General features: G+C 39.7%; 50 protein-coding genes, 3 pseudogenes and 2 riboswitches (1 of these 55 only partly in view). Of the genes and pseudogenes, 18 read left to right on the forward strand and 35 right to left on the reverse strand.

Annotation, left to right across the window (positions count from 1 at the left end):
- Nucleotides 1-487 precede the first annotated feature (487 nt).
- From NSS77_RS14500 to msrA, 3 genes and pseudogenes are all read right to left on the reverse strand, one after another.
- Entirely contained in the window at nucleotides 488-1144 is a 657-nt protein-coding gene (locus tag NSS77_RS14500; protein ID WP_342469370.1) for a 2OG-Fe(II) oxygenase, read from the reverse strand.
- Between the two features lie 175 nt (nucleotides 1145-1319).
- Nucleotides 1320-2693 carry a methyl-accepting chemotaxis protein gene (locus NSS77_RS14505; protein ID WP_342469371.1) on the reverse strand — a complete coding sequence of 458 codons (1374 nt, stop codon included), beginning with the start codon at nucleotides 2691-2693 and terminating at the stop codon, nucleotides 1320-1322.
- 275 nt (nucleotides 2694-2968) lie between these two features.
- A pseudogene (gene msrA / locus NSS77_RS14510) lies at nucleotides 2969-3489 on the reverse strand (peptide-methionine (S)-S-oxide reductase MsrA).
- 192 nt (nucleotides 3490-3681) lie between these two features.
- Between msrA and NSS77_RS14515 the strand changes: the two are divergent.
- Nucleotides 3682-4632, forward strand: coding sequence for an LCP family protein (locus NSS77_RS14515; protein ID WP_342469372.1), 951 nt, complete (start codon nucleotides 3682-3684; stop codon nucleotides 4630-4632).
- Nucleotides 4633-4697: 65 nt separating this feature from the next.
- Complete coding sequence (locus NSS77_RS14520; protein WP_342469373.1) at nucleotides 4698-5918, forward strand: AI-2E family transporter; 1221 nt, start codon at nucleotides 4698-4700, stop codon at nucleotides 5916-5918.
- A gap of 137 nt (nucleotides 5919-6055) precedes the next feature.
- Here NSS77_RS14520 and NSS77_RS14525 read toward each other — a convergent pair whose 3' ends face one another.
- On the reverse strand, nucleotides 6056-7195 hold the full coding sequence (locus NSS77_RS14525) for an aminotransferase class I/II-fold pyridoxal phosphate-dependent enzyme (protein ID WP_342471301.1): 1140 nt from the start codon (nucleotides 7193-7195) through the stop codon (nucleotides 6056-6058).
- 170 nt (nucleotides 7196-7365) lie between these two features.
- On the opposite strand from NSS77_RS14525, the gene NSS77_RS14530 reads away from it, so the two are divergent.
- Nucleotides 7366-8169 (forward strand): hypothetical protein, encoded by an 804-nt coding sequence (locus NSS77_RS14530; protein ID WP_342469374.1) that lies wholly within the window; start codon nucleotides 7366-7368, stop codon nucleotides 8167-8169.
- A gap of 35 nt (nucleotides 8170-8204) precedes the next feature.
- Here the strand turns inward: NSS77_RS14530 and NSS77_RS14535 are convergent, their stop codons facing one another.
- From NSS77_RS14535 to thiT, 3 genes and pseudogenes are all read right to left on the reverse strand, one after another.
- Nucleotides 8205-8999 carry an enoyl-CoA hydratase-related protein gene (locus tag NSS77_RS14535; RefSeq protein WP_342469375.1) on the reverse strand — a complete coding sequence of 265 codons (795 nt, stop codon included), beginning with the start codon at nucleotides 8997-8999 and terminating at the stop codon, nucleotides 8205-8207.
- Nucleotides 9000-9187: 188 nt separating this feature from the next.
- A pseudogene (locus tag NSS77_RS14540) lies at nucleotides 9188-10230 on the reverse strand (PTS sugar transporter subunit IIC).
- A 590-nt stretch (nucleotides 10231-10820) separates the two neighbouring features.
- Nucleotides 10821-11370, reverse strand: a pseudogene (thiT, locus tag NSS77_RS14545) (energy-coupled thiamine transporter ThiT).
- 80 nt (nucleotides 11371-11450) lie between these two features.
- Nucleotides 11451-11557: riboswitch (TPP riboswitch) on the reverse strand.
- A 297-nt stretch (nucleotides 11558-11854) separates the two neighbouring features.
- Between thiT and NSS77_RS14550 the strand changes: the two are divergent.
- Together NSS77_RS14550 and NSS77_RS14555 are read left to right on the forward strand one after the other, a co-directional pair.
- Entirely contained in the window at nucleotides 11855-12280 is a 426-nt protein-coding gene (locus NSS77_RS14550; protein ID WP_342469376.1) for a GatB/YqeY domain-containing protein, read from the forward strand.
- A gap of 129 nt (nucleotides 12281-12409) precedes the next feature.
- The gene (locus NSS77_RS14555; RefSeq protein ID WP_342469377.1) at nucleotides 12410-12571 is read left to right on the forward strand and encodes a transcriptional regulator; all 162 of its coding nucleotides are present in this window, start codon (nucleotides 12410-12412) and stop codon (nucleotides 12569-12571) included.
- A gap of 178 nt (nucleotides 12572-12749) precedes the next feature.
- Here the strand turns inward: NSS77_RS14555 and NSS77_RS14560 are convergent, their stop codons facing one another.
- The gene (locus NSS77_RS14560; protein WP_342469378.1) at nucleotides 12750-14141 is read right to left on the reverse strand and encodes a nucleoside-diphosphate sugar epimerase; all 1392 of its coding nucleotides are present in this window, start codon (nucleotides 14139-14141) and stop codon (nucleotides 12750-12752) included.
- Between the two features lie 564 nt (nucleotides 14142-14705).
- Between NSS77_RS14560 and NSS77_RS14565 the strand changes: the two genes are divergently transcribed.
- The 6 genes from NSS77_RS14565 (at nucleotide 14706) to NSS77_RS14590 (ending at nucleotide 19173) form a co-directional block, all read left to right on the forward strand.
- On the forward strand, nucleotides 14706-14885 hold the full coding sequence (locus NSS77_RS14565) for a hypothetical protein (protein ID WP_342469379.1): 180 nt from the start codon (nucleotides 14706-14708) through the stop codon (nucleotides 14883-14885).
- A gap of 113 nt (nucleotides 14886-14998) precedes the next feature.
- Nucleotides 14999-15451, forward strand: a complete 453-nt coding sequence (locus NSS77_RS14570) for an HAD hydrolase family protein (RefSeq protein WP_342469380.1) — start codon at nucleotides 14999-15001, stop codon at nucleotides 15449-15451.
- A gap of 129 nt (nucleotides 15452-15580) precedes the next feature.
- The gene (locus NSS77_RS14575) at nucleotides 15581-16354 is read left to right on the forward strand and encodes an LAGLIDADG family homing endonuclease (protein WP_342469381.1); all 774 of its coding nucleotides are present in this window, start codon (nucleotides 15581-15583) and stop codon (nucleotides 16352-16354) included.
- A gap of 13 nt (nucleotides 16355-16367) precedes the next feature.
- The gene (locus NSS77_RS14580; protein ID WP_342469382.1) at nucleotides 16368-16751 is read left to right on the forward strand and encodes an rRNA methyltransferase; all 384 of its coding nucleotides are present in this window, start codon (nucleotides 16368-16370) and stop codon (nucleotides 16749-16751) included.
- A gap of 554 nt (nucleotides 16752-17305) precedes the next feature.
- Nucleotides 17306-17632 carry a DUF485 domain-containing protein gene (locus NSS77_RS14585; RefSeq protein WP_342469383.1) on the forward strand — a complete coding sequence of 109 codons (327 nt, stop codon included), beginning with the start codon at nucleotides 17306-17308 and terminating at the stop codon, nucleotides 17630-17632.
- Complete coding sequence (locus tag NSS77_RS14590) at nucleotides 17629-19173, forward strand: sodium/solute symporter (protein ID WP_342469384.1); 1545 nt, start codon at nucleotides 17629-17631, stop codon at nucleotides 19171-19173. The genes NSS77_RS14585 and NSS77_RS14590 overlap by 4 nt, the downstream gene beginning before the upstream one ends.
- A 133-nt stretch (nucleotides 19174-19306) precedes the next feature.
- Here NSS77_RS14590 and NSS77_RS14595 read toward each other — a convergent pair whose 3' ends face one another.
- The 3 genes from NSS77_RS14595 to parE all read right to left on the reverse strand — a co-directional run bounded on the left by NSS77_RS14595 (nucleotide 19307) and on the right by parE (nucleotide 24816).
- Nucleotides 19307-20209, reverse strand: coding sequence for an EamA family transporter (locus NSS77_RS14595; protein WP_342469385.1), 903 nt, complete (start codon nucleotides 20207-20209; stop codon nucleotides 19307-19309).
- A 189-nt stretch (nucleotides 20210-20398) separates the two neighbouring features.
- Nucleotides 20399-22843, reverse strand: a complete 2445-nt coding sequence (parC, locus tag NSS77_RS14600; RefSeq protein WP_342469386.1) for a DNA topoisomerase IV subunit A — start codon at nucleotides 22841-22843, stop codon at nucleotides 20399-20401.
- Nucleotides 22843-24816, reverse strand: coding sequence for a DNA topoisomerase IV subunit B (parE, locus tag NSS77_RS14605; RefSeq protein WP_342469387.1), 1974 nt, complete (start codon nucleotides 24814-24816; stop codon nucleotides 22843-22845). Before parE ends, parC begins: the two co-directional genes overlap by 1 nt.
- 420 nt (nucleotides 24817-25236) lie before the next feature.
- Here parE and plsY point away from each other — a divergent pair, with 420 nt between their 5' ends.
- Nucleotides 25237-25839: a glycerol-3-phosphate 1-O-acyltransferase PlsY gene (gene plsY, locus NSS77_RS14610; RefSeq protein ID WP_342469388.1), complete on the forward strand. Its 603-nt coding sequence runs from the start codon at nucleotides 25237-25239 to the stop codon at nucleotides 25837-25839.
- A 28-nt stretch (nucleotides 25840-25867) separates the two neighbouring features.
- The gene (locus tag NSS77_RS14615; protein ID WP_342469389.1) at nucleotides 25868-26158 is read left to right on the forward strand and encodes a HesB/YadR/YfhF family protein; all 291 of its coding nucleotides are present in this window, start codon (nucleotides 25868-25870) and stop codon (nucleotides 26156-26158) included.
- A 54-nt stretch (nucleotides 26159-26212) separates the two neighbouring features.
- Here the strand turns inward: NSS77_RS14615 and NSS77_RS14620 are convergent, their stop codons facing one another.
- The 5 genes from NSS77_RS14620 to NSS77_RS14640 form a co-directional block, all read right to left on the reverse strand.
- Nucleotides 26213-26581 (reverse strand): hypothetical protein, encoded by a 369-nt coding sequence (locus NSS77_RS14620; protein ID WP_342469390.1) that lies wholly within the window; start codon nucleotides 26579-26581, stop codon nucleotides 26213-26215.
- 131 nt (nucleotides 26582-26712) lie between these two features.
- Nucleotides 26713-26946 carry a small acid-soluble spore protein Tlp gene (tlp, locus tag NSS77_RS14625; protein ID WP_342469391.1) on the reverse strand — a complete coding sequence of 78 codons (234 nt, stop codon included), beginning with the start codon at nucleotides 26944-26946 and terminating at the stop codon, nucleotides 26713-26715.
- Between the two features lie 71 nt (nucleotides 26947-27017).
- The gene (locus NSS77_RS14630; protein WP_342469392.1) at nucleotides 27018-27947 is read right to left on the reverse strand and encodes a VanW family protein; all 930 of its coding nucleotides are present in this window, start codon (nucleotides 27945-27947) and stop codon (nucleotides 27018-27020) included.
- A gap of 482 nt (nucleotides 27948-28429) precedes the next feature.
- Nucleotides 28430-29080: a glycoside hydrolase domain-containing protein gene (locus tag NSS77_RS14635; protein ID WP_342469393.1), complete on the reverse strand. Its 651-nt coding sequence runs from the start codon at nucleotides 29078-29080 to the stop codon at nucleotides 28430-28432.
- A gap of 121 nt (nucleotides 29081-29201) precedes the next feature.
- A complete protein-coding gene (locus NSS77_RS14640) occupies nucleotides 29202-30038 on the reverse strand; it encodes a DMT family transporter (RefSeq protein ID WP_342469394.1) in 837 nt (278 codons plus the stop codon).
- Nucleotides 30039-30218: 180 nt separating this feature from the next.
- Between NSS77_RS14640 and NSS77_RS14645 the strand changes: the two genes are divergently transcribed.
- On the forward strand, nucleotides 30219-30737 hold the full coding sequence (locus tag NSS77_RS14645) for a GNAT family N-acetyltransferase (RefSeq protein ID WP_342469395.1): 519 nt from the start codon (nucleotides 30219-30221) through the stop codon (nucleotides 30735-30737).
- A 67-nt stretch (nucleotides 30738-30804) separates the two neighbouring features.
- Here the strand turns inward: NSS77_RS14645 and NSS77_RS14650 are convergent, their stop codons facing one another.
- The gene (locus NSS77_RS14650; protein ID WP_342469396.1) at nucleotides 30805-31521 is read right to left on the reverse strand and encodes an NAD-dependent deacylase; all 717 of its coding nucleotides are present in this window, start codon (nucleotides 31519-31521) and stop codon (nucleotides 30805-30807) included.
- 206 nt (nucleotides 31522-31727) lie between these two features.
- Here NSS77_RS14650 and NSS77_RS14655 point away from each other — a divergent pair, with 206 nt between their 5' ends.
- Nucleotides 31728-33038, forward strand: a complete 1311-nt coding sequence (locus NSS77_RS14655) for a hemolysin family protein (RefSeq protein WP_342469397.1) — start codon at nucleotides 31728-31730, stop codon at nucleotides 33036-33038.
- Nucleotides 33039-33073: 35 nt separating this feature from the next.
- On the opposite strand, the gene NSS77_RS14660 is transcribed toward NSS77_RS14655, so the two are convergent.
- Together NSS77_RS14660 and NSS77_RS14665 are read right to left on the reverse strand one after the other, a co-directional pair.
- A complete protein-coding gene (locus tag NSS77_RS14660) occupies nucleotides 33074-33982 on the reverse strand; it encodes an alpha/beta hydrolase (protein ID WP_342469398.1) in 909 nt (302 codons plus the stop codon).
- Nucleotides 33983-34135: 153 nt separating this feature from the next.
- Nucleotides 34136-35176 (reverse strand): CapA family protein, encoded by a 1041-nt coding sequence (locus tag NSS77_RS14665; RefSeq protein WP_342469399.1) that lies wholly within the window; start codon nucleotides 35174-35176, stop codon nucleotides 34136-34138.
- A 608-nt stretch (nucleotides 35177-35784) separates the two neighbouring features.
- Here NSS77_RS14665 and NSS77_RS14670 point away from each other — a divergent pair.
- Entirely contained in the window at nucleotides 35785-36738 is a 954-nt protein-coding gene (locus NSS77_RS14670) for a tyrosine-type recombinase/integrase (RefSeq protein WP_342469400.1), read from the forward strand.
- Between the two features lie 241 nt (nucleotides 36739-36979).
- Here NSS77_RS14670 and NSS77_RS14675 read toward each other — a convergent pair whose 3' ends face one another.
- From NSS77_RS14675 to NSS77_RS14690, 4 genes are all read right to left on the reverse strand, one after another.
- A complete protein-coding gene (locus NSS77_RS14675; protein ID WP_342469401.1) occupies nucleotides 36980-37894 on the reverse strand; it encodes a TIGR03943 family protein in 915 nt (304 codons plus the stop codon).
- Nucleotides 37895-37906: 12 nt separating this feature from the next.
- Complete coding sequence (locus tag NSS77_RS14680; protein ID WP_328219864.1) at nucleotides 37907-38896, reverse strand: permease; 990 nt, start codon at nucleotides 38894-38896, stop codon at nucleotides 37907-37909.
- A gap of 437 nt (nucleotides 38897-39333) precedes the next feature.
- Nucleotides 39334-41040, reverse strand: coding sequence for an ABC transporter ATP-binding protein (locus NSS77_RS14685; protein WP_342469402.1), 1707 nt, complete (start codon nucleotides 41038-41040; stop codon nucleotides 39334-39336).
- Entirely contained in the window at nucleotides 41021-41779 is a 759-nt protein-coding gene (locus NSS77_RS14690; RefSeq protein ID WP_342469403.1) for a MerR family transcriptional regulator, read from the reverse strand. Before NSS77_RS14690 ends, NSS77_RS14685 begins: the two co-directional genes overlap by 20 nt.
- 423 nt (nucleotides 41780-42202) lie before the next feature.
- Between NSS77_RS14690 and NSS77_RS14695 the strand changes: the two genes are divergently transcribed.
- Nucleotides 42203-43405, forward strand: coding sequence for a transposase (locus NSS77_RS14695; protein ID WP_027725900.1), 1203 nt, complete (start codon nucleotides 42203-42205; stop codon nucleotides 43403-43405).
- Between the two features lie 271 nt (nucleotides 43406-43676).
- Here the strand turns inward: NSS77_RS14695 and NSS77_RS14700 are convergent, their stop codons facing one another.
- From NSS77_RS14700 to NSS77_RS14725, 6 genes are read right to left on the reverse strand one after another with little or no spacing between them, the layout of a single operon-like run.
- The gene (locus tag NSS77_RS14700) at nucleotides 43677-44174 is read right to left on the reverse strand and encodes a transposase (protein ID WP_328219875.1); all 498 of its coding nucleotides are present in this window, start codon (nucleotides 44172-44174) and stop codon (nucleotides 43677-43679) included.
- Nucleotides 44174-44545, reverse strand: a complete 372-nt coding sequence (locus NSS77_RS14705) for a metal-dependent transcriptional regulator (protein ID WP_328219874.1) — start codon at nucleotides 44543-44545, stop codon at nucleotides 44174-44176. The genes NSS77_RS14700 and NSS77_RS14705 overlap by 1 nt, the downstream gene beginning before the upstream one ends.
- A 34-nt stretch (nucleotides 44546-44579) precedes the next feature.
- Complete coding sequence (locus tag NSS77_RS14710; protein WP_328219873.1) at nucleotides 44580-45455, reverse strand: metal ABC transporter permease; 876 nt, start codon at nucleotides 45453-45455, stop codon at nucleotides 44580-44582.
- Entirely contained in the window at nucleotides 45452-46369 is a 918-nt protein-coding gene (locus NSS77_RS14715; RefSeq protein WP_340714492.1) for an iron chelate uptake ABC transporter family permease subunit, read from the reverse strand. Before NSS77_RS14715 ends, NSS77_RS14710 begins: the two co-directional genes overlap by 4 nt.
- Nucleotides 46347-47102, reverse strand: a complete 756-nt coding sequence (locus NSS77_RS14720; RefSeq protein WP_328219871.1) for a metal ABC transporter ATP-binding protein — start codon at nucleotides 47100-47102, stop codon at nucleotides 46347-46349. Before NSS77_RS14720 ends, NSS77_RS14715 begins: the two co-directional genes overlap by 23 nt.
- Entirely contained in the window at nucleotides 47099-48064 is a 966-nt protein-coding gene (locus NSS77_RS14725; protein WP_328219870.1) for a zinc ABC transporter substrate-binding protein, read from the reverse strand. Before NSS77_RS14725 ends, NSS77_RS14720 begins: the two co-directional genes overlap by 4 nt.
- Before the next feature lie 590 nt (nucleotides 48065-48654).
- On the opposite strand from NSS77_RS14725, the gene NSS77_RS14730 reads away from it, so the two are divergent.
- A complete protein-coding gene (locus tag NSS77_RS14730) occupies nucleotides 48655-50052 on the forward strand; it encodes a hypothetical protein (protein ID WP_328219869.1) in 1398 nt (465 codons plus the stop codon).
- Nucleotides 50053-50189: 137 nt separating this feature from the next.
- Here the strand turns inward: NSS77_RS14730 and metA are convergent, their stop codons facing one another.
- The 6 genes from metA to NSS77_RS14760 all read right to left on the reverse strand — a co-directional run.
- Entirely contained in the window at nucleotides 50190-51128 is a 939-nt protein-coding gene (gene metA / locus NSS77_RS14735; protein WP_342469404.1) for a homoserine O-succinyltransferase, read from the reverse strand.
- A gap of 94 nt (nucleotides 51129-51222) precedes the next feature.
- Nucleotides 51223-51330, reverse strand: a riboswitch (SAM riboswitch).
- A 65-nt stretch (nucleotides 51331-51395) separates the two neighbouring features.
- On the reverse strand, nucleotides 51396-52148 hold the full coding sequence (locus NSS77_RS14740) for a nucleoside-diphosphate sugar epimerase (RefSeq protein ID WP_342469405.1): 753 nt from the start codon (nucleotides 52146-52148) through the stop codon (nucleotides 51396-51398).
- Nucleotides 52130-55903, reverse strand: coding sequence for an AAA domain-containing protein (locus tag NSS77_RS14745; RefSeq protein ID WP_342469406.1), 3774 nt, complete (start codon nucleotides 55901-55903; stop codon nucleotides 52130-52132). The genes NSS77_RS14740 and NSS77_RS14745 overlap by 19 nt, the downstream gene beginning before the upstream one ends.
- A 110-nt stretch (nucleotides 55904-56013) precedes the next feature.
- The gene (locus NSS77_RS14750) at nucleotides 56014-56442 is read right to left on the reverse strand and encodes a thioesterase family protein (protein ID WP_342469407.1); all 429 of its coding nucleotides are present in this window, start codon (nucleotides 56440-56442) and stop codon (nucleotides 56014-56016) included.
- A 258-nt stretch (nucleotides 56443-56700) separates the two neighbouring features.
- Complete coding sequence (locus tag NSS77_RS14755) at nucleotides 56701-57279, reverse strand: transcriptional regulator (protein WP_342469408.1); 579 nt, start codon at nucleotides 57277-57279, stop codon at nucleotides 56701-56703.
- Nucleotides 57280-57397: 118 nt separating this feature from the next.
- On the reverse strand, nucleotides 57398-57671 hold the 3' portion of the coding sequence (locus NSS77_RS14760) for a YxcD family protein (protein WP_342469409.1). 23 nt of this gene lie beyond the right edge of the window; 274 of the gene's 297 nt are visible here — the last part of the coding sequence; the start codon falls outside the window, past its right edge; the stop codon is at nucleotides 57398-57400.

A 57671-nucleotide genomic window follows, 5' to 3' on the forward strand; every position in this document is an offset into this window, starting at 1 on the left:
AAGGGCTATTCTCTCTTAATTGTTCGGTCCTTCTTAGTTGTTCTAGACCAACTAATACTATGACCTCTGCTGACTTCTGACGGTTCAGCTACTTATCACTAAGTAGGTTATGAAGCGTACTTCACCTATCCGCCAGACCTCCCCGGGTAAGTACATGCACTTTCACACCATCTATCCGCCTCATTTACTCGATATGACCTTCGACAGAAAGAGCTTTGTTTTGTTTCGCAAACTCACTCAATCATACCTAGCCTTATATGAGGTTCGTGTTCCTCGGACCGGTGTTTTGCCTCCAGCTTCCTTCAGATTCCGCGTCACCACGGACACCCTTGCTCTTGGCTAACCTCTACTTCTGTCTTCGGGGTTCGGGACTTACACCCTATAGTTCATGTACATGCCGGGCGCACGAAAAAACGGAATTGGAAAATGTTTTGTTCTCCAATTCCGTAACGTGAAAGGTGAGTCTTGCCATTTTGAGATATGTAAGTTAAATGCATTTCTTCCTTCTGAACCACAACGTTGCAATCCATTTTTCGCCTGTAACGACCGGTAAACCGGCATGCAGTGTCAATTCATTTAATGTTTGATCGTTGTAAAAATATTCAAAGTATACCGCCATTCCTTTTTTCGGATACACTTTTAACCCCAGTTTTGGAAAATAAGTTTCTCCGCCATCTTCCACATCGCTCAAATATAAGACAAATGTGCAAATCCGGTTGTTGCTTGCAGCTCTGCTTGTCGCCGCAAAATAATCAAAATGCTCTTTATATTCTTGTCCGGGTTTATAGTTTAAAATATGTAACCCTTCCGCATGTTCCACAGGGATCCCCACAATGGAAGCAACCCGTTTTTCAATTCTTCTCACCATATCATCATTCACGTCTGCAAGAAATGCGCCGCTGCTGGTCCGGATGTCGCTGACAATTTTGTCTGCGCCGATTTTGGAACGCTGGAGTCGATCCTTTGATAATTCGATGAGTTTGTCGCATTCTTCGTCATCCAGCACCGAACCCAACACCACCACCAACGGCTGTTCGTATTTCACCAATACATCAATTTCCCTGTCTTCAACATATATTTTGTTTCCACTGAAGTTGAATAGGTTTTGCTCCTTTAAAGAATATTCAGCTCCAAGAATCGTCAAGCTCATTCCCTTCATTTAATGAATGTAAAAAAATGGAATAAAAAGGGATAAAAAGGATAAAATGCACATAATAATTTTACACTAATCTTCGTGTTTCCGCACTATCCTTTATAGAAAAAAATCGGATGAACCAGAAAAAACATCGGCAAAGGAGAGGATTGAGCTTTTCCGCCTTTCAGCGCCCGTTTTCTTTCAATGCCATATCCGCCCCTAAGACACCGATGATTTTGCCTTCGCTTACTATCGGAAATGAAAGGGTAATGCAATAGTTTTTCGTGACTGCGGAGATATATGGTTCGGAAACATACTCTTTACCATTGATCGCTTCTTTGAACCATGGGCGCATTTTGGCGTTGACAAGTCCGGCAGGCGGGTTGGAGTAGATGAAGGTTCCATCCCTCCGATTGGTCCAAATCGTTTCCAACTGAGGATTCGAATATAGAATCTCATCGAGCAGTAGTTGATGAATTTTTTCATCCATACTTAGGAGAGTTTTGGATTGAACTTTTTGAGAAAGCATGTTTTTCACTTGCTTGACGAGGGTTTCATCATATTGGACGTTTTGTCCATTCTCATGAACCAGCGTTTGCAGTTCCGATGAGGTTTTTGTCAACGACTGATTGATGGAGCGGATATCTTCTATATTCTTGTGCTGTGTCCGTAAATCGGTTGTCACTTGAACGACGTATTTTTTATTTTCCAATGCCATATCCGCTATTTCCTGAAGGAGGTTTGCTATATCGACGACACTGTCCCTTTGTTCGTCCACCGATTCCGAAGATTCCTGCACCATCTTTGTGATGATGTTCAGTTTTCCTTTGAAAGACTCCAGCGCATCAAGTATTTTATTCATTTCATGAAAACCTTCATGCACTTGTGCCGTTTCCAATTTCACTTTTTCCGCAGTCGATTTGATCTCCGTTTGAATGATTTGGATGGTATCTCTTGTTTCCTCAACAGCCTGGGATGTTTGATTGGCTAAATTCCCAACCTCTTTTGCAACTACAGAAAACCCTTTTCCATGATCGCCAGCGCGAGCCGCTTCAATGGAAGCATTCAAAGCAAGGATTTTTGTTTTTTGTGAAATCGAACCGATTGTGTAGACAATTTCCTGAATTTTGTTGGAGTATTCAACCAGTTGATGCATTTGTTCAAGCAAGTCGTTGTGACTGCGGCTTAAATGTTCAAACTTCTGCTGCAGGGTTTGGAAAGAAACAAAAGAGTTTTGGAGTTCTGCGTAGGATGTCTGGCTGTTTGAAAGGATTTCTTGGGAAAACGATGATATGTGCAGAGCCGCCGCTTCGATTGCCTTCATTTTTTCAGAAGCTTCTTGAGAGAAGGAAACGGTTTGTTCACTGTGGGAAAATAATTGGGCGGTTTTTGCTTCTGTGGATTTGGAAATTTCCTCGAGCGACAGCGAAGTCAAATTCATTTGCTCAACAACGCCTTTTAATTGATCTACAGCCACTTGAATTTGTCCATCCATTTGAGGTGAAGAAGCGGCTTCTTTGTATTCGGTTTTCAAAGGACTCATTTTCATAAAAAACATGACGGCATCCCCCTTGTGCAAAATAACTCATTTATATAGAATAAAATATAACAATATTGGATTGTTTTTCAATAAAATATTCTAAAATAGATAAATTTATTAAATTGATTTTTTATAATTGTCATCAATTATCGCATAATACATCACTTATTTAGAGGTGGATAAGTTACTTCGGGATAATAAAATATATTAGTTTTTTATAATTAGATTATGTAAACTAACTGATTGTCCGATTCGATGTATAAAAAAACAGCGGCACTTTTGCCGCCATTAAATTAACCATTCCAATGTTTCCGGATGAAATCGTCCCTTCCGGATTTTCTGCGATCTTCTTCATAGTGTGTGGGATTTTTTTTTTGTAATAATCTTGATGATAATCTTCCGCTTCATAGAAAGGGGCAGCCGGACGGATTTCGGTGACGATCGGCTTTTTGAAACGCCCGCTTTCTTCCAGCTGTTTTTTCGATTTTTCCGCCAGTATCCGCTGTTCTTCTGTATGATAAAAAATGGCTGTTTTATAGTTTTCGCCACGATCATGGAACTGGCCGCCATCATCTGTTGGATCGATTTGCATCCAATAGATTTCAAGCAGTTTTTCGTATGGGAAAACAACCGGATCAAATTCGATCTGCACCACTTCCAAATGGCCGGTCGTTCCGGATTTCACCTGTTCATATGTAGGATTTTCAACGTGGCCTCCCATATAACCGGAAGTGACTTTCTCAATTCCGTCCCATTCCACAAAAGGCTTCACCATGCACCAGAAACAGCCGCCGGCAAATGTAGCTTTTTCCATTTTTTCACTTCCTTTTGCTTAAAATCCAATGCATTGCTACAAGATATCATTATAACAACAAAAACTGGAACTTTCATATGCAGGAAAAGCATTTCCTATGGGAGCATAGTATAATGATTGATAGAAGTGAACCTGTCCCAATCTTTCAACGTTCTATTATGATGAAGTCCAAAAGAATAAGGGGAAATAAGCATGGAAGATAATCAAATTCGAAGCCGGAGTGAAAAACGCTATAAGAAAAAACGGTTTAGAATAGGAAGATTCATTGTTTTGATTTTATTGCTGATCATTATTGGGGTCAGCGCCTATTCGATCCATCAATATCGGATCGGATTGGAACTTGCGGGAGATGCAGAAAAGGAAAAAATGGATTTTCTCCCTGATGAACAAACAGGAAACATTGTGAACTATTTAATCATCGGCGTGGACAGCAGGGGAGAGGAAAAATCCCGTTCTGATACGATGATGGTCCTTTCTTGGAATAAAGATACGAATGATATGAAGCTCGTATCCTTTATGAGGGATATTTATACGGAAATCCCCGGCTATGATTCTTGGAAGTTGAATACTGCCTACTATTTGGGCGGCGTTCAATTATTGAAGCAAACATTGAACGAAATGTTCGATATTCCGATCCATCATTATATGGTGATGGACTTCCAAAGCTTTGAATCGCTCATAGACATCATTGCCCCGAATGGTGTCGAAATTGATGTGGAGAAAGACATGTCCGCTTATATCGGGGTGAGCCTGAAAAAAGGCGTGCAACGGTTAAACGGCAAAGAGCTCCTTGGCTATGCCCGATTCCGTCATGATGCCCAAGGGGATTTCGGCCGTGTCGAACGGCAGCAAAAAGTCATTGAAGCGTTGAAAGAGGAAGTTATGAAACCGGCAAATATTAAAAACCTGCCGAAATTTATCGGTGCCGCACAAGGCTACGTTCTTACGGATATGACTTCAGGGGAAGAGTTTAAAACGGTGTTGTCCGTATTGGCAGGCGGAAAACCTTCCATCGAAAAAATGACCATACCGGTGGAAGGAACTTATTGGTTCAACTCTTACCAGCATGCGGGATCTGTCATTGAAATTGATTTGGAAGCGAACAAGAAAGAATTGCACGAATTTTTAGGAATTGGTGGATAGAAAAGTTTTCTTCCAATTATTTTTCGTGATAAAATGATTTTGTCGAAAAATGATGAGGTGATTTTTTGGAAAGAGAGAAAGAATTGGAAAGTGAAGTTAATCGATCAAAGGAATCGAAATTTTTTTCAACAAAGTTTATCCGTTTTCTCGGAGGCAAAAATTTATTATTCACACTGATTGTACTTTTGTTATTGGGGCTCGTTATCTATATTTTTGATAAGATTTCCTTTATTTTCTATCCATTTCAGGTTTTATTCGAAGTTGTCATATTGCCCGGTGTACTTGCGGTCATTTTATATTACTTGTTCAGACCGATATTAAAATTTTTGGAACGATGGATTCCGCGAATTTGGTCCATCTTTTTGATTTTTCTCTTGGCGATTGGAGCCATCACTTTGCTGGTGTTGCTTGTATTTCCGTTTTTGCGCGAGCAATTCACCAATTTGGTTTATGAATTTCCCGTTTACTTCAAAGCGGCTGTCGAAGGGGTTGTCACATTTTTAAATAATTCCGGCGTCAGCGATTTATTTTCAAAATATAACATCAATTACGACCGGGTATTGACGGATGTGACGGACAATTTAATTACAACCGTAAGAGAAACCCTTACGAATCTGGCATCGACTCTCGCCAGCGGGATTACGGGATTCGTTTCCGCGGTGACAGGCTTCATTTTATCGCTGGTGACCGTTCCTTTCATTTTGTTTTACCTGTTATATGAAGGGGAAAAACTTCCAAAATTTATATTGAATATCCTTCCGCCGCGCGCGCGCAATGATGCGGCCAAGGTAATGAAGGCAATGGACCACCAAATCAGCCATTACATATTAGGTCAAATTTTCGTATCATTTTGCATCGGGATCATGATGACGATCGGCTTTCTCATCATCGGATTGGATTACGCCTTCCTGTTAGGTTTCTTGGCGATGATCACGAGCGTTGTTCCATATTTGGGTCCAGCCATTGCCATCACACCGGCCATCATCATTGCACTGGTGAATTCTCCATTCATGGTGTTGAAACTGATTATCGTTTGGACGATTGTCCAGCTCATTGAAGGAAAACTCATTACGCCTAATATTATGGGCTCATCCTTAAAAATCCATCCCATCACCATCATTTTTGTATTGTTGACGGCGGGTTCTTTGTTCGGCGTTGCCGGTGTGGTTCTGGGGATTCCGGGTTATGCGATTTTAAAAGTGTTGGTGTCTTACTTATTTGAATTGTTCAAAAAGCGTTATAACCGCTATGAAGAAGATGATTCTTACAAATATAAAGTGGATTGAATCGGCTGAAATTTCGGCCGATTTTTTCTTTATATCGGCAAATAAAGCAAATCCAATGGCGGATTGACAGGATTCCGGCAAATGAAAAAGCTATCATCCAATTTTGATTGGATGATAGCCGATTCAGAACCGACCCTTTAGATGTTCAACGTTTTCAATCGCCCGATCGCTTCCTCCAACAGTTCCTTTTCTTGGACAAGGGCAATGCGGACAAAGCCTTCCCCTTCAGAACCGAAGGAAGTGCCTGGTACCATCACGACACCCGCCTGTTCAATGGCTTTAAAAGCGAAAGAAACACTGTCGATGTCAAATGGATATTTTGCCCACACAAACATGCCTCCGTCCGATGGGGCATATTCCCAACCGATTTTTTCAAGCCCTTTTGTAAGAACATGATGTCTTTCAGAAAAAGTTTTCCGCAAATGGTCGGTAATGATTTCTGAATGATCCAAGGCAAGGGCTGCGGCGGACTGAATCGGTTCAAAAATGCCGTAGTCCAAATTGGATTTCAGCTGCTTTAAAATTTGGATCATTTCACTGTTTCCGACGATGTAAGCCACCCGGGCGCCAGCCAAACTGAAACTTTTGGATAAAGAATTGATTTCCATTCCAACTTCTTTTGCACCAGGGGCGTTTAAGAAACTGACCGGACCATCGCCGGAAAAGTAAAATTCCGAGTAGGCGGCATCATGAAGGACGATGATATTATGTTTTTTTGCAAATTCAACTACTTCTGTGAAATATTCAATCGATGGCATGGCTGGAACCGGATTGCCGGGAAGATTCAAAATCATCAATTTCGCTTTAGTTGCCACTTCTTCAGGAATGGCCGACAAATCCGGAAGGAAACCTCTCTCCTTATTTAACGGTATGTAATATGCTTCCGCCCCTGCCAAATGGATGCCTGCCATATAAGCGACATAGGCGGGATTGGTCGTAAGGATAATGTCACCGGGATCACAAAAGGCGATTGGCAGATGCACCAATCCTTCCTGGGAACCCATCGTCAGCAGCACTTCCGTATCGGCATCGAGTTCCACTTTGTTTACCCGCTTGTAGTAACGGGCCACCGCTTCATTGAATTCCTTTGTCCCTGTCAATGTATATCCATAGGCATTTGGATGTTTGCTTTTCTCCGCCAAAAGATTTCTTATCATTTCATGGGGTGGAAGGTCAGGACTTCCGAGACTTAAATCAATGATTTTCGTACCTTTTGCTTGTTGCTTGTTTGCATATTCTTTCAATTGGCCGAATATTGCTGGCTGGAATAATGACATCTTCTTGGATGGAACAATATTCAAAATAAACACTCCTTAAGATTGACGAATTCAAATCGTAAAAATATTTTAACATATTTTTATTCTTTCAAAGTTGTAAAAATAAAGGACTTTGCTTTCCACCCAGTTTTTGTATATGATACTAGAAAAGAAGTGATGGAGTTGAAAGAATGAAAGTATATTCTTTAAGCGGGCCTAGCGGGTCAGGGAAGAGTACAAGCGCTTTGCAATTTGCCCATGATCATCAAATCGAAGCCATCATCGACGATGGGTTGTTGATCAAAAACGGGCAAAAAATTGCGGGCACGTCGGCGAAATTTGAAAAGAACACGATCCGGGCGGTCCGGAGAGCGATTTTTCAGGATGAAGCCCATCGGAAAGAAGTGATGGAAGCAATCAAAAAGCAGAACATCCAATCCATATTGATCATCGGCACAAGCGATAAAATGACGAAAAAGATTGCGGAACAGCTGGAACTCGGCCCGATCCAACAATTTTATTATATTGACGATATCCGCTCAAAAAATGAAATCAAATTGTCCCAATTTGTCCGTTTCACCCAGGGGAAACATTTGATGCCCATCCCATATCTGCAAGTGGAACAAAATTTTTTCAGACGAATCATCCAAAAGGGATTTGATATATTTACGAAAAATCGGGTGAAGTTGGGGGAAACGACCATTGTCCAACCGGATTTCCACCGGCAAACCATCGATATATCGCCGAATGTTTATCTCGATTTGATCAAATATGTCGTTTCGAACCATCCGGCGGTTGCGAAAGTGGATTCCGTCCAATTCACCATGAAGAAGTTCCAGCCGAAGATTTATGTATCCCTTCATATTAAAACCCCGGTTGATTATGATGTGATCGAGAAAATGGAGCAGTTGCAAAAACAGATTTCCGTCCAGTTTCAACGCCATTTTGAATTTGAACCGATGCATATTCTCATCTTTTTGAAAGGCATAATGTAAAATGTGGTTGACTTATCGCCAACCACATTTTTTGTTTATCTTTTTCTTGTAAATTGAGGCAAACGTTTTTCAACAAACGCGCGGACGCCTTCAGGAAAATCGATCGGATCTACAAAAGGCGTCGAACCTTGCCAAAGAACCGGAGCGGAATCGATGCACTCTTTTACGGAATTTTTCACTGCCAGCAGTGAGGCAGGGGACATGCTGGCCACCAATTTTCCCAAACGGATGGAAAAGCGCGTCAATTCTTTTTCAGGCACCAAATAGTTCAACATGCCCGCCCGATAAGCTTCTTCCGCTTTGAATGTGCGGCCGGTGAAAACAAAGTCTTTCGTTGTGGATGGGCCCACCAAATCCACAAGACGTTTGGCAAATTTATTATTCAACGTAATGCCCAGTTTGCCGACAGGAATGCCCATGCGCGCTTTTTCAGAACCTATGCGTATATCACATGCCAATGCAAGCTCCAGTCCGGCGCCCATGGCAGGTCCGTTGATCACTCCGATGGTCGGGAGCGGTAAATTCTCGATTGTCGAAATCGTATTTTCCATTCTGGCAAACGCTTCTTCCGCTTCTTCCAACGACATCCGATTGAATTCCTTTATATCTGAACCGGCTGTAAAATTCTCACCGGAACCACGGAGGATCAATACTTTGTTTTTTGGATTTTCAAGGGATTGTTTTGCGATTTTGGCCAGTTGATCCCACATATTGGCTGTCAACGCGTTTTTCAATTGAGGGCGATGGATTGTGATGATGGCCAAACCGGCTGCTTCTTGATAGACAATTTTTGCTTCTTCTTCTTCAAGTCTCATCGTACGAACTTGCATCCTAAATACCTCCTTCACATTAGTTCCATCTTACTTGAAAGTGAAACATCATCCTAGAGTTATTTCAATATTCATAAAAAATCAAACAATATTCAGAAATTCTCTGTTTTATAACAGTTTCATCCCACCAAAATGGCGCATGAACGAAAAAAGGCTAACCTATATTATAATAGGTTAGCCATCCCATGTTAATGTTCGTATGAAACGAGATAATCATCCGATTTGATCCATTTAAATTTTTTCTCAAAGACTTTAATGAAAATGAGATTTAAAAGGACAGGCAATGCGATGAACATCACAGTTGCAATGGTAATGCTTTTAAAGTTCCAGCCGACCAGATCCAAATATTTCAATGGTCCCACGAATCCAGCGAGACCAAATCCCGCGCTGTACGGTGTTCCCACAATTTGAAGAACCCCTGATAAAACACCGAGAATCGCGGCTGTAATGATCATTGGATAGGCAATGCGCGGCTTCATGAAGAAATTGTGCATTTGAATTTTGGCTGATGCAAGATGGGCGATGGCAGTCCTTAAATTATTCGCTTTATAGGCGGCAATGCACATGCCGACACCTGAAGCCGCCACACCGAGGTTTGCCGCTCCCGCTGCGACCCTGAAATCATAATGGCGGTAGCAACACCGATCGTTGAAATCGGTGAGAGAATCAGAATGGAGAACACCATTGCGATTAACATACCCATGAACACAGGTTGTAAATTTGTTAAGTAGATAATGCCTTCCCCGATGGCCAAACTTGCATCACGGACGTAAGGCAAAATGGCCAAACCGATTAAACCGGGAATGAAAATGGTAAGGGCCGGCATCAATAACAATGTCCAATCCTTCAATTTCACATCTAAGAATTTTACGAATAATGTGGCAAGGGCTGCCGTAATCCCGATATTGATGACCGTTCCAATCCCCGCCATCGTAATGACCCCATTTTCATCCATTGTCGTTACACCGCTGCCGATAAAAGCTGCAAGTCCGATGGAACACATTTGAACCGGATTCAGTTTGAATTGGATTCCAATCAGAACCCCCATAATCACCGGCAGTAAGCTCATCACAAGTACAGAGGCGTTCAAAACGGCGGTCAAGAACGTTTCAAGGGGCCCTGCATGTGGAATAATCAATTTTAATATTTCTCCGACAAGAGCATTAGGGATCAAACAAACCACAATCCCTAAACTCATTCCCGTTAATAATTTACTGAAGAAATCTTTCATCGTTGCAAAACCCTTTCTGTTAGAACTGTTTTAATAGTGGAAATATTGTATATTAATATAGTAAATTATATATAAAAATAATATTTTATCAACTATAAATATTTTGATAATTCATATTAAAGATAAATTTTTGAAGTTTAAACATCCTTTGTTTATAGGTTTAATCGAGTGAAATTAGGTTTGGGAGAGAAAAAAAGGCATCTATTTATTATTTTTTATCAAAATATTTTAGTGAAAGAGAGGTTGGGACAAAAGATAAAAAACACCATTTTCTCCCGGGAGAAAATGGTGTTTTTTTGATAATTGAAGAAAATTGATTTCCGTTCCGGGGACGCTTTCCGCGGGCCCGACTCGAGCCTCCTCGGAGCTCAATCCTTCGCTCCTGCGGGGTCTCGAGAGGGCTCGTCGCAGGAAAGCTTTTGCTTTGCGACTAAGCGTGCGCGACAGGAGCACTCGCCCCGTCACTCCAATCAATTTATTACAAAAAATCTTTTTGCAGCTCGTTCACTTTATTAGTTATGTCCCAGCCTCGTCCGAAAAAGCGGTTAACCCGTTTTTCAGACAGCCCGATCGCAAAATGAAACATCCTATTAGGATGTGGTTGTTTTATTCGTTTCAATGTCAAATCCTTTTCGCTGAATCAACCGGGGTGCGGCTGAAAGGAGAAGTACGATCAAAATCGAGCAGAAAATGGCCGCGCCAATCATCGTTGCACCATTTACGACCAACGAATAGATCACTGGGGACATTCCTTCCGGCGCATATTCCGCCCAGAAAACGACACCCGCAAGAAAATGCCAAAAATACCGGGCGATACTTCCCAGGAAGACGGCCAATACAGCCAAAATCAATCCTTTTGCTTTCTTCTTCTCTGCAAAAAAGGCGATTTGTATCTGTTTATACAATAATCCGGCAAAATATATAGGCATCCCCCGTGGCCACTTGCAACAACCCCCAAATAAACCCGGAAATCACGCTGACAGTGAATCCCCAACGGAAAGCTAAAATGAAGACAGGCAACATGGCACAGGAAACCGACATCCAGGGCCCCAATTGGATCGATGGCAACAAATCCAAAATTAAAGCGAATGCCGCAAAAAACGCCGCTTCAATGAGAGCCTGCAATTTAATTTTTTTCATAAAAAAATTCTCCCCTCCACAAAATGGAAACCTCAAGGGGGAGAATATGTATGGAGAACTCCTCGTCCACCATTCAACATATATCCAAAATCCCACAATCCCTGCGCAAGCATTATCTTACAGGTTCGAAGGGTCAGAACAACGAAAAGTTGTTCACTCTCAGCACAAAGCTCCCCCTGTGGTTTCAATCATGATTTTAATTTTGTCGCTCTAAGTATAGCTTGAAAGATCGTATTTGTACAGGGGATAGGAAGTTTTATATTTAAAAATGGAAAATTCGCTTTTGGTAATCAAATAAAAACAGATCTGTTTAAACCAGAGAAATGCAGGCGGCGTTCGACGATTTTCCTGCCGCATTCTATTATCCATCCTTGTTTGTTGCAGTTTTGAATCCTGGATTAAAAAGCACTTTTTCATTCATGGCGAAAAGAAAATTTATTATAATAATATTCATAAAATCCCATGAAAGGAGAATAATGATCATATGATGAAACAAGCCGTTTTCGAACAACTGAAACAGGCGATGAAAGAAAAGGATGCCGTTGCAAAAGGAGTTCTTACATTATTAAAATCCGCCTTGGATCAAGCGGAAAAAGAAAAAGGTTCCGAACTTTCCCATGAAGAAGAAATTGCGGTTGTCAATCGTGAAGTGAAACAGACCCATCAAGCCCTTGAAGGAGCAAAGCAAGCAGGCCGGGAAGATTTAATCGAAAAGGAAAACCGCAAACTGGAAATTTTGCAAAGTTTCTTGCCAAAACAATTATCTGAAGAGGAAATTGCCAATGTTTTAACAGAAGCAGGCATTTCAAAAGGAATGAATATGGGGGAGGCGATGAAAATCGCAAAACCGCTCCTTGCAGGAAAAGCCGATGGAGCAACGATCGCGAAAGTGGTAAAAAGCCTCATTTAAGATTAAAAAGACTTGTTTAAAAATTTAGACAAGTCTTTCAACTTTTTGTTGACAGCAAAATAAAACTGTACTATATTAGAATCATCAAACAACAACTGTTATAGTACAAATCAAAAAGGAGTGTTTTTTATGACTACTTATCAAGAAGGCTATGAATATTACGTTTCCAAATGTGAACAATTCGGTCTGGAACCAATCAATTTTTCAATTTTCGTTGAGCATCTATCCCAAGAACAATTGGATCAATTCAACGAACATGCACGAAAAACGAAAGAACAAGCAAATGCATAAGAAAATCGCGAATATATTCTATAACCATTACAGATCGCAGAAAAGAGAGGTCATACATTTGTCTACATTAAACATACGAGCCAGTTAACAACCTTGCTTGTCGAGTTGCCGCAAGCAAGGTTGTTTTATTGGTAAAAAAAAAAACACCATTTTCATTGAAAATGGCGTCCAAAAACTGCTATTCATCCAGCAAATCAAGAATTTGTTTGTATTCGGGTGCGCCGATGCTGTTATAATATTGGAACAGCAATTCGGAATTCACTTTGATTTTGTCTTTATGATTCAAATACATTTGCACCGTCAAAAAGCGGATAATTAACGGTACAGGTTTGTCGTGGTTGAACTGATTCATATGTTTTTCAATGAATTCTTCGGATAAGACGCAACTCAAATTATTGCCAAGACACTCAAAATCGACGAATTCGATATGCTCTGTCAAGAACTCATCCGTCAGGTGTTTATTATATAAACAGGCCGCTTTCCAATCGATGCGATCTTTGTAGCGGTTTAGCCAATGGGGCTCCAAAATGGCACTGATCAATGAGATTTGCTGCTTGCTGTATTTGTCAAATTGTTCATCCATTTCTTCGTTTGTCGGTTTTTTATAGCCCATATCATCATATAATTGGGAAGCGAGGGAAGGGATGCCTTTCACCAAATGTTCACTTCCAAGCCACTTATATGGGCCGCGGTCGAATTCAAAGAATTGAAATTCCACTTTTTCCTCATCTTCTTCAAATAAATCATCATCCAACAAATCAATGGTTGCATATTCGCTGAAATACGTATCATCCTCAATAAACGTATCAATTTCATCAGCAAAATGCGGATTGATTTCCATACCGTTTCGAATCAATTCTTCGACCATATATTTTTTAAAGGATGAAGAAAGCCTTGCAAGCACCGGGTAATTATATTGCAATGCAGAAACATCCACCATATCCAAATGATCAATCAAATATTTTTCCGAAATTTGATCGCAAGCATAGCATACATATGCAAAATCCACATATTTTAAATAAGGCTCGAAATCAGTCGGATGGAGCTTTATTAAACGATATCGCCAATAACAATAATCGATAATGAATTCCTTTGATAAATGCGGATTTTCCCTACGGATTTCTTCCGCGCTCTGTTCATCAATGATCGGACCATAATGGACAGGAATCGATTTGACATCAAAATCTTCAGGAATGTTCAATCTTGCAAGCGTCTTTTTCGGATCGAATCGCTTTCTTCTGCTCGGATGGGTTTTAAAGGTATATGTGCCGATGGATCCCCGTTCGTCCAATAAGATATAAGATAATTCTTGTTTTTGGTCCCTCGTCAATTTTGTGCCTTTCGGGAATTTCACAGCAGCAAAATACGTGATATCATCCAGGTTGTAAAAAAATTTATATTCACCTTCCCGTGTAAATTCGGAACGGGAATTGTTTTTCTTCCAATATATCAACGCGCCTAAAATGGGCGGATAGTTCGAAAAATAGACATTGGCGATAGAGAAAATATTATGGGACAAAGATTCATCATATACCGCTTTAATAAATTCGATTTTCTTAATTTTTAGCATGTTCGACCTCCATATACAGCTATTATATACTTTTTGGAGAAATAACGGGGTATAAATCGATGAAATCATTCAAGAAAAATGAACAAAAAGTCTTGTTTTATGTATACACGGTCCATCTTGTAAATTTTATGAAAGTTATATCATAATCATGATTCAATTGCAGTGAATATATTGAAATTTAACAAAATCTCCAATTTATGAAACCTGTAACCTATTTTTTTATTCTGAAACAGCTTTTCCTTTCCTTTTGTTCTCCGTCATACATATCCATTCATTTCCTTCGTATAATCCATTTCCCGCATCTTCCGGGCGCAAAACGCGCGTTCACCAGTGAGCTCATGTTGAAGCGTTTCTTTTGTTCGTTTATAATTCGCGATTATTTTCCGGTCTTGTTCAGCCGGTTCAATTTGATAGGAATGGGCATTTGTTGGAAGAGATGTTCATTAGATTTTCTTCTATAAATAAAATATAAATTTTTGTTTTGAACCTGGTACATATGACTCAGTTCGCATAAAAAAATCTGCATTTATTATAGTAACTTCAAAAATGGAGGTGAATGATGGCATGGAAAAACACTTGGAGTTTGATTTCGGCGAAAAAATTTATGTAACAGGCAACGGCTTCAACAATACGCAAGGAATTTTCATCGCATTCCAAAATAATTTCCTTGTTTGGGTTTCTTATGTGAACGGCGAGACTAGATTATTATCAACAGATACTACAGGCCTAACAATCGCTCGCTGATAATGGCATTTATATAAAGGAAGTCGGGATATCAGGGCCAGAACACCCTTCTTAGCCATGCGCCAGTTGGAAAACTGGCGCATATATTTTTTGGTACATAGATGGCAAAACGTTTGGCGAAATATCCCATAAAAACAGTTTCATGGTATATTAGGCAATGGAAAATTAAAGGAAAAGGTGATACGGATGAAGTTTGTTTTTACTTGAATGGAACCATAGTCTTTATAGGACAACCGATATCGGAAAAGATTTTAGATTCGTTGCAGAAGGTCAGGGAAGACGGCCATGAAATTGTCTTTGCTTCTGCAAGACCGATACGGGATATGCTGCCTGTTATCGATCATACATTTCATCAGTTGCCGATGATCGGGGGAAATGGTTCTCTGATTGGGAAGGAGGGGAAAGTGGTAAAAAGCCATCCTTTTCCGGAGCATGTGCTGAAAGAAATGAAACGGTTGATTGTTCGATACGAAGCCACGTATTTAATCGATGGGGAATGGAATTATGCTTATACAGGACCTCTCTTGGAGCTTTCAAATAAATATCGGTCTGTATCCGTGGGTTAAAATCTTTTTCAAGGAGAAAACAGGATGAAGAAGTCACCTAAATAATTGAAAATAAGAACATTTGTTCTTATAATGTTAAATGAGCATATATTCTATCTTGTAAACAGTTTTTCTTGGAGGGGGGATTGTGTGCCAAGAAAACGCGGAATTTCGGATGAAATGATCATTGAAATGTATACCAGCGGCAAGCCGGTGAAGGAAATTTGCGAAATGACCGGGCTTACGGATCGCGGTATCCGTTATGTATTAGAGAAAAATCAAGTAAAGAGAAGGAACGTGGGACAGCCGAGAAAACATAAGGTGAATGAGGATTTTTTCAAAGTTCGGACGGATGAAATGGCCTGGGTTTTAGGTTTGTTTGTGACAGATGGAACGGTCAATAACCGGTTAAACACGATTTATTTTTCTCAAAAAGAGGAGCGGATTTTGAAACTGATCGCCAACTATATGGAAGCGGATTATGTAATAGTTCCGCCGGGAAAAACAAGGACCGTGCCCGTTCTTGTCATCCATTCCCGTGAAATCAAAAGGGATCTTGAACGGTTGGGAATTACGGCGAACAAATCATTGTCCCTGAAATTCCCGCCAGTGCCCGATCAATATTTGCCTTCCTTTATCAGAGGCGTGATTGACGGGGATGGTTGGATTCAAGATAGAGGGTATGTTATGAACATCACTACTGCAAGTGCAGAATTTGCAAATGGCTTGTATAATGTTATTGTAGCATGGGAATTGAGATCTGAAATATCAATTGAAAAAACTAGGTCCGGCAGAGATATTTATCGTGTCTGGGTCAAAGGAAAAGACAGTCTTTCTAAACTGGCAAAAATCATTTATTCAAATTGCAGTGAAAATTTTATTCCGTATAAAAAAGAACGATTAATTCAATGGTTTAAAAAATAGGAGGTGGACTATTTTGTGGAAATTGGTAAATGGGAAATTATTACAAACTATTGATTCTTCAAGAATTAAATATAAAACTCGTATAAGCAAAGCCTTGTTGGATGATTTAAAAATCATGGCAGATAAGAATAATACTTATGTTGGATATTTACTTGAAAATGGCTTTGAAAATATATTAAAGGAGAATGCAATAACATTTGATAAAAAAAACCGTCCAAAAGATCGAGTAGAATTTCGTACAACATGTGATAAAGAATTGCTTGAGAGATTAAAAAAATTTGCAAAAGACCACCAATTGAATCTAAACGATGTTATTGAAGCAAGTGTTGCATACATAAACACAAATGATGTAAAACAAGAAAGTTGGAGATATAGAGTAGAATACGAAGGCGAATAGCGCCTTTTTTTATTCGGCAATATAGGGACCCCGACATAATATATCTTATCGGAAGTAATATCTCATAATCCAAGAATACTTCTAATAGTGAGACAGAAGAAGAATTCTTGTTCTTTTTTTGATTTTCCGACATTTTTTTCCGAAACCGATGTCAAATATTTGTTGCAAAATAATAATAATATAGCTTTTTAAGTTCGATCAAAATATGCAGTATAATAATTTTATGATTTTAAATCCACTATTTTCATCAAATTATTATTACCTGAAATCAATGTTCTGTTTTCCAATAGTCATTTCCGCATTATTTTTTTCAATTTTACCTATTAAATATTTATTTGTTCCCTTTTATCTGCACTACATTTGATCCTTTTGTTGTTTTCACGCAAAAATTTTCTCTTTTAATCAATTTTTTTCGCAAAAAAATTTGAATAATATATAGAAAAAGTATTGCAATTTTGTGAACCGCTCTATAAAATTGAAATTGTAAAATTCTTAAACTAGAATTTTACGAACATGATACAGAAAAAACGTTCAATTTTAAAGGGGGTATGTTTATGGCGAGAGAAAACGGTAAAAATATCGACTACGAAAAAATCGCCAAGTCGGAATCGTTCAGACAGCTTTCCAAAAAGAAAAATTCCTTTCTCTGGACGATCACAGCAATTTTCTTCATTCTTTACATGTTGCTACCAGTCTTGACATCTTACACGAAAATCTTGCATCAAAAAGCATTTGGGGAAATTACTTGGGTATGGATTTATTCTTTCGGTTTGTTCGTTATGACTTGGGGACTGGCACACTTCTATGTTTCAAGAGCAAACAAATATGACAAAGATGCTCAATCAATCATTGATGAATTCGAAAGGGGTGCTGGTCAATGAGTATTACTTCCATTGTAATGTTCTTAGCAATTGTTGCAGTTACATTATATGTCACTTATTGGGCTTCCAAAAGAACGAGCACCGCAACTGATTTCTATACAGCAGGCGGCGGTCTTAAAGGTTGGCAAAACGGTCTGGCTATTTCAGGGGACTACTTATCAGCGGCATCATTCTTAGGGATTGCAGGTTCCGTTGCATTATACGGATATGATGGTTTCTACTACTCTATCGGATACTTGGTGGCTTACCTGGTAGTTCTTTATATCGTTGCCGAGCCATTACGTAACCTTGGTAAATTCACATTGGCCGATATGATCACAGCACGTTTTGATATGGCTAAAGTTCGCGGAGCTGCCGCTTTAAGTACAATCGTTATCGTATTGTTCTACATGATTGCACAAATGGTTGGTGCAGGAGCACTTATTCAGTTATTATTCGGTATTCCTTATTGGGTTGCTGTATTAATCGTTGGTGTCATGATGACAATCTACGTATTGTTCGGTGGTATGACAGCCACTTCTTGGGTACAGATTATTAAAGCTTGTCTATTGATGTTTGGTACTGTTATTATTTCTTTCTTAGTATTATTGAAATTTGATTTCAGTATTGTCAGAATGTTCTCAGAAATGACAACTGCCACTGAAGCTGGAGAAGCATATTTGAATCCGGGATTGCTTTATACGAGCGGTATCAATACAATTTCCACACTATTGGCGTTAGTATTGGGTACTGCAGGACTTCCGCACATCCTAATGCGCTTCTTCACAGTAAAAGATGCCCAAACAGCGCGTTCATCTGTAATTTGGGCTACATGGATCGTTGGTCTTTTCTATGTATTGACAATCTTCTTAGGATTCGGAGCAGCTGCATTCGTTGGTAAAGATACAATTGTTGCCGCAAACCCTGCTGGTAACATGGCTGCACCGTTGCTTGCGGAAGCTTTAGGTGGAGACATCCTGTTCTCATTCGTATCCGCCGTTGCATTCGCGACAATCTTGGCGGTAGTTGCAGGTTTGGTACTTTCCGGCGCTTCTGCCCTATCTCACGACATCTATGGCCAAATCATCAAGAAAGGCCAAATTACAGAAAAACAACAAGTTATCGCAGCTCGTATCGGTTCATTAGTCATTTCAGTAATTTCCATCTTATTGGCATTAGGTGCACAAACACTTAACGTTGCGTTCCTGGTATCATTAGCATTCTGTATTGCAGCATCTGCTAACTTACCAGTTATTATCTATACAATCTACTGGAAACGCTTCAATTCAAATGGAGCTGTATGGGCTATCCTTGGTGGTTTGATTACTGCATTAGTACTTGTGGCAATTTCACCAAACGTATGGAACCCAGAACCAGGTAAAGCCATTTTCGTGGGTACACCACTTGTAAGCTTAACAAACCCTGCGATTGTTTCCGTACCTGTTGGTTTCATCTGCGGATGGCTTGGTACAGTCTTCTCTAAAGAAGCGGATTACGCAAAATACAGCGAAGTTGAAGTTCGCGCACAAACTGGTATTTCAGTAAGCAAAGTCTCCCACTAATTGAATCGCTTACATTCATCCTTATCTTTCTATTTTCCTTGAGTAGTAATACTCAAGGATTTTTTTGTACAGCCAATACTATTCAAAACCAGGTAAGTTGGGGAGGGGGTTGAATAGTTGCCCCTCCCCTTCCCTACTCTCTCGATAATATGACAATAGTAAACAGAATCAATAAAGAACCAAGCCAATCCATCCATCCGAAAGGCACCCCTAAAAAGACGACGGAAGTGAAAGCGGCAGATAATGGTTCGGCACAGGCAAGCAGGCTCGTTTCTGAAGCAGTCAAATATTTTAAACTATCCAAATAGAAATAGAATGCCAAGACTGTTCCACAAATCACGACAAACAAAAAGGCAAAGTTTGTTGTCCAATGCCATTGTCCTTCAAATTGCCAAGGGGCTCTGATGAAGCTGAAAACAATCCCCGCCACCATCATTCCCCATCCGATCGTGATAAATGATCCCCATTTTTTCAATAATTCAATGGGATAAATGGTGTAAAAAGCCAATCCGAATGCGGATAAGATTCCCCAAATAAAGGCCTCTTTCGAAATCGTCAACACATCCATTTTTCCATGGGTTACAAGCAAAAACGTTCCGATGAGAGCCGAAAAAACGGCGATCAGCTCTTTGACTGTCGGTAAACGCTTCGCAATCAGAACATAATACATCGTCACCAAACCTGGTCCTAAATATTGCAAAACGGTGGCTGTTGCGGCATTGCCATGGGCGATGGCCGTTAAATATGTATATTGGACTCCTATCATCCCGACAATTCCAAAAATCACTAACCGGATGGCATCCCTTTTTTGCTTCCATATGTCAAAAATGTGGTTTCCCTCATTTCTATAAGCAATCGCTAACAACAAGGATCCGGCAAGCAACAGGCGGCAGGTGGTAAACCATTCTGTATTGATATGTAAATGTTGAAACATATACTGGGAAACAGTTCCGGAAATGCCCCAAAACAACGCGGCGATAATCACTAAGAAAATCCCTTTCGAACGCGCTTCAAAAGTTAAATAGAATTTTCCCATCTTATACTCCTCCAGATTTATCCATATAAAAATAGTAAAACCTTTTCTTACTTTTTTCAATGACAATGAAAGCCGCCTAGAATCCGGATATGATCTAGACGGCAAAAATCCTGTCAAAATATTTTTCTTTATCACTATTCTTTCCGGTTCTCATCACTAAACGGCGGACGGCATTGGTTCATATATGGATTATTGTTCTTTATTTTCATCTTGTTCGGGATGAAGGATCTTCACAAACAATAAATCGCCATCACTATTTACATCAAATTTCAGTGAGCCGTTCGAATAGCGGTCGGAAATCGGAAGATCCGATACTGCCATTGTTTCTTGAACCTGTTTGATTGTTGACATCACGATCGTATCGTCTTGATGAACAACAGAAACATCAAAAATGCGGTGAGGATTTTTCTTCAATTCTTTCAAAATGACTAATCCGCGTTTGGCTCTTCCCGTTTGCTCAATTTCCGATAAACTCATCCGTTTGATGGCTCCGCGTTGGGTAACGACAATCATCTCGGAATTTTCTTCAATGACATTGACAGCCGCAAGGAAATCTTCGTCTTTTAGATTGATTCCCTTTACTCCTCCTGTTTTTATTCCCGTTACCGGAATTTCCTCAATGTCAAATCGAACCGTATAACTCAAATATGAAGTAAGAATGATTTCTTTTCCAGGAGTCACCAAGTTTGCATAAATCATTTCATCATCATTTTTCAAATTCATCGTTTTGATCGGTTTTGAGTAACGGGTTACTTGATATTCATTAAGTTTCGACAATTTCACTTGCCCCTGTTTTGTCGCTGTTAAAATGAAGAGATTTTCATCCTCAAAGTTTTCAACCCCAACGGCGCCGACAACCTTTTCTCCCTCTTCAATAGGAACGATGCTTGATATGTGTTGTCCCAAGTCCTTCCAACGAATTTCCGGCAGTTCGTGAACCGGTTGAAAAATGTAATTTCCTTTATTCGTGAAGATGAGAAGAAAATGCTGTGTATTCAATGTGTTTTCATACAGCAAATAATCCGATTCCTTCATTGCAATATCTTCCGGACTGGAAGCCGCATAGGAACGAAGGCTTGTCCGCTTTACGTAGCCATCTTTTGTCACGGTCACAACAAAATCTTCACTTGGTATTAATACATCAAGGGATACTTTGATCTCTTTGATTTCCGCCTGGATTGTGGAAAGGCGGGGCTCGGCAAATTGTTTACGCAACTCCAGAATTTCTTTTTTGATCACTTTAATTAACTCTTTTTCGCTGCTTAATATTTTTGTCAGCTTTTCAGTTGTTTTTTGCAATTCTTCATGCTCTTTTTGCAATTGCGTAATATCTGTGTTCGTCAAACGGTAAAGTTGCAAGTTGACAATCGCTTCCGCCTGTTGTTCCGTAAACTGGAACTTCACTTGCAGGTTGTTTTTGGCATCCTTCTTATCTTTGGAAGAACGAATGGTTTGAATGACATCATCAAGTATGGATAATGCTTTGATTAATCCTTCAACGATATGTAGCCGGTCTTTTGCTTTTTGCAGGTCATATTTCGTTCTTCTTGTCACGACATCCTTTTGATGATCGATATATGCATCCAGCATGAGTGGAAGCGTCATCATAGTCGGACGGCGATTATGGATGGCGATCATATTAAAGTTATACGTGATTTGCAAATCCGTATTTTTATAAAGGTAGTTTAAAATGGCTTCCCCATCTACATCTTTTTTCAACTCAATGACGATCCGAAGCCCCACTGTCCGGTCCGATTCATCCCGTACATCCGCAATTCCCTCAAGCCGTTTGTCAAAGCGCATTTCATCGATTTTCTTAACAAGCAAAGCTTTATTGACATCATAAGGGATTTCTGTAATGACAATTTGTTCTTTTCCGCCTCTGATCGGTTCGATCGTCACTTTGGAACGGATAATGATTTTTCCTTTTCCAGTTTCATAGGCTTTTTTGATGCCATCAATCCCTTCGATGATGGCGCCAGTCGGAAAGTCCGGCCCTTTGATGACAGTCATTAAATCATCCACGGTGCAATCCGGACGATCAAGCCGCATCAATACACCATCCAGCACTTCCGCCAAGTTGTGGGGAGGAATATCCGTGGCATAACCGGCAGAAATCCCTGTGGCACCGTTCACAAGCAAGTTGGGCAGTTTCGCAGGGAGTACTGTCGGTTCCACATCCTGGTCATCAAAATTTGGAACAAAATCGACCGTTTGTTTATCGATATCTTTCAGCATTTCGATTGCCAATGCGGAAAGGCGTGCTTCCGTATAACGCATCGCTGCGGGAGGGTCGCCATCAATGGAACCATTGTTTCCGTGCATCTCAATCAATGGATAGCGGGCTTTCCAGTCCTGGCTGAGGCGCACCATCGCTTCATATACGGAAGAATCCCCGTGGGGATGGTAATTCCCGATTACGTTCCCGACCGTTTTGGCGGATTTTCGGAATGGTTTATCATGGGTGTTCCCTTCCCGATACATCGCATAAAGAATTCTCCGTTGCACCGGTTTTAACCCATCCCGTGCATCAGGAATGGCACGATCTTGAATAATGTATTTACTGTAACGGCCAAAGCGGTCACCGATTACATCTTCCAAAGTCAGTTCGTGAAATCGTTCGGTTAGCGCCATTATTCTTCCTCCTTATACTGGATGAAATCAGGTACCAATGTATTCGTATCCTCTTCCATCCCAAAGTCTACATGGGATTCAATCCACTTGCGGCGTGGTTCCACCTTGTCTCCCATCAATGTTGTCACACGGCGTTCTGCCCGGGCACCGTCTTCAATCGTCACGCGGATCAAGGTTCTTGTTTCAGGATTCATCGTCGTTTCCCAAAGCTGGTCCGCATTCATTTCACCGAGACCTTTATAACGTTGGATGACGTACCCTTTCCCGACTTTTTTGATTTTTTCCTGCAACTCCCGTTCTGTCCAAGCGTATTCAATGATTTCTTTCTTGCCGGTGCCCTTTGACACTTTATAAAGGGGCGGCAACGCCAAATACACTTTTCCCGCCTCAATCAATGGGCGCATGTAACGGTAGAAAAATGTGAGCAGCAGCACTTGGATATGGGCGCCATCCGTATCCGCATCGGTCATGATGATAATTTTATCGTAGGCTGCATCTTCAATGTTGAAGTCCGGACCAGCGCCTGCACCGATCGTATGAATGATCGTTGCAATCTCTTCATTTTTCATGATATCCGTCAGTTTTGCCTTTTCTGTATTGATGACTTTCCCCCGTAAAGGCAATATGGCCTGAAAAGTACGGTCCCGTCCCTGTTTTGCCGATCCGCCTGCCGAATCCCCTTCCACAAGGAATAATTCATTCTTTTTTGGATTGCGGGATTGGGCCGGCGTCAGCTTGCCCGAAAGTATGGTTTTTTCTTTTTTGCCCTTTTTGCCGCTTCGAGCTTCTTCGCGGGCTTTTCTCGCCGCTTCACGGGCCTGTTGGGCACGGATCGCCTTGCGGACAAGGGTTGCGGATAATTCGGCATTTTCCTCTAAAATATAAAGCAATTTTTCGGATAATACAGACTCCACTGCCGTACGGGCTTCCGGCGTTCCAAGTTTGCTTTTTGTCTGCCCTTCGAATTGCAGCAAACTTTCCGGAATGCGGACGGAAATGATGGCTGAAAGGCCTTCGCGAATATCCGATCCTTCCAGGTTTTTGTCTTTTTCTTTCAATAGACCGACTTTGCGGGCATATTCATTAAAAATCCGTGTCAAAGCCACCTTCGCCCCCGTTTCATGGGTGCCGCCATCGCGGGTGCGCACATTGTTAACGAAGGATAAAATCGTTTCCGAATAGCCGTCGTTGAATTGAAAGGCAAATTCCACTTCGATTTCATCATGAATCCCTTCCACATATTTCACGGGATGCATGACATCTTTTTCTTCATTCAAATATTCCACAAACGCCTGGATGCCGTTTTCGTAATAAAATACTTCATGCTTTCCTTCTTCCCGTTCATCGATCAATTCCACTTTCAATCCTTTTAACAGAAAAGCGGATTCCCGAAGACGTTCCGCCAATGTATCATAATTGAATTTTGTCGTGGAAAAAATCGTGTCATCCGGAAGAAAATGCACCAGTGTTCCCGTTTCTTTTGTATCCCCGATGATTTCAAGGGTCGTCACCGGTTTTCCGCCATTTTCAAAACGCTGGCGATGGATTTTCCCGTCACGATATATAGTGACTTCAAGAAATTTGGAAAGGGCATTTACAACGGAAGATCCTACACCGTGCAATCCACCGCTTGTTTTATATCCCCCTTGTCCAAACTTCCCTCCGGCATGTAAAATCGTAAAAATGATTTCCGGAGTGGGTTTCCCCAATTTATGCATTCCGGTTGGCATTCCGCGGCCATAATCCCGCACGCTGACCGAATTGTCTTCATGTATTTTTACGATGATATGCGATCCAAATCCGGCAAGGGCTTCATCGACCGCATTGTCGACAATTTCATAAACCAAGTGATGAAGTCCCCGGCTGTCAGTGGATCCAATATACATCCCTGGACGTTTCCGTACTGCATCCAAACCTTCCAATACTTGAATGGCATCAGCATCATATCTGAGTTCCGGTTGATTTATTGCCAAAAGTAATCCCTCCACATACAAACATCCGTTCTGTATCACTAATCGTACTGAGAATATACGCATCTGTCAATAACTAGCACGTTAGAGCATCTTTATCATTTTAACAAATCCTTTCAAATAAAAAAGGAGTTTTATGAAGAAAACCCGTACACTTTTCAAGATTTACGATTCGAGAATATCGAAAATGTCTTTTCGACGGATGATTTTGCAGTTATTTATTTTACTTTGTATACCATATATAATAAATAAAACATTTCTTTCATTCCCGATATAGTTCACAATTTCCTCCTTTTATCACCGTTTTTTTTGAAAAAGTTTTTCATCAATGCCGAAAAAGAGAAATTACACTTTCTCAAAGAAGCGAAAAAGTGTAAAATGATTATCGCTAAAAAAATAGTAAAAATTGAAAGGAATCAAGATATGATTAATGTATTGGCAATCATCTGTGCGTATTTAATCGGTTCGATTCCGTCTGGTTTATGGATTGGAAAAATTTTTTATAAAACAGACATCCGGGAACATGGAAGCGGAAATTTAGGAGCCACCAACACTTTCCGAGTGTTAGGGAAAAAAGCGGGAATTGTTGTAACCGTTATGGACATATTAAAAGGTACCATTGCTACGCTATTGCCGACTTTCTCTTATTTCAGCGATACCGGCGTGCATCCTCTTATTTTGGGGGCAATCGCCGCTTTTGGACATATGTTCCCGATATTTGCCGGTTTCCGGGGCGGGAAAGCCGTCGCCACATCCGGAGGGGTGTTGCTTGGATATTCCTGGCCATTCTTTGTGTTCCTTGTGATTGGATTTTTGATTCTATTAAAAATCACCAAAATCGTCAGCTTGTCTTCCATGCTCATTTCGCTCATCGCCGTCGTTTATAGTATTATTTATTGGATTGTGACAGGTGATTATGCATTATTTATAATGGTTGTGATATTGGCGTCATTCATTATCTACCGCCACCGCTCCAATATTAAACGCATCAAGGAAGGCACTGAGCCGAAAGTGAAATGGTTATAATGTTACTTGAAAGGATTTGGTTGGGGGAATGAAAATCGTCATTTCAGAGGAAGCATTATCTTGGTTCAAGGAAGAAATGGAAGCAACGGCAGGTGATTATATCCGGTTTTATGCCCGCTATGGCGGTTCATCTCCTTTTCATGAAGCTTTTTCCCTTGGGATGAATCGGGAACAACCCCATGATATCGGCATTGAAACGGTCATTGATGATATCCATTTCTATATTGAAAAAGATGATGTATGGTTTTTCAATGAACATGATTTATACGTTACTGTCAATCCGGAAACGGAGGAACTGGAATATAGTTATAAAAATTAAAAAAGAAGCGGATCTGAAAGCACGCCAAAAGATCCGCTTCTTTTTTTTATTGGACTAAAATTTCTCAATATCAATCACATGTTTGTCGTACCCAAGGGCAATCACCATATCGTTGTACGCGACCAGCACTTCCTTATATAAAACATGCACTTGCTCTACATTCACTTCCCCGTCATCTTCATAACGGGCTGCATCGAATTGGCTGCTGAATTCATCCAACTTCAGTTTTAATGTATCCACTTCCTTCGATTGTCTCGCTTCCTCGCTGGCATATGTATAAACATTAAATGAATGATGGTTGGCAGTGAATTTCTCAATCAATTCAGCCCGTTTGCTTCCTTTCTTGGATGCAACATTTTTCAATTGTTTCATCAGTTCCATGACGTTTTGACTTTGATTGATAAGCGTTTCTACCATATTCATCCTGAATTCCCCCCCAAAAAAAACTCACAGTTTTCGAAATCTATTTTCAAACACAATATTAATTATAAAAAAAGAAATTTCAATTGCAAAATAAAAAGGAAACTGGCCAGTCGCCAGTTTCCATATGATCATTAGACTTCCCCGTTTTCACGGGCAGCCGCTTCTTCCTTCACTTCTTTTCGGAAACCTTCAATCGCTTTTTTTCGCCGTTCATTTTTCGCTTTGATCTTTTCTCTTTCTTCAGGTCCGGCAAATTCCACACTTGCTTCTGCTTCACGGTAATTTTCGATTGTATTTTGAATCATGTTCTGTAATTTTTCCACATTATCGGAACGGTCGTCAGGTTTCGGTTTGCGGTTTGTCATTGCCATCTCTCCTCCTTTTTTATTGTTCAGTCTTATTTTGAGTTGATTCAGAGGAACTATGAAATGAAATTTTAAGGGGATTCATCGTTTTTTGCCAATTCATTTTGCATCAATTCCGCATATTCTTTGGACGTCCTGATAACGACAGTAAGGGAACCCGGCCTGTAATACGTTTGGATGAGGAAAGGGACTCCCGTCGTATTAATAAATTGGAAATCCAATCCCCCATAAAAGGAAACCGTTGCGTCTCTCCCTTTTGGGACATATCCCACATCCTTTGAATGATGATGTCTTTCAATGATCTCCACTGACAGCTGATCAACAGCATTGAATAAAGTGGATGAAGTTTGGCAGATTCCCCCGCCGATTCCCATGACCAACTTTCCGTTGACAATTTCCGGAGCCATTTGATAGCCATTGGCAATTTCTCTTGGCCCCACGATGGAATTGAAAGAGAATTTGTCCCCGCTTCCGACGATCACATTATGGATGGCGGCCGCCGAAATTTCGATATTTTTGCTTCTGCCCGTCTGATTCGGGTTGAAACGGGTGGTATAAGTGGCAATCACCACTTCCTTCAAATGAAGCACATCCGTTGGCCGATAATTGCTTTCGGTCACTTTTAACGGAATTTCGATTCTGCCTCCTGTAAAAGCCCGCTTTAATACCTCTTCAGTCAATAAGGAGGCATTGATTTCCGTTTTCGGTGTGCCTTTGATGATTTCGCCATCGGTATCAATCCGATCCAGTGTCATTTCTTTAAAATATTTTGGTTGAATTTCCTGAATCCAATTTTCCACTTCTTCCTTGAAAATCCTTACGTCCAGTTCAATCCAATAATCTTCAGGATGAAAAGTGTGTATGACTTCTTTGGTATAAGGATCAATGAGATCGATCTTTCTTTCTCCGGTAAGTGGCAATATCGAGTCAAAATAAGCACCGGTTGCAACCGGCTGCTTGAAAAAGGTCAGTAATAGCAAAAGGATTAAACTTCTTTTCATCAATGGTTCCACACAACCCAATCTTTTTGTTATGTATTGTTCCCCGATTCAATTGACTCATACAAAAAAAGAAGGCGATATTTTCTTGCGCCTTCTTGGAATGAAAATTTGCTGGCAGTCCAGAATAAAATTTAAATTTCTGAGTGGATGTATTCAAGGACCATCTTTTGGGCTTCATCGGCGATTTCCTGCATCGTGCCAAGTTCTTGTTCTGTAGCGGAAGCAATTGCCGAAATGCTTCCGGATGTTTCGAATGGGATGTTTAATCTTCCTTCAACATGCTGAACGATTCTTCCCGCATATTCTTTGTATTATTATTAAAAATTTGCTTTTTATATCAAATTTGATTACTTGAATAAAGGGAAAATTCCCATAACAAATAAAAATTCCCCCTAACCTTTTCCTATAACTGTTGAACAGCGTTTATTTCATCAACATGTTTACAATTATTTTTGTAAACTTCATTTACAAAATCCTTGTATCTAATATAACATTTCAAATAAACGGCTGTCCGCCAAGTTCGTATCAATAGGACATGTTCTTGAATTTCTTCCGTATTGCCAAATCCAGACATTTCCTTCACAAGGCACTTTCGCCGGATCAAATTTTGGGGCCAATTGTGCTTTTGTCACCCCCGGATCAGGCTCCGCACTCCATAAGATGGCCTGATTCGCCACCAACGGATCTTGATTGACCGCCTCGCAATAGGCTTTTGCAAAGTTTCCTTCCGTCGGATCGTGATAAAAGCCCGGTTTAAAATCCGTATTATACATGTAATTGACATATCCACGGATCCAACTGCCATCCACATCAAAAAAACGTTCGACATTGGCGAAAATCGGTGTTCCCTTCCGGATGCCAAGCCTTTTTGCATGATAAGAGGCAAACATCGCCACCACTCTTCCTTCATTTTCCCCTACCGCTCTTTTAAAATCGTTGTAGATTGGCAGCAATTTTGTACCACTATTATGGAGCAGTTCAATTTCTTCCCGATCCAAACCTTCTGATGCCCCTTCGACACGGGTCAAATATCTTCCCCAAAACTCCGGCTTCCCGTAATTGTTCAAAACACAATTATAAAGGTCTGTCGTCACTTTTTGCGATGAATCAACACCCCAATGATAAGTAACCACTTGCGTACCTCTTTTCTATTTATGTTTCCATATTTATATATATTGAACAACTTGATTAATTGTTCATGGAAATGAAAAATGAGGGCCGAATCAGCCCTCACGTCATGACAATCACCCAATCCTATATTTTTGTAAAAATGATGCCCAACAGCGCGGTGATAACACCAATAATCTGATAAGTTTTGAGCCTTTCGTGGAAGATCAGGCAACTTCCGCAAACGACCACCAAACAGCTTAACGAAACGATGGAGAAAACTATGCTTGCGATTCCTTTTTGCAAAGCGAAGAAATAGCAGCTGTAGGCGATCACGCTCAACAAACCGACAACGGCGCCCACTTTCAATTCGGAAGGCTGCCAGTTTTCTTTTTGGACAAGACTATTTGCAATCAAATAAACCGCCCCGCCGCCATACATGCAAATTAAAGTATTGAGCGGCTCAATATGCAAATAAGTCGATGCTTTCATCAAAATTCCTAGAATCCCTAATGACAGAATGGCGAGGCAAATTCTGATCATCCAAGGCAAATATTCCGCATGCACATTGCTTGAAGGCGAATATTGAATCACCACGGCGGAGCACAACATGATGATAATGCCCGTCCATTGCAAAACGGTGATATGTTCATGGAATATCAACGCGGCACTTAAAATCGGAATAATGGTGTTCAAACTGATGAGCGAACTGGTGATGCTTGCCGGCCCTTTTTCGAAGGCTTTGGACATTTGGATGTTGCCGTTCGTATTTAATATGCCGATCAATGCCCCCAGAACGATTGTCGCCAAGTTCATTGCATGGATTCCCGTCATCAGGCCATAGCCCAAAGCCAACAAAAAGGCGATCAAATAAAAATAAAGCTGGATATGTATTTTCGAGTACCCTTTTGTCGTACTCCACTTGAAAATCATATTATTCGTTCCAAAGCAAAACATTGTGGCCAATGCCGCCCCTATCCACATATGTATGCACCTCTCTAGATGTAGTCCATCCTATTTTAGGTGCTGTTGCATAAAAAATTCAATCATTAAACATTCAATAATCTCCATCATTTATTCTCCGATTTTCTTTTTTCGGAATTTTGCTTACCCCATTTTCCGATAAAAAGCCCCACAAAAGCGAGTGATTTTGGATGTCGCCATATGGTAACATACAAGGGAATGTACAACGATGGAAAGGAAACGGCGCCGATGAAAATCATAAAATTGGTGGACAAAAATCATCCGATCTTTGAAAAAATATGCGAATGGAATTATCACTGGTGGGGATTAAGGGACGGAAAGAGTTTCGAAGAGGTGCGGTCCAATTTGGAACATTCATTAAATGAAGTGCGGTTGCCCCAAACCTTTGTCGCAATGATTGGGGATGAACCTGCAGGCATGTACCAACTGGCCATGTTTGATGATTTGGAAAGCAGGCCGGATCTGTATCCTTGGTTGATCAATGTTTATGTGGATGAAAAATTCCGGGGAAAAAACGTTTTCCGCACATTAATGAACACCGTCAATGAAAATGCGAAAAAAGCGAATTTAAACGAACTGTACTTATATACAAAGCACATGGGATTATATGAAAAATTCGGTTGGAAGTTCATCGGGGAAGTCCAGACGTTTCGGAAAGATTCGCCGATCGAGCGATTATATAAATTAGAAATTCAATAAGCCTAACGATAAAAGAGGATAATTCATATGAGATTATCCTCCCAACCTTCTTTGGAACCCCGAACAGCTATCCAATTAGCCGGTCATCCAGCTCCATTAAAACTTCTTTCGCTTTCCCTTCCAAAATGCAATCGAAATAAGATGCGTGGGAAGCCGCTTCTTTATTAATGTAGACCTTCTTCCCTTTCGTCATCATCGGAAGCTGATTGACCGGATACACTTCCAGGCTTGTTCCGATCACGATGACGACGTCCGCACTTTGAATATTGGATAAAGCGCTTCTCCAAGCATTCTCTGGCAGCATTTCACCAAAAAGGACGACATTCGGCCTCAAATAGCCTTGGCAATGGGCGCAGCGTTCTTTTGCCAAAAAGGCTTCTTTTGAAGCATCTCTTCCGCAAGAATGGCAGCGGAACGTATAAATTGAGCCGTGCAGTTCGTCCACCTTCCTGCTTCCCGCCTTGGAATGAAAACCGTCCACATTCTGGGTGGCAATATGATGAAGAATCCCTCTTTTCTCCCAATCCGCCAGAATGTAATGGCCTTTGTGGGGAGAACATTTATCAAGCAATTGAATTCTCATGGAATAAAATTCATGAAACAGAGGGTAATTGGATTCTAACGCATCCACCGTCGCCACTTGCTGGGGATCCGTTTTCGTCCACCAACCGGATGCGGAACGGAAATCAGGAACTCCGCTTTCTGTAGACATGCCGGCGCCAGTCAACACGACTGTTTTTTTCGATGACTGAAGCCAATTGACAACCGTTTCGATTTTGCTCAAATCTCCCACTCCTCTCCCTTATTCTTACCAATATTTATCTCATAAATAGTTCTCGTTGAAAATAAAAAAGTTTGGCCGAATGATGATGCCGATCAACTGCCATCCCGTCAACATTTTGTAAGAACCATACTTTGAAAAGTTTTAACCAATTTTATGCTCTCTGCTAAAATATAGGTAATCACCCCTGTTACTGGAGGACTAGTATCATGACGACTTTCATCGTATTGATTTTCCTTGTATTATTAAACGCCTTTTTTGCCGCATCTGAATTTGCGCTTGTGGAATTGAATGAAATAAAAATAAAAAATTTGGCGGAAAAAGGCGACCGTAAAGCAAAATTATTGGATAAATTAATTTCCGAACCGAGCCGTTTTTTAAGCACCATCCAAATCGGGATTACATTGGCGGGTTTCTTGGCAAGCGCCTTCGCTGCAGATAATTTTTCGGACCGTTTTGCCCAAGTTTTATTTGACCTGGGCATCCCTTTATCCCTGGAAGTGCTCGATATTCTTTCCGTTATCGTCATTACTGCCGTTTTATCTTATTTTACCCTCGTATTTGGGGAACTGGTGCCGAAAAAAATCGCATTGCAGCGGTATGAAAGTGTTGCCAATATGGTGGCATTGCCACTGACGTTGATTTTTTATGTATGTTATCCACTTGTAAAAGTGCTTAGTTTTTCAACGAATGCAGTTCTTCGTCTGTTGAAAATGAATGAGAAAGTCATCCGTGAAGAGGCTACGGAAGAACAAATCCGGATGATGGTCGAATTGGGCGATATTCAGGGAACCATCAAAAAAAGCGAAAGCAGAATGATCCAAAACGTATTTGAATTCAATGACAAATCGGTAATGGATATTTTCACCCACCGGGTAGATATCGTTGCCATCCCGATGGAAGCGACTTTGGAAGAAACGTTGGCAATTGTCAATGAAAACCAATATACCCGCTATCCCGTTTATGAAGAAGATATCGATCATATCGTTGGAATTTTGCATGTGAAAGATTTATTGCTTCATTTGAACTGGGGGACAAAACCGTTTAATTTGAGGGAAATATTGCGAAAACCAACCTTTGTCATCGATTCGCTAACAATCGATATATTGTTCCAAACGATGAAAAAGAGCAATGTTCATATGGCCATTGTTATTGATGAATACGGTGGTACAGAAGGATTGGTGACGATAGAAGATGTCATTGAAGAAATCGTGGGGGAAATCCATAGCGAAACCCATGAAGAAGAAAAGGAAATTAAAAAAATTGCTCCAAATCAATATTTGATTAAAGGAATCACCCATTTATATAAAATTGAAGATGAATTGGGGATCCATCTGCCATCCGAGGATTTTGACACGCTCAACGGCTTTTTGCTGGAACAATTGGGACGGTATCCAAAACAAAATAAAGTCATCGAATATGAAAACTTGAGGTTCCAAATCCTCGAATTTGAACAAAATCGGATTGAAATGGTCATTTTAACGATATTGGAAAAGGACAAAAAAGAAGCGGAAAAATAAGGGAAGTCCAATCCGGCTTCCCTTTTGATTTGATGTCACAACACATGTGAAATGAGGGATGGAACAGACAAAAATTCCGCAGTGATGTCGTAACCTCGCATATAATCCGGCGAACCAGGAAAATTTTGCATAAACCCGTGAACATTTCCATCAAAGCGTACGAGCCTTACATCAGCACCGGCTTTCCGCAAATTCTCTGCATAATGTTCTCCTTCATCGCATAACGGATCATATTCTGCCGTCAAGATTAAGGTGGGCGGTATTTGTGTTAAATACTTATTATTTTCGTAAAGGGGCGCATAATAGGAAATAGATGTATCATGTTCGGAGAAATTCAAAGAATGCATTGTGAGATCAAGGCCGTATTTTCCATTAAAAAGCATTCTTGAAAAATGGGGGCTGTTCTTCACCTGATCATTGAAATCAATGATGGGATAAAACAATATCTGCTTCTTAAATCGAAAATCGCCTTGAATAATGAAATTCAGAACAATCCTTGCGGCAAAATGGGCGCCGATGCTTGGCCCGCCGATTGCCATTTCTTCTGAAAGGCCTCCCAATTCTTCGGCATGATCAACAATCCACTTCGCCACAACGTCACATTGCCGGAACATGTTCGAAGCGTTTTCATTGGTGCAATAATCGACCGCAACCACTTTAAAACCCGATAAAGAACAGATCAACCGGCAACTGACATCATGGCTTTCGACACCGCCAGGAATAAAAGTTCCTCCGTGGAGAAAAACCAATATTGGATGTCTCTTTTTTCCATTCGGTTCATAAATACGGATTGGAACTTGCATATTCCCTATCGAAACGAGTCGATCTTCCACATTAAACACTTTCGGGCGTTTTTCCAGAGGCGGGTTTTTCACTTCAATGCCCGTTTTTCTTGCCTTCGGATATTGTTGAAAATACTGTTCGATATACAAATGAATCGGCACTTTCTCACTCCTTTCTTTTTACATAAATGTGATGAATTGCTCCATACTAATCCAAACACCTTATCTTTAGAATGTCCAAAGGTGGAATGGATATGACAAAAAGAAAAAGCTAAGTATAGCCACTGTATACTCAGCTTGAAAAATTTGTGATGATTATTGTACCGGCTCCCATTCAATAAATGTGATTTCAGGCATGTACTGCATCATATGGGATTTGATTTCTTCATAAATCCCTTGGGCATTTTGCAGTTCATCGTTGGTAACGCTATATAATGGAAGAATTTCATAATTTCTCCAACGTTGAAACTTTACATAAGTTGGAAGCAACTGGGGATCCATGACTTCAATCGTTGAACGCTCTTTGCCAAACTCGTCATAAGTGACCGTCTTCTTCACATCCAATTGCAAAATGGCTCCAATACGTGTATAAAGCCGATCTTGTCCGGATAAAAAATTGCCTAACGAATGAATGACAAAGGTTTGATTCCCTTTTTCCCCTGTGTACCATTTCGCCGGCTGCAATACATGGGGATGGTGGGCAAAAACGATATCGGCACCATAATCAGCCAAATGTTGGGCAATCTCATCCTGGAAATCATTGAATTGGCGCTCATATTCATTCCCCATATGTACATTCACGACAACCACATCAGAAATTTCCTTTGCCCGTTGGATATCCTCTTTCATTTTTTCCAAATTTATATAATTGACTAAATAATCCTTGCCTGGAGGCGCGGAAATCCCGTTTGTCCCGTATGTATACCCTAAAAAAGAAAAGGTGATATGATTTTTCGTTATCGTTTTGATAATTTTTGATTCCTCTTCTGTTGCGGCACACCCAACATAGATGATACCGATCTGGTTCCAATAGTTGGTTGCATTCAGTATGGCACGCTCCCCACGATCGAGTGTATGATTGTTGGCCATATTCACCACATCCACACCCGAATCTTTCAATGCGTCGCCGATTTCAAACGGGCTGTTGAATTGAGGATAACTGGAAAGCCCCAATTCTTTTCCACCGATAATACTTTCCGAGTTCGCCACCGTGATATCCGCACTTTCCAAATAAGGCTTCACCTCACGGAACATTTTGGTGAAATCGTATTGTTGATTCCCGATGGATGCATCTTTATAGACAGAATTATGTAATAAAATATCGCCGACCGCCGAAATGGTTGCGGTATATGTCACCGGAGCATCGGGTACAGTTGGAGGCTCTTCCGTTTCTATTTTTGGCGGGGATGAAATATCCGAAGCATTTTCCGAATCTATGTTGCACGCTGCTAAAAAAAGTACCGATAAAATGAATATAACTGTTCTGGCGATTTTGTTTCCTCTCCTTTATATGCACTTTTTCAAATCATAACAATTTTCTCTCCAGATAAAAATAGCTTTATGAATTTTGACAAATAAAATTAATAGTGCCAAAAAACCCAATATGTACGTTGTTGGCACTTTCCCCGCTTGTCCCTTTCGGCAATGGATCATGACACCTCGTCCACCTATATACATGGAATAAACCGGATCTTTCCCTGTGACGCCCTGAGACGCATCGAAAAATGATTTTGCGAACCGTTCCCTTCAAAATCATCTGAGAATCGCTTACAGAGAGCTTCATATTCCCCTTATATTATTTCCTGTATTTTACTTTTAACTGCATATAATGTATATTATATGCAGTTATGTTTTTAATTTTTGAATTTCCTTTGTTTAACGAACAATCCCCTATCTTATGGACTCAATAGATTATTTGATGAAAAAGCTGATTCAGAAACTACAAGGCCTGAAAAGAGGTTTAGATGATGGAATCACAACAAGTCTTAGACCATTATGAAAATGAAATCGATATTTTTAAAACCTATCTGGAGGATTTGGGCTATTCGCCTTATACAATTAAATGTTATCTATCTGATGTGCAGTCTTTTCTAACTTTCCTGATTGAAAAGGAAGAAAAGTTGATTCCACTCGACACAGTGGGATCGAAAAATATCCAAGAATATTTGAGGAAAACGCAAAAAGGCAAGGCAAAAACAACGCGCAACCGGAGATTGATGTCTTTGCGAACGTTTTTTAAATCCCTTGTGAAAGCGGAGGAGCTGAACTTTAACCCGGCTCTTGAAATCGATATAGCAAAAACTGAAAAAAATCCATTGCCCACCTATTTAAACGATGAAGAGCTTCGTTTGCTATTTCAATGCATTAAACATGACCAATACCATATCCGTAATAAATGCATATTGATGCTTATGAGTCTGGCTGGATTACGTGTCATTGAAATCTATCATTTAAACACATCAGATCTCATTCGGGATGAAAACGAACCCGGCATTAATGTCATGGGAAAAGGGAGCAAAGCTCGCTATATTCCATTGCCTGCCCCCTTGTTTCATTTACTAATGGAGTACGAACACATGTATCGGCCAACGCCAAAGCAGGAACATCGCAATGCCTTTTTTGTTTCAAAACGGGGAGAAAGACTTTCAAGAAGAAGAATTCAAATGATTTCAGAAGAGGCATTCAATAGGCTGAAAAGTTTACCCGACTTCCATTATTTACAAAGCAAAAAGTTATCTTCCCATAAATTGAGACATACGTTCGGCACAAGACTTGTGCGGGAAGGGGTCGATCTTGTGACGGTACAAGAGTTGATGGGCCATACCAATTTAAGTACCACGCAAATTTATACCCATGTAAACAACAAACAAAAACAAGAAGCCATGCGGAATCAAAATGTGGCGAAGTTTTTTGAATAACGTACTGCCATTGATAAGAGGGAATGTAAATTTTCCCCTCTTTCGTTTTTTCGATATTCCCTAAACTTACGAAGCCTACTTCCAAATGACTTCATTGTCTCTGTAAAATTAAAACCTATTATAACAGCACGCGGTGTAAAGCATCCGAATGCGTGAACTGTTATAATAGGCCAAAATGGAAGAAACAGATACCTGTAATGGTTCTGCCCGAAACATAATAAGCTTTTTTGGATGAAATCGTTTATTCTACCCATGTTTGAATCGGGAATATATACGGTTCTTCAGGTTCCTCAATGATTTTCCAATTTGTGACGCTGATTTTGGGGATTTCCATTCCATGATAATTTGCAACAGCCAATCCTCCTTCGATTTCCAACCATGAATCCTGTTGTAATTGATCGGCCCCGTCCAATTCCGCCAAAAATCCGATCACGCTCGCATCAGCAACACAATGGGTAATAAAAAATCTCGATAGGACAAACTGATTTTCCGTAAAATCCCCTTCTTTAAATACAAATCCTTTCATTTTGATCGTTCTGCCTTCAAAGGATGATGGATTATCGTTAATGCTGCTGTAATAGGAAATAAAAATATCCTCATCCATTTCAATAATTTCCGCATTTTGGAGTTTTTCATGTTTTGATTTTATTTTCTCTTCCGTTAAATAATTTTCGTTTACTAATGGCTCATAATCACTGGAGTAAATATCAATCGATTCTTTTTCCGTTAATGACTCCGAATTTTGATTGAGCAATTCTTCCAATGACGCTTCTTCTTTTTGATAACTGATTTGTGAAAGGATTGACCCATTATTGGCAGCAAGCGAAGAATTTAATGTTGCAGGAGCAAATGTCAAACCAGTCATGATTGGAAAAATAACGATGGCAAAACTTATGATTTTCCCGACATTCCATTTTTCATGATGATGATGGCAGCAATGATTCGTACAATCGTGATGGGCATGCCCCTTTTGAAAAATTCTTGGCACTTGAATCAACAAGAAAATCAAAAAAATACCGATTGCAATCTTACTCATAAAATCGTATTTCGGATTAATGTATTTCCCAATATCCCCTGTCAAATGAAGCTTGAGAAAAAATAGTGCGAACAACCCTAGTATCATTGCTTTCAATGATTGCTGCCTGTTGATACCCATTCAATCCCCTTCCTAAAGAAAATTCGTTAAAGTAACAAACGTAAAAACAATGGAAGTTATGAGAATAAATAGTCCAACTACAAATTTGAATTTAAACACACTGAGTAACATAAAAGTATTTTTCAAATCAATCATCGGGCCATAAACGAGAAAGGCTAAGATGGATGTTGAAGGAACCATCGTTTTAAATGATGCCGCAATAAATGCATCCGCTTCCGAACATAATGATAAAACATAAGCAAGCACCATCATGACAACTGTCGAATGAAGCAATCCATCTCCAAATGGAAATAAGCTTTGTATTGACACGAACGTTCGAAATAATGCCGCTACCATCGCACCAATAATTAAATACTTGCTCATGTCGAAAAATTCATCGATTGAATGTTTGAACATATCCATGATTCTTGTCCCAATCGGCCGCCTTTTCTTCAAAATGATCGTCTTCTTTTTATTCACCCGTTTAAGTTGATTCGATGGATAGAGTATACTGACGATGAATGCAATGAGTAAAGCGGCCACAAATCCGACTCCCATCCGGAGCAATGCCATTTCCAAATCATTTCCAAAGGCCATATAAGTCGATAATATCACAATGGGATTAATTAAAGGTCCCGTCAATAAAAAAGCCACTCCCGCATAAAGGGGCACCCCTTTTTCAATTAAACGCCGGACAATCGGCACAATCCCGCATTCGCATGCCGGAAACAGGGATCCAATAATACAGCCCATCCAAATTGCCAATATTTTATTCTTTGGAATGAACGTTCGAATATGATCCTCCGTAATAAACATTTGGATAAATCCCGCTATTAACACTCCAATCAACACAAATGGAATTGCTTCTATTAAAATACTAAGAAAAATGGTATTAAATTGATAAAAGGATTTTGGTAAAGCAAATCCTTCGTAATCAATAAAAATAGGAACCAAAAACAAAAGGAAAAACCCTATAAGCAAAAGGGATAAAAACTGGTTAACATTTTTCAATTTCGTTTGCATCCGAACTCCCACTTTCATTTACTAAAATCCGCAGAAAAAATTATTTTCTCCATAATGTATTCGTTGATAATCGTAATTATTACTATTTACATCAAGAAAGAGTGCCATTTTTTTTAAAAAAAAGAGGCTGGGACATAACTAATAAAGTGAACGAGCTGCAAAAAGATTTTTTGTAAAAAATTGATTGGAGTGACGGGGCGAGTTTCTGTCGCGCACGCTTAGTCGCAAAGCAAAAGCTTTCCTGCGACGAGCCCTCTCGAGACCCCGCAGGAGCGAAGGATTGAGCTCCGAGGAGGCTCGAGCCGGGCCTGCGGAAAGCGTCCCCGGAAAGGAAATCAATTTTCTTCAATTATCAAAAAAACACCATTTTCTCCCGGGGGAAAATGGTGTTTTTTATCTTTTGTCCCAGCCTCTTTAACTCTTTGTCCCGGCCTTTATTAAGCAATGTTTTCCCAAAGCTGTTTGTAATAAGAATGATTTTTTAATAATTCATGGTGAGTGCCCTTTCCTGAAAGATGGCCATCTTCAAAAACAAGAATTTGATCAGCATTTGTAATAGTGGATAGTCGATGAGCGATAACGATCGTTGTTCTCCCCTTCATTAAGTTCGATAAGGCAAGTTGTACTTCCCGCTCGGATTCATTGTCAAGGTTGGAAGTTGCCTCGTCCAGTAAAAGGAGCTGAGGGTTTCGTAAGATCGCACGGGCTATGGCGATTCGTTGCTTTTGCCCTCCCGATAACTTAATACCGTTTTCTCCAACGGATGTATCCAGCTTTTCTGGCAATTTATCGACAAAATCCCAAGCAAAAGCTGCTTTTAACGCTTCTTTCATTTTTTCTTCTGTTGCATTTGGATTACCATACTTTAAATTATCCCGAATGGTTCCATTCAAAAGTGGGGCTTCTTGAGATACGTAGCCAATCAAATTTCGCCATTTATACAAATCAAATTGCGTAATGTCCGTGCGACCATATCGAATGGTCCCTTCCGATGCCTCGTAAAATCGTTCAATCAATGAAAATATCGTTGTTTTTCCACCGCCGCTTTGGCTGACAAAGGCGGTTGTCTTTCCAGCAGGTATTGTAAAGCTCATATTTTTTAATACATCTTTATCAGTATAGCGGAACGTCACGTTTTCAAACACTAAGTCTTGAAGCGTTTCTGGTAAGTCTATCCCTTCTTTTATTTCAATAGGTTCCTTTAAAATTTGCTGAATGCGTTCAGTGGCACCAAGCGCCTTTTGAAGTGCTGTGAAAAACGTAGCCATTTGTGTAAACGGGATGATGATTTGCACTAAATAAATCATGATCGCGACCAGCTCTCCAGCTGAAATATTGCCTGATGCAATTTGTGCTCCACCATACCCGAAAATTAAAATAAGCACCACCATCATAATAAGCGTCATAATTGGCGATAAAATGGCCATTATTCTAGCCTCTTTAACGCCATAGCCATATAGGCCTTCAATATTTTGCGCGCCTTCCTTTGTTTCTTTCTCTTCAGCTTGTGTTGATTTGATTAATCGAATATTGGATAAAATTCTGCCAAGTTGTCCACTAAATTTCGCTAGTTGATCTTGGTTTTCTTTTGCGATTTTGTGCATTTTTGAACCTAGGGGCAGCATGACCACAATTGCAAGAGGTACAGAAATAAGCATTAGAAGGGTCATTTTCCAATCAAGCCAAAGCAAAATTCCGATCGCACCAATGATTGAAAAAATTCCTGTCACAAAACTCACTAGTTGGTCTGTTACAAGTTCTTTCACTATGCTTGTATCTTGTGTAATTCGACTAAGAATGCTGCCCGTTTCGTTTCGATCAAAAAAGGATACTTTTAGTCTTAGCACATGACTCCATAAAAATTTTCGCATGTTCGCAACAACTCGTTCGCCAAGTTTTCGCATAAAAAAGAACGTTAACCCACTGAATATTGCTTGTAAAATCAGAGCAAACACAACAAGCATTAAAGTCGACCAATCGAAATCTTCAACAGAAAAACCATTGATTAAATTTACCGTTAATAACGGAACCGTAAGTCCAAGAGCTGTGTCAAAAAGCCCGAGCACTAATACGAATGCGACTAATTTTTTTGGAAATTGGCTTTTCTTCATTAATTGCCATAATTCATCTATTTTCAGCTTCAAAAAAATCATCTCCTAACACTTGATGCTTAGCCATTTGCTCCAAAAGCCATTGTTCTTCATCTTGCGTGAATGGTGATGGGAAGAGCCAAGTATCTACTTCTAAATTTTCTACATCCTTAAATGCCTCGGCAATTTTGATTAGCAAATCCTGCGGTATAATATTTAACAATTTCCAAATCAACTCTTTTACTTCTTCATCTGGTGCATTTTCACTATAAGCAATTTTCAGTTGGTAGCATGCTTCGATATAACGACGATTAATTTCTACAAAATTCATCTTCATCATTGAATACATTTCTTCTACTATTTCTTCATCGACAAATTTAAGCAAAAACGACTTTTGCTCATCTTCCGTCAGCAATGAATGCATCACAAGAAGAAGCAGTGTAGGTTCAGACACTTGTACTTTTTCATAAATCGAAATAGCCGTATCCAAAGTGTTAATAATGGATTCAATATGTTTTTTCTTTTCTTCAAGCATCGACTTTTGCTCCTTAAGTGAATCGAGCAGTGGAACTTCCTCTTTTAGGAGTGCCTTCATTTCTTCAATCGAAAAATCCAAGTACTTATATGTTGCAATTTTTTGAGCTTCGACAATATTCTCATCATTATACAGTCTTTGTCCGCCATCTGTTAGAGCTGCAGGTTTTAAAATGCCTTTCTCGTCATAAAAGCGGAGAGCTCGAATCGTCATCCCTGTTTTTTTAGCAAATTGACCAATTGTATACATATATTTCACATCCTTTTCTTCATTATAAAAGCTCACGTAACGGTAGATTCAACAAAATTTTCACGAAAAATCTATTCCTTGGTACCATTACTTTTATATTGGAGGAATTTCGATGACAGAATTTCGAAATGTTGAAGGAAATAAAGAAGAAATCGAGCAAGAGATTACAGTCGTGCGGGATTAGCGGCTCTTGGCGTTTGAAACTAAACGAACCTTTTTTATACATAAAAAGCGAATCTATTCAATAAAAAAGTGTCAAAACAATATTTCACGTTTTGACACTCATTGACAACGGAATATTTAGTTGAGCATTTTGCACATTTTTCAACCCAAGAACCATAAGGTTTTCTAAAGCATAAAAAAGGACTTCACCCCTTATTTGTAGAATTTTGAAGTGACCAAACCACAAAAATCCATAAGGAGGAAGTCACTTTGTATATTCTACAAGAAAGTCTATTTTCCTTTGAAGAATTGCAAATTTTAGAGTCAAAAGAGAAATTACCGATCTTTTTTAGTGCTCTAGATTTGCGTCCTTATGCTAAACAATTGAAAAGTTCTTCACCCCAAGGGGCTGAAGGACATTCCAAAGAAGGGATATTAAGGGCTCTTATCGCTGCCCCATTAGAAGGTATTGATACTTTTACTTCTCTTCACAATCGATTAAAAAATGACCTGCGTTTTCGTTACCAATGTGGTTTAGATATTAGCAGGCCTGCACCATCCATCTCTACTCTTAGCCGAGTATTTTCTTCACTAACCAAAACTGGACTTGTGAAAAGAATCTTTCAAGATCTCGTCCAGTTAGCTCAAGAGGAAGGAGTAATTGATGGAAAACATCAGGCTATCGACAGTGCCGCCATTGATGCTTATGAAAAGAAGCAGCCTAAGAAGCGAAGTGAACAAACAGGCAACGCCAATTGGGGGGCAAAGTTTGATTCCTTCGGTAATAAAATTACTTGGTTTGGCTATAAGATGCATCTTTCCGTTGACACCAAAAGTGAATTACCAATGGCGATTGAAGTAACCCCTGCTCATATCAACGATGGGGATGTCGCACCACAATTAATTGAACAAGTAAAGAGTTGTACAAACTCTAAAATTGATTTCCTGATAATGGATGGTGGGTACGACCAGCTAAAAAACTACGAATCCGCCAAGAACATCGGGGCTCAAGCTATTATTCCACTCAATTTGCGTAATGAAAAGGAGCCTCCCGAAGGAATTGCCTCCAATGGAACCCCACGTTGTTCGATGGGGTACGAAATGACTTATTGGGGCGCCAATAAGGATCAGCTCAAATTCAGATGTCCACACGCAACCGGAAAAGTGGATTGCCCATTAGGAATGGCAGCCTGTTCATCCTCCAACTATGGAATGGTAGTAAAAATTAACGTGAATAAGGATCTTCGCCGGTACTCTAATCCACACCGCGATTCCAAACGTTGGAAAGAACTTTACAATGAGCGAACCAGTGTAGAACGGTGCAATTCAAGAATGAAAAGTTATCTTACAGCGAACTCCCTGCATGTGTGGGGAATCGATAAAGTAAAAACTCATATTTACTTGAACGCCATCGTATTACTGGTTTCAGCTCTCGCAATGGCAAAAGAGAGTAAAAAGCAACAAACCGCTTAAAAAATTTTTAAAGCGAAAAATTCTGCAAGTACGCCCAAAAAAGGACAAACAGAATATTTGTAAACCAAAGATACAAAATACCCCAATTTATTTGGGTTTCTTTTAAAACTCTTTTTAATAAAAATCTAATTTTGCAAAACTCTCAGTTAATATGAAAAATGATAAAGTACCATTAATTTTCAATTGTAAACGCTAAAATAGAATGGCTCTTACCCACTGTTGGGAAAAGTGACGATAATTTGGCATCATGTTAATTATAAATTTTTTTAATTTAGTCCCACCGATAAAGAAAACGATTCCTCAATAGATGGAAGCTGGCTCTTCCATACATTAACCTTTTTAATGTTTTCAGCCGATTGATTTGTCCCTCCACCGGCCCGTTGGACCAAGGAAGCACAATGCTATGCCAAACCGCTCTTTGATCTTCTTTTATTCCGTTGAGAAACGAATCGATATATTGAAACTTGGAATCTTTGTATGCAACAAGCCATTTCCTTAAACCGTCACTGGCTTTGGCATGGAGTAATGTCCGGAAACTGCCAACGAGCTGATCCAGTTCTAACAGTGCCGGAAATTCTTCGAACAATTGAGGGTGGATGGCATTCATTTCTTCTTCATGATTCACTTTTTCAAAGTCCCATATGATATGGATGATTTTCTTTCGGAGTGAAAGTGTCACGGTATTTGCGGAATACTCTTTTCTTTCTTCGGCAATCAATCTGTTTAAGGTGCTGACAGAACACTTATAGCCTTGGGAACGGCAGAGCATTACATACTTTGGTATTTTGCTAAAAATCCATCAATTTTTTCAATCACATCTACGCTTAGATTATGTTGAATTGCTTTTACTTCATCTTCCACTATTTCTTCTTCTACCCCAATAAATTTGAAAAAACGTATTAGTACAAGTCGATTTTTTAGCAACTGTTCACATAAATCTTTTCCTTTGTCTGTTAATGTGATGATTCCATACCGTTGAAATTTAATATATTCTTCGTCATTTAATTTTTTTACCATTTTTGAAACGGAAGGAACGGATACTTGCAATGATTTCGCTAATTGCGAAACTCGTGTATATCCTTCTTCATTTAAATTCACAAAAATCTCTATCAGATATTTCTCTTTACTAGGAGAAACCATCGCTTTTCCTCCTATTGTTATTTTCAAAGTCTTTTCATGTTTTCAACCTAGAAGGCCGTATCCAATTTGAAAGCAATCCATGTCTAGGGGAAAAGATAAAGCTTATGAAAAAAACGACTCCTGTTGCAAGTGCCATAGACCCTGAAATGGATGTATCAATCCATACAGCAAAATAATAACCTACTATTGCTGATAGTATACCGAATATAGCACTTAGAATGATCATTTTTAAAAGAGAATCTGTCCATAGATAACTAGCAGCAGCAGGTGTAATGAGCATGGCAACGACCATAATGGCACCAACAGCATCAAAGCTAGCTACAGTTGTAATGGATACAAGTGTCATAAATAAATAGTGTAATCCAACTACTGGAATTCCAAGACTAGCTGCAAGTGCAGGATCAAACGTTGTAACTTTCCATTCTTTATAAAATAATCCAATGATTAATATAATCAGTACTAATACTATAAATAGCGTTAAGGTAGCTACAGGTATATTTCCAAGTAGAGGAATTTGGACCGTATCCCATGGGATAAAGGAAATTTCTCCCATTAAAGCATGCTGTACATCAAGATGGGCATTCCCTACTTTTGTTGCAATTAGAATTATTCCTAAAGCAAAAAGTATTGTAAATACAACGCCAATTGATGATTCGTGTTGTACCCCTTTTGAATGGAGCATTTGAACGAGGTAAGTTGTCAATATCCCACTAATTACAGCACCTATGAACATGTGTATTCCACTTAAACTATGGGACAATAAATATGCAATAACAATCCCGAGAATGACCGAATGACTTATCGCATCTGCCATCATCGCCATTTTTCTCAAAATCAAAAATACTCCTACAATGCCACAAGAAATTCCTACAAGTGAAGCAGTTAAAAGAATCCACATTGTATAAGTCATGTATTCCCCTCCTTCATTGAAAGCGAAGGGTATTGTTTTTGAATTTCTTTCTTATTATTTCGCTTAATAAGATACTCAATAATCAATCCTTTCTTTGTTCCAAATAATAGAGAGATAAAAAAGATTGAACCAGATGTAAGTACAATAAATGGTCCAGTTGGAAAGTTAACCCCTAATGCACTAATCGTTGTGCCTAATGCTCCAGAAATTCCGCCAAATACACCAGACAAGTACAACATTGTTCTAAAGGAATGGGTCCAATATCTAGCACTAACAGGCGGTATAATGAGTAAAGCTGACATCAATATGACACCAACTGCTTGAATTCCAATAACAATTGTTAAAACCAATATAAGTAAATACATTGTATTCATACTTTTGATTGAAAGTCCTAGCCCTTTCGCAAAGTTTGGATCAAATAAATACAATTTCCATTCCTTAAAGCCAATCATAATAATTAAAATCACTACGGTTGCTAAAATAGAAGTTATGAATACATCTTGGCCTATCATAGATGCTGCCTGGCCGTAAATGAAAGAATCTAAACCAGCTTGGTTTCCACTACTAGTGCGATTAACAATCGGTAGTAACACAATTCCTCCACCAAAGAATACTGCTAAAATTAACCCCATCGCAGTATCTGAGGAAATTCGGGTTGTTGATTTTATTAACATGATTAAATAGGCACCAAGAAGTGCACTTAGACTTGCGCCAATGATTAATATAAAAAAATCTTTTACTTGAAATAATAGAAAAGCAGTAACAACACCTGGCAAAGCTGCATGCGAAAGGGCATCACTTATTAAACTTTGTTTTTTCCAATAAACTAAGCTACCAATTAAACCTGAAGCAATTCCAAGAAGCAGCGTGCTTACCAATACCCACTGATAATTACTGGATAGAAGGATTGACAATACCAACACCTTCTTTCAACCAGCGAACGCTTCCTCCATAGGTTTTTTCAATATTTTTCACTGAAAATGTAGAGGTAATATCACCGTAAGCGACAACTGTTTTGTTTAAAAATAATACTTGATCAAAATAGTCTTCTACTGTTTGAAGATCATGATGTACAACTAAAACAGTTTTCCCTTTATTTTTTAATTCTTTTAAAATCGTCATAATCGCTCGTTCTGTTGCTGCATCAACTCCGGCTAACGGTTCATCCATGAAGTATAAATCCGCATCTTGAATAAGCGCTCTTGCTAAAAATACTCGTTGTTGTTGACCACCTGACAATTCACTAATTTGCCGATTGGCGTAACTTGCCATACCGACTTTATCCAATGCTTTAAGCGCTTTTTCCTTATGTCGTTTAGTTGGCCATTTTATCCACCCAATCTGTCCATACAATCCCATCAATACAACATCCAATGCATTCGTTGGAAAATCCCAGTCAACAGAACCACGTTGAGGAACATAACCAATTCTTTTTTTTACATCTCTTAATGTTGAACCAAAAAATGAAACATTACCTGTTAATTTTGGATGTAACCCAAGTAATACTTTTATTAAAGTTGATTTACCTGCACCATTAGGTCCTACAATACCCGTTAGCGATCCTTGAGGAATAGCAAAGGAAATGCCATTTAACACAAGGTTTTTTCGATAGGCAGCGCTTAGATTTTCTACATTTAGCACATTCATGATTTGCTCTCCCCTTTCAATGCCTCATAAATCATGTTCACATTGTGGCGATACATTCCGAGATAAGTTCCTTCTTCAGTTCCCGCTTCACCCATCGCATCTGAGAAAAGCTCTCCCCCAAGTTCTACTTTTAGTCCTGCTTTACTAGCTCCTTCAATAACCGCTTGTATGGATTTTGGATTAATGCTACTTTCCACAAACACAGCTGGTACTTGTTTTTCAATTAATAGTTCGACCGTTGATTGTATATCAGATAAACCAACTTCATCTTCTGTACTTAGGCCTTGTAAACCGACTACTTCAATGTCATACATACGGCCGAAATATCCAAATGCATCGTGCGCAGTTACAAGGATTCGTTGTTTTTTAGGGATGCTAGATAATTTTTCTGTTGCTTCGGCTTTCAAGTCATCCATTTGTTTGAAATAATTTTGTTTATTTTGTTCAAAGTATTCAGCATGTTTAGGTAAATACTCTTTTAAAATTTCTGTTGCACTATTTAAAGCGTCTTTCCATAAATCTAAATCAAACCAAATATGCGGATCGATGGCACCTTGTTCATCTTTAAGTAAACGATTTTCATTAATTGTTTCACCAATTGCTAATATTTTTTTGGATTTCTTTAGTTTTTCGAAAATTTCACCCATATTACCCTCTAGGTGTAGTCCGTTGTAAAACACAATATCTGCTTTTTGTAATGTTTCAATATCTCCTTGAGTTGCTTTGTATAAATGTGGGTCAACACCTGGACCCATTAGACTTTTTACTTCCACATATGACCCACCAATTTTTTCAATAGGTTCAGCAATCTGTGCAATAGTTGTTACGATTTTAATTTTTCCACTGTCCACTTCATCAGTTTTTTCTGATTGTTCATTTGTTACTTGACATCCCTCTAATAATAGAACAATACTTCCAAACACAAAGATTAGACAAAGAACGAATAATTTTAATTTATTCATCTTATTTCCTCCTTTTTCTCAGGGAATAAATGTTGCACAAAGGAAACTTTTTGGGTAAAAAAATTTAGGATGTATTTTATACATATTTTCTTTCAAGATAAAATGTTTCTTTATATGCGTGAGGGAAGATTTGATAACAAGAAATTTTACAAAACTTAATATTTTTTCTTTTACTTAGATTATTCCTTTAATTTCTTTTTTGTATAAAGGCAAAATTGTTGTATTAAGGAAACTTTTGATTCAAAAAATTTTCAAGATAAATCGGACAAACTTTTCTCTTATGACAAAAAAGTTTCTTTTAGGAAAAATTATATGCAAGAAGGAAAAATTGTCAACAATAATTTTTGAAAAAATTAAAACTTTTATACAACTTTAATTAATTTAACGACAACAAAAATTGATCTAATTATAAAAAAGTCCTTTATTAAATTATGGGTTTTCAGGTACCCAATATTCCGTTCAATTATACATTTACTATTAAATGACTTCATGAATCGTTTAATGTCTAATAAAGCAATAAACACCTCGAGCACACACCCATTGGTCATTTGCCTCATATGCTAGACAAAAAAGAATCGAGGAAGTGACTTATGGGTATTGAGTTGACGGCACTGCATTGGATTTACGTCGTGTTCATCGCACTCATCATCGGATTTATGGTGAAACGGCGGGATACAACTCTTGTTTGTGTGGTTGGAATTTTTTTACTTTCCCTTGTGGCGACTGGTGATTTAGTCGCTTCGATCAGCAAAGTGTTTTCAAGTTTCATTTACGCCATCACCGAACTGTTATCGACCATCATCATCATTTGTGTCATTGTAGCCTTGAGCCGTGTTTTGTTAAAAACAGGCATTAATGAAGTGATGGTTTCCCCTTTTGCCAAAATCATAAAAAATCCGGCACTCGCCTATTGGACCATCGGGATTTTAATGATGATCATTTCTTGGTTCTTCTGGCCTTCCCCAGCTGTTGCCCTCTTGGGTGCGGTGCTCTTGCCTGTTGCGATTCGTGCGGGATTGCCTGCCCTTGGGGTTGCGATGACCATGAACTTATTCGGCCATGGAATTGCCTTATCCGGGGACTTTGTCATCCAAGGCGCACCGAAATTGACGGCTGATGCGGCCGGCCTTCCTGTCAGTGAAGTGATTTCTGCGAGCGTCCCACTTGTCATCGTCATGGGGGTTGTAACGACATTTGTTGCATACTTCTTGCTTAGACGCGATATGAAACGAGGCACTCTCGAAATGGTTGGAAATTTTGATGGTGGCGAAGAGAAACAAGAAGAAGTGGAAGAAAATCTCCTATCAATTCAACAAAAGCGATTTTTCGCCCTTTTGATTCCGGTTGCCTTTTTACTAAATGTCGTGGCCATGTCCATTTTTGATTTAACCGGCGGAGATGCGACTGCGTTGATCGGTGGAACGACACTGCTGATTCTGTTGCTTCTTTCCATGTTCGCCCATAAAAATGCCGGGTTGGAAAAAACGACAAGCTATTTGATACAGGGTTTCCAATTTGGTTTTAAAGTGTTTGGCCCGGTAATTCCGATTGCAGCTTTCTTCTATTTGGGAGATTCCGGCTTTTCCCAAATCATTGGGGATTATCTTCCTGAACATTCGCAAGGGATCATCAATGATTTAGGGGTGGCTCTGGCATCAGTTGTACCTTTGACAACGGAAATTGCAGCCGTAACCGTTGCGGGCGTCGGTGCCATTACGGGATTGGACGGCTCCGGATTTTCCGGCATTTCATTGGTGGGGTCCATTGCCAATCTTTTTGGAACAGTGATTGGTGAAGGAACAGCCACTTTGACTGCATTGGGCCAAATTGCAGCGATTTATGTCGGAGGAGGAACATTGGTGCCTTGGGCATTAATTCCTGCTGCTGCCATCTGCAACGTGAGTCCGTTTGAATTGGCTAGACGAAATTTAGTTCCCGTTGTGATTGGACTTGTGGTGACAACAATTGCGGCGATGTTTTTCATCTAAAAATAAGAGGCTGGGACAAAACTAGTTTCAAGATAGAAAAAAGGAGAATTTGATTCAACTCAAATTCTCCTTTTTCCATTTCTCTCCATTATTTTTGGTCGTTTGAACTTTGTTGGCCGTGTATTCCCAGCCTCTGTTTAAATTTCAAAATCAACGGCATCATCCACATAATGCCAATCGTAAGGCGTTTCTTGGTAAACGTAGTAGTTCAGCCAGTTGTAGAACAATAAGTGGGCATGGGCGCGCCAAGTATTTTTTGGCTGCTTTGTTGGATCATTATTAGGGAAATAATTTGCCGGTATGTCTATAGGTAAACCTTTCTTTACGTCACGCTCGTATTCTTCCGCAAGCGTTGTTGCGTCATATTCCAAGTGGCCAGTGATCATAATGTGTTTGTTGTCTTTGGATTGGATGATAAAAGGTCCGACCTCTTCCGAATAGCTCAACAATTGCAAATCAGGATGCTGTTCTATTTCTTCGATGGAAACGGAAGTGTAACGGGAATGCGGTGCGACAAATTCATCGTTGAACCCCCGAACCAAATCATTCGTCAAATCCGTAATGGTATGCGCAAATATACCGGAACATTTTTTCGGCAACTCGAATTTTCCGATTCCGAAGTGGTAATAGAGAGCGGCTTGTGCAGCCCAACAGATATAAATGATTGAAGTCACATTCTCTTTCGCCCAGTCCAAAATTTCAGTCAACTCTTTCCAATAATGGACTTCTTCAAATTCCATCCGTTCAACCGGCGCCCCGGTGATGACCATTCCGTCAAAGCGGCGGTGCTTGATTTTATCAAAAGTTTTATAGAATGTTTCCAAATGGCTTTTGGATACATTTTTAGGTTCATACGTGGCTGTATTTAAAAACGTTACATTGGTTTGCAGCGGCGTGTTCCCGAGCAATCGCAGCAACTGTAATTCCGCTTTTTCTTTTTCAGGCATCAAATTCAACACCAAAATGTTCAATGGACGTATGTCCTGTGATAATGCGCGGTCCTCTTCCATGACGAAAATCTTTTCGTTTCTCAATATTTCTCCAGCAGGTAAATTTTTCGGAATATTAATAGGCATTCCTCTTGTCCCCCATTCTAAAATATCTTAATAAAAAAACCCTGCTCATTCCAGAAAAGAGAATGAGAGGGTACAAAATTTCCTTGCACGCACTCTCTTATCTCCCAAGGCTGAGCCTTGCTGGAATTAGCACCTTTCTAACATCCGTTAGAGGTTGCTGAAGTTTCATTGGGCCAAGTCCCTCCACTTCTCTTGATAAGAAAGTATAATTCCCATATAAAATTAAGATTATCCTAACATATCCAATAGAGAATTGCAATAATCGAGCTATTTTATTTTGCTGTGAAATTTCTCTAACCAAACCGGATTTTCTATTTCAAAGAGTTCTTTTTCCAAATATTGATCCCAATTTTTTAATAATGTATTCCACACCCGCGGAAAAAATTCCCTGTTTTCAGTGTTCCACACAATAAATTCAATACAGGGCACATCGTTGATTTGCGTATTTTCCAACGATAGGATGGATTTGATTTCTTGATGAACTTCATCCGCCCGATCGATTATTATATTTTGAATTTCCTTTTTAAAAAACTCCACATCCAATGATTCTTCTCCATCGTTCATATAACGATACAATTGGTCCGGAAAATCATCAAAATCCAGCACTTCCTCCATATCACCGTTCATCATTTGATGATGCACCGGGCTGTACAATAACTCTATTGTCACAGGATCCAATTCCTCTTCAAAGACGCCTTGGGAAAATTGCCGCTTTCCTTTTTCCGTCAGTTGATAAAAGTTGTTTTCCCGTGCAAGCAGCCCGTTCTTTTGCATCTTCCGCATCAAATCTTCGATGAATAAGGGCTCCACCAACAAAATTTCGCTGAGCTGTTCAGCACTTTCAAAAGCCGATTTTTGGAAGGAGAAAAGCAGAATTTTCATTAAAATGTCCATCGCCTTTTTCTGGATGGGCTGATAGGTGATTTCATAGGTATGCATGGGAATACACCAAATGTCCGTATGAACAATGGTTCCCCTGATTTCTTTTTCCAATTGATTTTTTAATTGCTGGAGTTCCATGTCACGGGCTCCTTCGTTATTTTTCGTATTCCTTGTTGCTGTTTTACGACATTAAATAAATGCTGGTACATTTCTCTCGTTTCTTTCTTTTTCGGACGCATTGTAAACATATCGGAACTGCCGACAATCATCAGCAACTCCCGGGCTCTTGACAAAGCCACGTTCAACCGCCGGTAGTCTTTCGCAAATCCGATTTCCCCGTGCGGATTATTGCGGACCATGCTCAACAAAATCACGTCCATTTCCATCCCCTGGAATTTATCGACGGAACCTGTCCGGATATGCAAATGAGGCAAATGCAGTTCTTCCACTAACTGATTGACCCGATTCACTTGCTCCCGATAGTAGCTGATCACCCCGACGGCTTTTAAGGAGTCTTTTTCAAGCAGACCGTTCTCCTTCGCTTTGGCCGTCGCTTCATTCAAGTCGATAAGCAGTTTGCGGATCCATTCAAGCTCAGCTTTATTGAACAAGCTGGAGCCTTCTTTCATCCGCTCTTCAAAATAAGCCGGTTGATTTGGCAGGTCGAACCATAACAAGTGTTCCTGCCGTTTTACATAATGTCCATCCAATTTATGGTCTCTAGCTTCATCGGAGTTGTCCAAGCCGCATTGCAACGATTCTTTTCCATTTTCATAGAACGGTGCAATCGTCCGCATGATCTTTTCATGCATGCGATACTGAATCCCGAGCATTTTCTTGTTCGAGGCGGGCAAATGTTTATAAAGCCGTTCAAACAAAGATTCCTCCAACAGCTTCTCCAGTTCCCTTTTTTCTTCAAAGCTGTCCGTTTCCTTCATAATCTCTTCAAGGGTTTCTTCAAACGTATCATCGCCGATCAACGGCGGCAACTGATGATGGTCGCCGACAAGGATGATCTTCTTCCCTTTCAACATTGGAAGCAATAATTCCGGCGGCGTTGCTTTCGACACTTCATCGATGATGACCACATCGAAAATCGGATAGTTGTCCATAAATTCTTTGTTTGCCGAAGCGACACAGGTTGTTCCGATTACATTGGCATGTTTTACGTAAAGTTTCCGAATTTCGTCCAAATCCTGTTCCGTCGCTTGATTTAATAACGAATGCCATTCTTTCTGGATTTCTTTTGTGATCGGCAACATTTCGATCTGCCGTTGGTATTTTTCAATTTGGAGATGGCGTTCCTTGATCCGCTCTTCCGTCTGTTCCAATTCAAGCTCCGGATTTTGTTTCATGATTTGCTGCAGCTGCTCCACTTTCCGTTCCATCATAATCCCTTGACGGTGAAGCTCTTTTAATTCGCTTTGTATGTTGGATAACGACTCCTGGTGTTGGGAAAGTTCTTTTTCCATTTCGTTGATTTCATGATTCAGTTGTGCTTTTTGCTCCTCATAGGAATGGAAACTTTCTTGTTGTTCTTCCAACCGGCCAATCTTTTCCTGCAACGTTTGAATGACCGCTTGAAGTTCATCAATGGACGGAATGAACCCGGTATTTTCTATTGGCAGTTCCGCCAATTCTCTTTCATATTGTTGGATCTCTTGTTGCAGTTGGACCTCTTTTTGTTTATAAGACTGAAGTTTCGATTCATGGAGGCCGAGGTTTTCCAAATATTGTTCGGCCACGGCACTTTTCAATTTTTCAAAAACGTGTTTCGACTCATCGGCCAACGATTGATATTGAACGAGCAACCCGTTCACATATAGCCGCCTTAAATATAGGCCACGGATGGAGGGGATTCCGTTCTGCCAATTGATTTTTCGTTGTTTGAAGGCGAGTGCCAACTTATCCAAAAAGTCATTGACCTCATGTAATGAATAATGGTGGTTCGGCGGGAGCGGGACGGGATCGATGGGTATTCTCAACGTTTTTTGATTGTATTCGATGGCTTTTTCAATCCGCTCGGAAATTTGGATTGCCGGTTTCAGTTCCATCAACTGTTGATAAATTTTCTCCATATCCAAAAACAGTTGGTTGATGACAAAACCTCTTCGGATTCCATAGGTTTCAATGAATCCTTCCACTTCCTCCAATTTTTTGAAGTATTTCAATTGGGCCAGGAGTTCATCCACTTCCAATATTTTTGACTCCATGAATGCAATTTCATTGGACACTTGCTGCAAATCGGATTGCGCTTTTTCCAATTTTTCCTTTGTTTCAACATAGTGGATGAAATGTTCGCTTTCTTCGATATGTTTCCTTGCTTCATTGATTTCCAGCTGAATTTTATCAAGACCGGTGCTGGACAATGTTTGTTCGATTTCTTTCAGTTTTTCAGACCGTTCATTCAAGGAGGATTGGAATGTTTCAATGGTTTGTTCCGCTTTTTCCTTTTCTTTATTTAAAGCGATGATTTGCTTTTTCAAATTGGAAATTGTGTCAAAAGACTTTTCCAATTCCTTTTCCGCCTGATTTTTCCGCAAAATCTCCTTTTCCAGTTCGGCCGCTTTTTCCTTCAGGTGATCGATTTGGCTCGTGCATGCTTGAATGCCCTGTTGCAATAGGATTTCCTTTTGATCATGTTGACTGATTTCCTTCGATAACGCATCAAAGGTTTGAGTTTTCCAATATTCCGCCACATTCTCCTCGATGAACTTTTTCCCTTCTTCTTCGATGCTGTCTGTCCGTCCGTAGCGCAAAATGCGGATGTCTTTATTGGATAAAAGCCGGCCAAGTGCATTATCCACCGCCAAATTGGATTGGGAGGCGATCAATGTTTTCAATCCCATTTTCACGTTTTGATAACAGATTTCAGAAATGACCGTTGTTTTCCCTGTTCCGGGTGGTCCCTGAATGACATACAAATCTTCTGTTTCCAGTGCACCCAGCACAGCTTCCCGCTGAAATTCATTCAGATTGTTATGAAATTCGATTTGAAGCCGATTTTTCCGATTTGCCACCTTTGGTTCGTCTTCAAATAAAAAGTTTTCAAGATTCGGGTTTGCCGCAAGCCCTTCCTTTAAATGTTCAAACCCTTTCAAGAGGCGGTTGAGCTGGGATTTTGTCGAGGCGTTGCTGAAAGTGACTTGCTCTGAGGGAAAATCAAATACCTGTTGCTTGGCGAGTTTACTGATTGGCGGACTCAGTTCGATGTCGACGGTTTGTTGTTGGGCATTGGTTTTTACAACTTCCCCGATTTCACTTTTTACGCCTTTGACATAGGCGTTCATTCCTTTTATCTGTTTCCACTCTTTGTTTGTGATGCCACCCAGTTTCAATGTTGCCACGGAACAGTCAGAACTGTACGAAACAGACTGTATTCTTGCTTCAATATCATCGATGTTGGCATTTTTGTATAAAACTTTTAAATAGCCTTCCCAGCTGGTGATCCGTTTATTGACATAATCGTATCTGTCTTTTGCAACCGGCAATTCGGCAATGGTTTTCAGGAATGCCTCCGGATAAGTGTGGCCGTTGATTCTTGTTGGTGCGAAATGGATTCTCATCGATTTTCTTCGATTCGTCTTGACCGGTGTATGTTTTCCCTTAGTCCGGAAGTTTTTGGCGATGAGGCCATTTTTGCTATCAAAAACGCAGTCTATAATCACAACCCGGCCATTCATCTTTTTCGCCAAATTACTATTTTGTTCGTTGTCAAAATAAATGGCCAGGGATAGGGATGTTTCTTCAATGGATTGTTTTTCTAGAAATACATGGAAAGAGGATTGCAATTGAAAAAAGGCATGTTCATCGGCAAAGTGTTCCTTGATGGCTTCCCGTGCTGTATTCGTCAACACAATGAAACATTTCATCGCTTCTACCGTTTGTACCATGAACATCCCTCCTTTTTTACTCACAATCGTCATTATAACAAAAATAGATGGACCGTTATAGTTTTGAAAAATAAAAAATGACTAGCCCTTTCACTAGTCATTATGTACCCCTATCCCTTTTTTGTCCGGGCAATTTCATGGTATTTTGCATCCCAATCCGGATCAATTTTTCTTAATGGCACCGGTCTAAAGTTTTCTTTTGTCACCAAAATGTTCACCGTTGTACCTGTCGCCGCAACGGAGCCGTCTTCATGCAAGATTTCATAACCGTATGTCGTGCGCAATTTATCATGCTGTTCCACCCATGTACGGACAGTTGCCACTTGTCCATAACGCATCGCTTTTTTATATTGGACATTCAATTCAATCACTGGTGATACAATTCCCATTTCTTCCAACTTTGTATAATCGTATCCCAAATCGCGGATCAATTGGGTTCTGCCAATTTCCATCCAAATGACGTAGTTGGCGTGATACACCACACCCATCTGATCCGTATCGGCATAACGGATTTCCACTTGTTTTTCGCTGACAAACATAAAATCACCTCTCCAACAGTATACCGCATTCAAAAATCGGTGCAAATGGACATCTCAATTTTTTCCAACTATATTTGTTTCTCTCTCTGGCAATAATGATGGATACTTAACCGCATTGCAAAAATAGAAAATTGGAATGAGACTATCATGAAATGGAAACTGCTTATGCGATATATTTCCAGTATTTGGATTATTAAATATTATATTAAAATAAAAAAGCTGATGTGAATGGATGTCCGCATTCCATCAGTTTTTCTGTTAAAAGCCAATCAATTGACCAATCATTCGGATATCGTTCATAATATTGTTTTTATTTTTGGCCACATTTTCATACCACATCTCGATGATTTCCATCGCCTTTTCTTCAACCTGCTGATTCTTCTTCATTAATGAAACGATCGTGTCGATGAATTTTGTCCGTTCTTCATAAAATTTCACGCGCATTTCAAAGTCTTTGTTCACTTCCACCTGAAACACTTTTCCGAGGCGGAGGATTCCCAAATTGACATGCTGCTCGGAATAAAGAGTAGAACCGACATAAGCCAATTTTTCATTGAAGGAAATTTGGCCTTCTTTAAAATAAGTGGCCATCAACTTTTCCACTTCCGCCGTCACGGATTCCAATTTTTTGACTTGCGTTTCGGTCAATTCTTTTGTTTGTTCGAACAAAGGCAGCATCGCCAAGGAATCATCGAACAATTCCTTCACCTTTTCAAGCCGGTCCTGATCTCGGGGAATATTCAACTGATGAAGAATATTTTCAAACACATATAAACGCTGCAGGTAACCTGTCAGCAAAACGATTCCGTTGTATACTTTTCTGGCATCCATTGTCATCGGTATCCCACTTTCTTTAATCTCTTTTTTTGAACATAACATATTTGGAAAGAAAACGAAATAATCATTTTTTTACTCCGGTATATAAAGAAGGAGGTGCCATCAGGCGACACCTCTTTTAATCCCATTCAATATTGGCGATGATTCCTTCTTCATCATGCAGATCCAAAAGGATTCGGGCGGACATCGCGTCCCTTTGCAATTGTTCTTCAATATAAAGGCGAATGGCTGTAATGAAATTCACCGTGTTATATGGCTCCATTTCACCGTTTACGTAAGCTTCCGCAGTAAAGCCTCTATCATCGTCATACAATAGTTCCACTTCCACATCTTCAGGACGCACATTTTTGAATTTTGCATGGAACAGGCAAACCGCATCCACGATTTCCTGT

This window comes from Ureibacillus sp. FSL K6-3587, from assembly GCF_038593165.1.
Lineage (GTDB): Bacteria > Bacillota > Bacilli > Bacillales_A > Planococcaceae > Ureibacillus > Ureibacillus suwonensis.

Bases quoted from the DNA above. Each gene is read 5' to 3' on its own strand.
- metA (WP_342469404.1), bottom strand. From the start codon at position 51,128: ATGCCTATTAATATTCCGAAAAATTTACCTGCTGGAGAAATATTGAGA.
- NSS77_RS14630 (WP_342469392.1), bottom strand. From the start codon at position 27,947: ATGAAAAGAAGTTTAATCCTTTTGCTATTACTGACCTTTTTCAAGCAG.
- NSS77_RS14655 (WP_342469397.1), top strand. From the start codon at position 31,728: ATGACGACTTTCATCGTATTGATTTTCCTTGTATTATTAAACGCCTTT.
- NSS77_RS14505 (WP_342469371.1), bottom strand. From the start codon at position 2,693: ATGTTTTTTATGAAAATGAGTCCTTTGAAAACCGAATACAAAGAAGCC.
- NSS77_RS14750 (WP_342469407.1), bottom strand. From the start codon at position 56,442: ATGTTTGTCAGCGAAAAACAAGTGGAAATCCGTTATGCCGATACGGAT.
- NSS77_RS14730 (WP_328219869.1), top strand. From the start codon at position 48,655: ATGGGTATTGAGTTGACGGCACTGCATTGGATTTACGTCGTGTTCATC.
- NSS77_RS14585 (WP_342469383.1), top strand. From the start codon at position 17,306: ATGGCGAGAGAAAACGGTAAAAATATCGACTACGAAAAAATCGCCAAG.
- NSS77_RS14745 (WP_342469406.1), bottom strand. From the start codon at position 55,903: ATGGTACAAACGGTAGAAGCGATGAAATGTTTCATTGTGTTGACGAAT.
- parC (WP_342469386.1), bottom strand. From the start codon at position 22,843: ATGGCGCTAACCGAACGATTTCACGAACTGACTTTGGAAGATGTAATC.
- NSS77_RS14595 (WP_342469385.1), bottom strand. From the start codon at position 20,209: ATGGGAAAATTCTATTTAACTTTTGAAGCGCGTTCGAAAGGGATTTTC.
- NSS77_RS14645 (WP_342469395.1), top strand. From the start codon at position 30,219: ATGGTAACATACAAGGGAATGTACAACGATGGAAAGGAAACGGCGCCG.
- NSS77_RS14515 (WP_342469372.1), top strand. From the start codon at position 3,682: ATGGAAGATAATCAAATTCGAAGCCGGAGTGAAAAACGCTATAAGAAA.
- NSS77_RS14680 (WP_328219864.1), bottom strand. From the start codon at position 38,896: ATGCAAACGAAATTGAAAAATGTTAACCAGTTTTTATCCCTTTTGCTT.
- NSS77_RS14700 (WP_328219875.1), bottom strand. From the start codon at position 44,174: ATGCTCTGCCGTTCCCAAGGCTATAAGTGTTCTGTCAGCACCTTAAAC.
- NSS77_RS14755 (WP_342469408.1), bottom strand. From the start codon at position 57,279: ATGACAATGGATGCCAGAAAAGTATACAACGGAATCGTTTTGCTGACA.
- NSS77_RS14530 (WP_342469374.1), top strand. From the start codon at position 7,366: ATGAAAGTATATTCTTTAAGCGGGCCTAGCGGGTCAGGGAAGAGTACA.
- NSS77_RS14555 (WP_342469377.1), top strand. From the start codon at position 12,410: ATGACTACTTATCAAGAAGGCTATGAATATTACGTTTCCAAATGTGAA.
- NSS77_RS14740 (WP_342469405.1), bottom strand. From the start codon at position 52,148: ATGGAACTCCAGCAATTAAAAAATCAATTGGAAAAAGAAATCAGGGGA.
- NSS77_RS14725 (WP_328219870.1), bottom strand. From the start codon at position 48,064: ATGAATAAATTAAAATTATTCGTTCTTTGTCTAATCTTTGTGTTTGGA.
- NSS77_RS14550 (WP_342469376.1), top strand. From the start codon at position 11,855: ATGATGAAACAAGCCGTTTTCGAACAACTGAAACAGGCGATGAAAGAA.
- NSS77_RS14720 (WP_328219871.1), bottom strand. From the start codon at position 47,102: ATGAATGTGCTAAATGTAGAAAATCTAAGCGCTGCCTATCGAAAAAAC.
- NSS77_RS14565 (WP_342469379.1), top strand. From the start codon at position 14,706: ATGGAAAAACACTTGGAGTTTGATTTCGGCGAAAAAATTTATGTAACA.
- NSS77_RS14710 (WP_328219873.1), bottom strand. From the start codon at position 45,455: ATGACTTATACAATGTGGATTCTTTTAACTGCTTCACTTGTAGGAATT.
- NSS77_RS14670 (WP_342469400.1), top strand. From the start codon at position 35,785: ATGATGGAATCACAACAAGTCTTAGACCATTATGAAAATGAAATCGAT.
- plsY (WP_342469388.1), top strand. From the start codon at position 25,237: ATGATTAATGTATTGGCAATCATCTGTGCGTATTTAATCGGTTCGATT.
- NSS77_RS14535 (WP_342469375.1), bottom strand. From the start codon at position 8,999: ATGCAAGTTCGTACGATGAGACTTGAAGAAGAAGAAGCAAAAATTGTC.
- NSS77_RS14615 (WP_342469389.1), top strand. From the start codon at position 25,868: ATGAAAATCGTCATTTCAGAGGAAGCATTATCTTGGTTCAAGGAAGAA.
- NSS77_RS14620 (WP_342469390.1), bottom strand. From the start codon at position 26,581: ATGAATATGGTAGAAACGCTTATCAATCAAAGTCAAAACGTCATGGAA.
- NSS77_RS14640 (WP_342469394.1), bottom strand. From the start codon at position 30,038: ATGTGGATAGGGGCGGCATTGGCCACAATGTTTTGCTTTGGAACGAAT.
- NSS77_RS14590 (WP_342469384.1), top strand. From the start codon at position 17,629: ATGAGTATTACTTCCATTGTAATGTTCTTAGCAATTGTTGCAGTTACA.
- NSS77_RS14525 (WP_342471301.1), bottom strand. From the start codon at position 7,195: ATGTCATTATTCCAGCCAGCAATATTCGGCCAATTGAAAGAATATGCA.
- NSS77_RS14675 (WP_342469401.1), bottom strand. From the start codon at position 37,894: ATGGGTATCAACAGGCAGCAATCATTGAAAGCAATGATACTAGGGTTG.
- tlp (WP_342469391.1), bottom strand. From the start codon at position 26,946: ATGACAAACCGCAAACCGAAACCTGACGACCGTTCCGATAATGTGGAA.
- NSS77_RS14705 (WP_328219874.1), bottom strand. From the start codon at position 44,545: ATGGTTTCTCCTAGTAAAGAGAAATATCTGATAGAGATTTTTGTGAAT.
- NSS77_RS14560 (WP_342469378.1), bottom strand. From the start codon at position 14,141: ATGCTAAAAATTAAGAAAATCGAATTTATTAAAGCGGTATATGATGAA.